Here is a 57,671-nt window from a genome sequence, read left to right on the forward strand (position 1 = left end):
ACCGCAAAGCGAGAGGCAGAGGCAATGACGTATGGGCCGTGAAAATGTTATCTTATGTACTTGAGCATTTGGCACGGGTTTTACTGTACCGATATGCGCCTCATCGGGCTCAACTAGGATTAAAAACTATCAGTCACTCACTACCAGACATCATTTTTTCAGAAATCGAGTCTAGTTCCAACTTAATGACTCCTGAAAACCATGCACAAGCTGCATCTCGACTCCGTCAACTGATTGCTAAAGAAGCAAATTGGATCGATAACCACGTTGCAGAGCGCAAAACGATGATGCCACTACTGAATGCGATGATTAACGATTCACATTAGATTTTTCTGCCATTCTGGTTTCAGTAAAGAAAAAACGTACGCATCGTGGGACTGATTTCGCTGATGCAAATAACCACGGAGGCGACCTTCTAATGTAAATCCGAGCTTTTCCAATAATCGGTTCGACGAAATATTTTCCGGGAAAGTGACTGCTCCCATGCGATATAAACCTAGTTCAGAAAAAGCGTAAGTTAATACGGCGCGATTCGCTTCTTGCGTGTAATATTGATGCCAAAAGTCTGGGTGCAGTTCGTATCCAACTTCCGCTTTTTTTGCTTTTACATTCAAGTTGTTTAACCCAATCGTTCCAATAAATCCATCCGTTTCTTTCAAGCGAATCGCCCAGCGTATCCCTCGTTTGGCGCTCCACACCGCTTCGAACGAACGAATCATTTCAACCGCTTCTTCTTGGTAAGTCAAACTATCCATTCCGTAATATACGGTTACTGTATCACGCGACATGACGTCGAAAAATTGTGCTGCATCTTTTTCTTCGATTTTATTTAATATCAATCTTTCTGTTTCCAATACCGGAAATTCCATCTCTCTTCTCCTCTTCTACTGCGTAAATATAAACGTTTTTTCCATGTAGGGAAATCTCTTTTTCTATGGTCATCCCAATATGTTCTGCTACTTTTTGTGAAGCCATGTTATTTTCTTGAATCAAGGAAATAAACCGCTTTTTTCCGAGTTGCTGTAGTCCGTAACATTGTAGAGCTGCCGCTGCTTCTTTAGCATAGCCTTGTCCCCAATATTCTTTAGCCACCCAGTAGCCAATTTCTAATTCTTCTCTACCTTCAATGGTTTGAGTGACAAGTCCAGCATGGCCAATTTTTTTACCATCTTCTTTTCGAATTAGTAATAAAAGTCCTCTTCCTGGGGTTTCCTTGTAAGAGCGATAAATCCAATAAAGAAACTCGAGCGCTTTACTTCTATCTCTCGTCTCGCCTTTGCCAATATAGCGAACTATTTCCGGATCAGCTAATAGTGACCATAAAAAATCAAAATCTTCGTCTGTATATACTCGGAATTGGAGTCTGTCAGACTGAAGACGCATGCAACCAACCCTTTCTTTGCGGCTTTTCTACACTTTAATCATCTCGCGGATTGATGATAGCCATTATTTGGTGATCTTGCCATTTCCCATTGATTTCAACGTTTTTAATGGCGATGCCTTCTTGATGAAACCCAGCTTTTTCTAATACTCGGATAGAAGCCATATGACCAGGCATAACACCTGCTTCAATTCGGTGTAACGCCAACTTTTTAAAAGCGTACGCCACAACTAACTTTATCGCTTCTGTCATATAACCTTTGCCGTTATGTTTTTTATCCAGTGCATATCCAAGAATCGCACTTTGCAAAGGTCCTCTCATCACTTGGACCAAGCTAATTGTGCCAACCAGTACATCCGTGTTGTTTTCAAAAATCCCAAAGCTATACGATTGATCATCTTCTTGTTGCTCGGTATAGATTTCGATTAATTCCCGTTGCATAGCAAGCGTATAAAAATCCGAATAACGCGTTACGGAATACTCTTCAAAAAAATCTCGATTTTCAACTTCTAGCTTTAGTTTTTGTTCAGCATCTCCATGTTGAAAAAAACGAATATACACTTGTTCACCTTTCATTGAAGAACCCCCCTCTACTTAAAACGTTTCACGTGAAACACCTTTATTCTTCTATCGTTTTGCGAAAGCCATAAAAAGGGCGGTATTTTTGTGTTTCGTAGAAACTGCGTGACGTACCGCTAGCTAACAGTTCTATGCGTGTTTTCGGGTATTGATGGTGAACATGACGTATTAATTTTTTCCCTATTCCTAATTTCCGATGTGCTGGACTGACCAATAATTCGCACACATATAAAGTAATAAATCCATCGGTTAAGCCTCTTAAGCAGCCGATTACTTGTCCATCCTTCACGGCAACTACCGCTACTGTAGAGTTGGCCCAAGCCTGTTTTGTCTCTTGCTGCTTTTCTACAAGGTTGTTCCAGCCTTGTTGTTTGTTCAATTCATTAATTGTTGGGAAATCCTTATCCTGGTAAGGGCGGATCAATACCGCTTCTTGGTTAGTCACTCGTATTCCCTCTACTTTCTTTTAATAATGCGATGATTTTATTATTTTGTTCAATCTGCTTTTCTAAATTTAAACGGATTTGACGAATTCAGCTAAATGCAAATGCCACAATAAAAATTGTTCCAATAATATCGCCCATGTTGTTACCTCCTTAATTTCACTTAAAATCCTGGTGATAAAATAAAAAGCAATGTTCCCATGATCACAACAGTTATTGCCATCCCTAGTATTGTGAGCAAGTATTCATTTGGGTTTTTTGCATACTTTTTCTCGAACCCTACCTGAACCAATATCGGGATTATTGTGATGATGGCAATTAGTATAAAAAGATACTCATTGACAGTAAAATCTAGTCCAATAATAATAAGTGTTAAAATTAACACTGCAATCCCTGAGCCTGTACTTACAATTTCGTCCCATTTTTTGTGTAAATCGTTGAAGTGGCTATCTTTTACAGATTTCTTTTTTTCGACTCCTAGAATTTTTCTAAGTAACATATCCACTAAAAAAATACTCACTATGCTACCACCAATAAAAAGAATAAAGCGGAATGCCATTTCACTTTCTGAAATTCCATCTCCAACTAGCATAAGGATACTGTCTTTCACCCTCATCACATCAAGATCCATCTACATCATCCCCTTTGATCGTGAATGACTTCGTAATTTCTTTTATCGTATCATGACGGTTTGGGAAATTATAGATATTTTCTGACAGTTTTATTTATTCCGCAAACAAAGTCTGTGGAATGTACGTATTTTCTCTGGAACGTGCATATCGCCTTGCAGACCGCGCGTATTTTCTCTGCACCGCGCGTATTCTCGCCGAAACGTGCATAAATTCCCCGACCAACAAAAAACACGCATAACTAGCCTCCTAGTTTTGCGCGTTTCGCATATTTTCAATATATATTGAGCATAAACGTAATAAAGTCTGGAAATAAACTAAAGCCAAAAATCATCAAAATCGTAACGTTTGTTAACGCTTCTAAAATGGTGAACAAATAATCATTTGGGTTTTCAGCATGCTTCTTTTCAAACCCTGCTCGCAGCATAACTTGCGCAACTCCCATTACAACAGTTAGTCCGAATATAATTAGGCTAGCTGTAGGTCCGTACTTAATTACTGCCATCGACATGCAAAAAATAAGAATTGCCGACCCTATACTTAATCTGTTTTCCCACTTTTTATGAAGATCGTTGATTGGCTTAGCTTTCTTTTTCTCAACCCCTAAAATTTTTCTCAGAAATAAATTCATTAAATAAATACTTGATCCACTACCAAGTGCAAACAGAAAAATTTGATACGCTATTCCATCAAAGAGCACTTGTTGAACCTCCTTTTACTTCCTCTATTTTCATAAAACAATCAATCGCACTGAAATATCTCCGCCCATAAGCGGAATGTGTGAACGCTAACGTGATCAAATCTTTTCGCTTTATCGTAGCATGATTGATTGGAAAATTATAGATATTATCTGACATTTCACTCTATTTCGCGAGTGAATTTGCTGGAGCGCGCGTATTTTCTTTTTACCGCGCGTATTCCTCCTGCGTCCGCGCATATATCCTCTCAACCGCGCGTATCACCCTTCCCACCGCGCATATTTCCGAAAGATCGCGCATAAGCGTAGCTAAAACAAAAAAACACCCCAAACCAGCGAAACTGGTTCAGGATGCGGTTACTACTCTAAATGTTTCCGTTGAAAATCGGCAATGCTTTCGTACTCTTCTGTCAAAAGACGCGATAAGCGGATATAAATCGGCAAAAGTTCTCGGTAAATGCCCGCCGCTTCTTTTTCTGGCTCATGCGTATGCGTTTGGCCAATCATTTCAGAGACGATGCTAAAATCGTCAATTTCGCCAATTGCGTACATGCCTAGCACCACGGCGCCAAGGCATGAACTTTCAAAGCTTTCTGGAATGACGACTGGTTTGTCGAAAACATCAGCCAGCAATTGACGCCACATATCCGATCGTGCAAAACCACCTGACGCTTGAATGCGTACCGGTTCGCCGGTCAATTCTTCGACTGCTAGCAGCACCGTATACAAATTAAAAACAATGCCTTCTAGCACAGATCGAATCATATGCTGCTTTTTATGATGAATGCTTAAGCCGAAAAATGAGCCGCGTGCGTTGGCGTCCCAAAGCGGTGCACGTTCACCTGTTAAATACGGATGGAACAGTAAGCCGTCCGCTCCGGGATTCACCGTTTCAGCGATTTTCGTGAGAACGTCGTAAGAATCTATACCAAGTCGTTTCGCGGTTTCCACTTCAGACGAAGCAAATTCATCGCGCAGCCAGCGCAATATAATGCCGCCGTTATTAACAGGTCCACCGACTACCCAATGATTTTCTGTCAACGCATAGCAAAATGTCCGTCCTTTTGGATCCGTCTTTGGCTCAGTCGTCACTGTTCGAATGGCGCCGCTTGTGCCGATTGTAACTGCCAAAACACCCGGTTCGATAGCATCTACGCCTAGATTAGCTAACACGCCGTCACTCGCCCCGATAATAAATGGCACGTTTTCAGGAATGCCCATAAAGACAGCATGTTCTGTCACCAGTCCGGTTAGTTGATGCGTAGTCGGAACCGGATGAGACAACTGTGCTGGCGTAATGCCTGCCACACCTAAAGCTTCTTTGTCCCAATCTAGTTGCTCCAGATTGAAAAGTCCTGTTGCTGAAGCAATGGAATGATCCACAATGTACGTTCCAAATAGTTCATGAAAGACAAATTCTTTTATGCCAATAAACTTCGCCGACTGCTCACAAATTTCCGGCTTTTCATCTTTTAGCCAAAGTAGTTTTGCGAGTGGCGACATGGCATGAATCGGAGTGCCGGTACGCAAGTAAATTTCGTGTCCGTTCAGCCGTTCTTTAATGTATTTGGCATGTTTTGAACTTCTCGTATCTGCCCATGTGATGCTTTGCGTCAATAAGCCTCCCGCCGCATCTACGGCAATGAGGCTATGCATCGCTGAACTAAACGACACCAACTTTAGTTGCTTTGTATCTATTTCACTTTTACGGATGGTTTTTCGGACCGAAGTTAACACCGCGCGAAAAATTTCTTCTGGATCTTGTTCAGCTATTAATGGATTGGGAGTATCTAATGCGTAAAACACGGTATCTCCTGCGATGACTTTCCCCGCTCGATCAAACAACACTGCTTTTGTAGACGTCGTCCCAATATCGACGCCTAAATAATACGACTGCTCAGGCATAAAAATCCTCCTCTATATACAAGAAAAAGAAAAAGGCAGTAGCTCCTTTTTCCTTTCCTGTTTCATTAGATAAAAAAGCTTATGATCAACACTACCACGAAACCGGTTAACCCGATAATGGTTTCCATAACCGTCCATGACTTTAATGTATCTTTTACATCCATACCGAAATAACGGTTAACTAACCAGAAGCCTGAGTCGTTAACGTGTGATAAGACGGTCGCGCCGGAAGCAATCGCGATAACGATTAATCCTAGTGCAGGTCCTGTCATGCCCACCATTTCAAGAAGTGGCGTGATCAAACCAGCAGCCGTTACCATCGCCACAGTTGCAGACCCTTGTGCTACACGTACGGCCGAAGCGATCAAAAATGCCAAGACGATTGGCGGTAACGCCGAGTCGCCCATCATATCACCGAGTACTGCACCAACACCTGAGTCAATTAATACTTGCTTGAAAACACCACCTGCACCCGTTACTAAAATGATAATACCTGCAGGTTCAAGCGCTTTCGTCGCAATATCTTGTACTTCTTGGCGCGAATACCCACGCTTTGTCCCCAACAAATAAAACGTCAGCAATGTTGCAATTGTCAACGCAACAAACGGATGACCAAGGAACGTTAAAATTTCACGTACCGTGTTGCCTTCTTCTAGCAACACACCGGATAAAGTATTCAATAAGATCAACACAAGCGGAATCAAAATCAATGACGTGATCATGCCAAAGCTTGGCAGGTCTTTATCGTATTCTTTCTTTTCAAGTTCCATGTAATCTGGAATTTCAATATGTAGCTTTTTGCCGATAAAACGTCCAAATACAGGTCCAGCCAAAATCATTGCGGGAATCCCGGCAAGCACACCGAATAAAATAACCCAGCCAAGTTCTGCGCCAACTAATTCTGCAACCGCAATGGGTCCAGGCGTTGGTGGAATAAAACTATGCGTAACCGCAAGACCCGCGAGTAAAGGAATCCCGTAATGCAAAAGCGACTTCCCTGTTTTTCTAGCCAATCCGTACACAATCGGCACTAAAATAATAAAACCAACATCAAAAAATACAGGAATCGCTACGATAAATCCAGTAATCCCTAACGCCCATTGTGCTTTGTCTTCCCCAAATTTAGCAATCATCGTAGCGGCTAAACGTTCTGCACCACCGGACACTTCAAGCATTTTTCCGAACATCGCACCAAGTCCAACTACTACCGCAACAAATCCAAGTGTGCCCCCCATACCACTTTGAATAGATGCGATTACTTCATTCAGCGGCATACCCGCAGCAATCCCGACAAGTAAACTAACCAATAATAAGGCCACAAAAGCATGTAATTTCGTGCGAATAACTAAGAATAACAATAAAAATATACCTGCAAGCGCTACCATAATCAACATTGAACCTGACATATTTTTTCCCCCTTGGTGTGCAACACATTTATAGTTGATCTTGTTTCATTTGGATATGTCGCAACCAGCAATACCGGACTGGTTGCGACTTCTTCGTACTTTTAAACTACATTCACTTACTTTTTCTCTACCGCATGGCCGCCAAATTCGTTGCGCTGAGCTGCGACGACTTTTCCTGCGAATGTGTCTTCTTCTAACGAACGGTAACGCATCATTAGCGACAAGGTAATCACTGGCGCCGGCACGTTCAAATCAAGCGCTGTTTCTACTGTCCACTTGCCTTCTCCAGAAGAGTTCATCACCCCTTTGATGCCTTCTAGTTTAGCGTCTTTTGAAAATGCATTTTTGGTCATTTCCATTAAGTACGAGCTGATGATCGAGCCATTGTTCCAAACGTCAGCTACTTTTTCAAAGTCATAACCAAATGGACTTTTGTTGAGAATGTCAAAGCCTTCTGCAATGGATTGCATCATGCCGTATTCAATTCCGTTATGAATCATTTTCAAGAAGTGACCACTTCCGGCTTCACCGGTATATAAATATCCATCTTGTACAGAAATGTCTTTCAAAAGTGGTTCGATCGTTTTGAATTTCTCAGCGTCACCACCAATCATCGAACAAATTCCGTGACGCGCGCCTTCTGTTCCGCCACTTGTTCCACAATCAAAGAAGAAAATTCCGTGCTCTTTTAAGTTTGCTGCACGACGTACAGTGTCTTTGTAGTTAGAGTTTCCACCATCAATAATGGAATCCCCTTCTTCGAGTAGCGGAATCAATCCTTGAATAACAGATTCTGTAATTTCTCCAGCGGGTACCATTAACCACAGCGTACGCGGTGCTTTTAGTTCTTTCACCATGGCCTCTATAGAAGAAACTTGGTTAAGATTGCTTTCTTCAACTACTGCATGACTGTCATAGCCGATGACTTCGTGATTATGATCGATTAAATTCAGTGCCAAGTTTAATCCCATTTTTCCTAAACCGATAATTCCAATTTCCATTGAAAAGCCTCCCTTTCTAAAAAAGAATATTTTTCTTTATTTAATTCATTGTATCAAATATTTTTCCGTACGCAACATGTTATTCTATAATAGACAGATATTTTTAAAGAAATGAGGCACGGCTCATGAAACAACAGCAATTTGCGCTGGCTGCCATACGCGGTAGTTACCGCCATTTTAGTGAAAAAGAAAAAAAGATTGCCGATTATGTATTAAATGACCCAAAGAATATTATTCATTTGACGATCAATCAAATTGCGGATGAATTAGGACTCGCGGAATCCACTGTTTTTCGCTTTTGCCAGCGCATTGGCTTTAAAGGATTCCAAGCTTTTAAAATTTCACTTGCCGCAGAAGTTGTCGCTCCTTTAAAAGACATTCATGAAAAAATCGAAGAAGGCGACAGCATTAATGCAGTTACTGAAAAAGTTTTCCGCTCCAATATCAAAACCTTGGAAGACACGTTACAAATTGTCGATGCTGAAGCGATGGAACAAGCTACTCAAAAGTTAATGAACGCTCGAAAAATCGATTTTTACGGCAATGGCGGATCTGCGATGGTTGCGATGGATGGGTACCATAAGTTTGTTCGTCTAGGGCTTCACGTTTCGATGAATTTGGATTCCCATATGCAACTTATGGCCGCTTCTCAACTTCAATCGGATGATGTGGCAATTGTCATTTCCCATTCGGGTTCAACGACTGAAGTACTCGATGTGCTCCGTGTATTAAAAGAAAAAGGTGTAACCATTATCTCTGTGACTAATTTTGCTAAGTCGCCGTTGTCTAAAGAAGCGGATATCGCTCTTTATACCGTTTCCGAAGAAACCGACTTCCGTTCAGAAGCTCTTTCTTCCCGAATTGCGCAATTGAGTTTAATCGATGCGCTTTATACCAATTTAATGATTCTTCGTGGCGATGATGGAAAAAAAGCACTTCAAGATATGCGCGAAGCCATGTCGCATAGACGTCTGTAACCTTAAAAACCCGTTCCTTTTTCTTCAGGAACGGGTTCAGCTTGTAGACGAAAGAATTATTATATTAGTTAACGAATGAATATTCATCTTAACCTATATACTGGATCCTTCGCTCCATGCGGACGCTTTCCGCGGACGAAGCGCTGAGCCTCCTCGTCGCAAGCTCCTGCGGGGTCTCATCACTCCGTTTTTCCGCAGGAAAGTCAGTGACCGAAGGGACTTCGGGCAGTGGCTTTGCGACGAAGCTAGCGCAGCGATGCAGGAGCATATTCTTTGCCCTTCGCCGCATTATGCTCCGGATCCTTGTGTGATTACTCGTTAATCCTCTTGAAATAAATTCGCTGGTTACTCTCTCTAATTAGAGCTATATGCTAACAACCGTTCTGGCCACGAAGACTCCTATGGGACAGCGAAAGCTGAAGACCCCGCAGGAACGCAAGTGACGAGGAGGCTGAAGCTGAGCCCATGGAAAGCGCAGTGGCCAGAACGGTTGTGGTTATACACAACTATAAATTTTCAATAGACTTTGTCTACGGTCTGAGTCCGTTCCTTTTTCTTCAGGAACCGGTTTTTTCATATAAATAAGCAGATGCATTGACACCCCCATCCCCTTGAGATAAGTTAATAAGATGAATTCCGATAGACTTTATAGGGATTTAACTTTTAAAGAAATGAGAGGTACGTTATGAAAGTCATATGGACGAAGTATTTAAATGCTTCATTGATTCTTAAAATTACGATTGCACTTATACTCGGCGTTGCCGTTGGGTTAATATTCGGAGAACAAGCAGCTGTTTTGGCACCTCTAGGTGACTTGTTGCTGAAATTACTAACCTTCTTAATCATTCCTTTAATCTTATTCACGATGATGGTTGGGATTAATCAATCCTCTATCGGTGACCTTGGACGAATGGGTGGAAAAGTGTTTATCTACTACACGCTGAGTTCTGCTTTTGCCATTATTGTAGGTCTTACAGTAGCTAGCTTATTAAAACCCGGCTTAGGGATGCAAATGCAAGGCAATGAAACTTTTGACGTACCGGAAAACCCAGGCATCGTCAGTGTGTTGTTGAACATTGTCCCTTCTAATATTTTCACAGCGTTTACTGAACTCAATTTACTCGGCATTATTTTTATCGCTTTTGCTTTCGGCATTGCGTTATCTTATATGCGTAATTCGACTGAACTTGGGAGCTTAGGCGAGCATTTATACAAAACCGTAAATGCATTAAATGAAATGACGTTGCTCGTCTTAAAAGCGGTGCTTCAATATGTCCCAATCGGAATTTTTGCGATTATGGCTAAAACCGTTGGAAATCAAGGGTTAGATACGCTATTCTCTTTAGGCGAGATGGTCGTAGTATTATACGTTGCACTGATTGTTCAAATTGTGTTGTATGTATTGCTCTTATTGGCATTCAAAATAAACCCACTGGATTTCTTTAAACAAGCACGCACGCCTATGTTAACGGCATTTGTCACGCAAAGTAGTTCGGGTACGTTGCCATTAACGTTGAATGCTGCGAAAAATTTAGGGCTATCCAAAAGTTTATATGGTTTTAGTTTGCCGCTCGGCGCCACAATCAATATGGATGGTGCAGCAATACGGATTGCCGTTTCAGCGGTTTTCGCAGCCAATCTCGTTGGAGATCCATTAAGTATTTCTGAAATGCTGATGGTCGTTCTGGTTGGTACACTTGCATCGGTCGGCACTGCTGGTGTTCCGGGTGCTGGTATTGTGATGATTGCAACGGTATTTGTTCAATTAGGCTTACCGATCGAAGCGGTCGCATTGCTGACTGCTATTGATGCTTTAGTCGGAATGGGTGCCACAGGGCTTAACGTTACAGGAGACTTAGTCGGCACTACTCTCATTGATAAAAATGAAAAGAAACGACAAACAGCTTAACAATCAAAACCCCTTAAAATGAGCAATTGCTCGTCTTAAGGGGTTTTAACTATGACTTTAACTTCTTTTTTTAATCGCAAACAAATGAAACTCAGCATTTGCTTCTTTGTATTCAGTATAATCATCTAGCAAAATGTCCCATTCAAATGGCGAATTTTCGATGATTTGTTTTAATGTGTCTTCGCGTTGTCGTCCTTTAAGGAGACCGTTTACAAAGATGCCTCCCCCTTTTAACTCTGTTAGTATTTTCTCCACAAACTGCGTTTCTTTAGCCAAGTCATTTTGATAAAAATGCAGCATGGAATCTAGTAACACAATATCAATTTCTGCTGAAATCGAATATTCGTATACATTGCCAATACGTCCTTCTACCGACAACTTTTGAAGTTTTGCTTGTCGATTTAGTTGTTCAATGCCAACACTTGAGTGATCGACGCCGATTACTTTATAACCTAGATTGCCTAATGGTAAAGCATCCCGACCTTGCCCACAGCCTAAATCCAAAACCGTTCCTTTTGTTTCGATAGTTGTAAAAAATGCTACAAGACCTGGATAGGGATTTCCAAAATAGTTTTCTTTTTCATAATAATTATCGTACGCCACTTTTTTCATAAGGTACCCTCTCTCCATAAAACTAGTAACTGTACATATTTTTTTAGGCTTTCATTAACATTTGTCTGCTCTTCCGGTTTCCGTTATCCTTTAAAGGAGTATAGCAAAGGAGATGGCTTTCATGACAACAATCGGATTTGTACGACACGGCATCACGGATTGGAATATACAAGGCATCGCACAAGGGTCTGCGGACGTTTCACTTAACGATACAGGACTACAGCAGGCAGAAGCACTTGCAGAACGCTTAGCTCAAGAAGACAAGTGGGACCGAATTATCTCAAGTGATTTGGCACGAGCAAAAGAAACGGCGGAGATCATTGGCAAAAAACTCAATTTACCTGTCAGCCATTTTGATATCCGGCTGCGTGAAAGAAACGGCGGTAAAATCGAGGGCACTACAGAACAAGAACGCATTGAAAAATGGGGAGCCGATTGGCGTAGCCTCGACTTAGATATGGAAAATTTGGATGATGCAGCAGACAGAGGCCTCTCTTTAGTTGAAGACGTGTTAGCCCATTTCAAAGGCGAACGTGTCTTGCTTGTGAGTCATGGTGGATTGATTGGCTTGACGTTAAAAAAACTAATACCTGACAAATTTACAAAAACGTCTTTAGACAACACATCTATTACGATTTTGACGAACGCTGAAAACAAATGGGATTGTTCATTGTATAATTGCACGGTGCATTTGGAAAATAGTAAAAGTTTTTGATGGCTTGCGTGACTCGTTCGTTCGGTGACTGTGATAAAGTAAACAATAGTTAGCACGTCAAATACACGTAAGAAGGAGCGCTTTTTCATGTATATCGTATCGAATCGCATTAAAATGAAACCCGGATTTGCAGAAAAAATGGCGCCTAATTTTTCACGCCCAGGCCCGTTGCAACAACTGGAAGGCTTTATCAAAGTGGAAGTCGCGATCACACAAAACTTGACAGAATACGATGAGCTAAACGTTAATATGTATTGGGAAACGCTCGAAAATTTCGAAGCTTGGAAAACGAGCGATGCGTTTAAACAAGCTCATAAACGCCCTGAAGCTAGTGGCGACGATAATGAACCGAAAAAAGAATCCCCGATGCTAGGCAGTGAGCTCGTTATTACAAAAGTTGTCGGACTTATTGAAGCTACCACTTCAAGCTAAGTGAAATAGACAGATGGCCTAATTGAGGCTATCTGTTTATTTTTTGATTTTTCATACTACCTGACTATTATCTCTTAACAAGGAGTCCCTATTATGAGCAAATTAAAGCCCGCTTTATGGACAAGAGATTTTATCCTTACTTCATTGGTAAATTTCTTTTTGGTCCTCATTTTTTACCTATTGATGGTAACGATTGCTGTTTACGCGGTAACTGAATACGGTGCTTCAACGAGTCAAGCCGGATTAGTTACTGGCATATTCATCTTAGGTGCATTGACTGGCCGGATTTTCATCGGTCGTAGCATTGATAAAATTGGTCGCAAAAAAACATTAATTATCGGTACGGCTTTATTTACGTTAACAACGTTTTTCTACTTTTTGAATTTTGGACTTCCCTTTTTAATGGCTAATCGCTTTCTTCATGGCATGACTTTAGGAATGGCCAGTACTGCTGCTGGAACCATTGTGGCGCAAATTATCCCTATGACCCGTAAAGGTGAAGGCATTGGCTATTTTAGCATGAGCTCAACTTTGGCAGCGGCATTTGGTCCGTTTATTGGCTTAATGTTGAGTCAATACAGCAGTTATGAAATGATCTTTACTGTTTGTTTAGCTCTTGGTGTAGTCACTTTCGTGGTTTCTTTGTTAGTATATGTACCGCCGGTAGAGGCACCCCCAAACGCTTACGTTACGAAAGGGTTTAAATTTTCAAGTTTTGTCGAACCAAAAGCTGTACCTATTGCCATTGTTTGTTTAGTGATTGCACTTTGTTATTCAAGCGTTTTGTCGTTTATCAATTTTTATGCGATGGAGGAAAACCTTGTTCAAGCTGCTAGTTACTTTTTCTTGGTTTATGCAATTGCCATTTTACTATCTCGTCCCTTTACAGGGCGACTGATGGATTTAAAAGGTGCCAACTTTATTATGTACCCAGCATTTGTGCTTTTTGCAGCGGGATTGTTTTTGTTGAATGTATCTAGCAGTAGTGCTGGCTTATTAGTAGCAGGTGCATTAATTGGATTTGGGTTCGGTAACATGCAGTCGACGACTCAAGCTGTAGCGATAAAGTTAACGCCAACTCACCGCATGGGTCTTGCGACATCGACATTTTTCATCGCGATGGATGCCGGACTAGGTTTTGGACCTTATTTTCTTGGCTTTATCATTCCAATGATCGGGTATTCCTCACTTTATGGAATTTTAGGTTTTGTCGTGCTTGCTACTTCTATTCTTTATTATGTATTGCATGGCAAAAAAGAACGTGCTGATGCAGTTGCATTGGGTTATAAATAACTGCTCCGCAAAAAAACGCTTAACCTTTAGGTTAGGCGTTTTCATATTTTACTGCTCTTTTTTCAACCTAGCTACTTCACTCTCAAGAAAATTTAGGCGTTTATGAATTCGATAAAATATTGGCAAATACGCTATGACCACTATGATCATCCATCCCATGGCACATCCCCCTTTTCCACACTTTACCATACATTTTTTGCAAATAAAGGTGAGTTTAAAGATTTTAAATGGATGTACCTTTCTCTCACACTAACAGTTGCTTGACTAACTCTTTGTTGCGCTTTTTAAACACTTCGTTGTGCGAAGACACCATGGCAACTTTACGCGCGTCTGGCTGAATCCATTGTTTAGCTTTATTGACGGCGTTAGCAGCATCTTGGAATGTCCCTGCAATTAAATTCAGTTTCGCTTCGTGCTGTAAAATATCACCGGCTGCATAAAGACCTTCAACAGAAGATTCACTGCTTGGTGTTCCTGCAATGTAATAGTCGTCGGCGATGTCGATGTTTAAAGGACTGTTGCCGAGCAAACTAATGTCTCGTTCATAGCCATGATTGATAATCATTTCATCAATGGAGAGAATTTGAACTTCTCCTGTTCCTTGATGGGTCAGTTCAACAAATTCAATGGCATCTCGGTCGTCCGATGCAATCAGGCGCGTAATGTTGGTCTCTAAATAGCAAATGGCAGATCCGTTCATCAGCTGCGTTACTTGTGCTTCGTGCCCTGCGAGTTCTGGTTTACGGTACGTAACGTACACTTGCTTAGCTATAGGTTCGAGCTCGTTCGCCCAATCGATTGCTGAGTTGCCGCCTCCAGAGATGAGTACGGTTTTGTTTTTAAAGCGTTCTAAAGATTTTACGGTGTAATTTAAATTGGATACTTCAAAACGTTCTGCTCCTTCGATTTGGAGCTTTTGAGGGTTCAAAATGCCCCCGCCTACTGCCACAATCACTGTTTTCGACAAATGCACCTTTCCTGAAGAACCTTTCAATTCAAAAAGTCCCTCTTCGTTTTTGGCAATCGCTTCTATTTTTTCATTCAATACCACTTCTGGCTGGAATGTTAGCCCTTGTGCTACTAGCTGATCAATCAATTTCGCGCCTTGAATTGGAGGTTGGCCTCCCACATCCCAAATCATTTTTTCTGGATAAACATGAATTTTCCCACCTAACTGTGGTTGAAATTCGATAATCTTTGTTTTCATTTCTCGTAAGCCACTGTAGAAAGCCGAGTATAACCCCGCTGGCCCCCCACCAATAATTGTCACATCAAAAAGTGTGTTTTTCTCCATTTTTATGTAACTCCTGTCCTTTTGAATTTGCATTGACAAGCTTAAATATAAGTTTTATAGTATTGATTGTACTGAAAATGATAATCATTATCAATGAAAATACATAAAATTTAGCAAAGGAGGATTTAGAGATGGTGCGTTTATTCACCGAGGAGCTAAATATTAGCTACGGAGATCGCTTGATTGTGAAAGATTTGTCTGTTGAAATTCCGGATAAAAAGATTACGACAATTATCGGTTCGAATGGCTGTGGGAAATCTACACTTTTAAAAGCGATAACTCGTGTGATTCCGCATCAATCCGGAACAGTCGTTTTAGATGGCGGCAATATTGCACAAGAAAACACAAAATCCCTCGCGAAGAAAATGGCAATTCTTCCGCAAACACCTGATAGCGCAGCGGGACTTACAGTTGGTGAACTCGTTTCTTACGGCCGCTTTCCTTACCAAAAAGGATTTGGGCGTCTGTCTAAAAGAGATTATGACATCATCAATTGGGCACTCGATGTTACAGGCACACAGTTTTTTAAATACCATCCAGTCGATGCGTTATCCGGTGGCCAACGTCAACGTGTGTGGATTGCAATGGCACTTGCACAAGAAACTGAAATGATTTTTTTAGATGAGCCTACGACTTATCTGGACATGGCACATCAGCTAGAAATATTGGAGCTTTTGCAACAACTCAACAAAGAGCAAGAACGAACCATCATTATGGTGCTTCACGATTTAAACCAAGCCGCTCGTTTTGCAGACCATATTATTGCGATGAAAGATGGCAAAATCGTTAAAGCCGGCAATTGCCATGACGTAATTACACAACCGGTCCTGAAAGAAGTTTTTCGAATTGATGCAGAAATCGGACTTGATCCGCGAACGCAAAAACCAATGTGTACAACTTATAACTTAATCAAAGGAGTTTAACCCATATGAAAAAACTATTTTTACCTCTCACTTTATTTACTTTACTTCTTCTTCTTAGTGCTTGTAATTCTGATACTGCTGCAAAAGAAACGAGCGACACTAGCACCGACACGATTACTTATGAATCTGAAAATGGCCCGGTAGAAGTACCAGCGGATCCACAACGCGTGATTGTTTTATCTACATATAGCGGAGACGTGATGTCTTTGGACGTTCCATTAGTCGGTGTCGATTCTTGGTCAAAAATGAACCCTCGCTTTGAAGAACAACTAAAAGATGTAGAAGAAGTAGCCGATACAGACCTTGAAAAAATTATTGAACTAGATCCAGACTTGATTATCGGTGGGTCCACTATTAATAATATTGACAAATTAAATCAAATCGCTCCAACTGTGACATTTACATACGGTAATTTGAGCTATTTGGAACAGCATCTTGAAATCGGAAAATTACTGAACAAAGAACAACAAGCCCAAGAATGGATTACCGATTTCCAAGAACGTGCACAACAAGCGGGTGAAGACATTCGTGCGAAAATCGGACAAGATACCACTGTTTCAGTCATAGAAAACTTCGATAAGCAATTATACGTTTTTGGAGATAACTGGGGACGCGGAACGGAAATTCTTTATCAAGAAATGAAATTAAACATGCCTGAAAAAGTGGAAGAAATGGCGTTAGCAGATGGCTATTACATGTTGTCTCAAGAAGTATTACCGGAATACATGGGTGATTACGTAATCTTTAGTAAAGACAGCACGCAAGACAACTCCTTCCAAGAAACAGATGTTTACAAAAACACTCCGGCTGCCAAAAACGGCCAAATTTTTGAAGCCAACGCCAAAGAATTTTACTTTAACGACCCGCTCACACTCGAATACCAATTGGATTTCTTTATCGAAAACTTTTTAGGTGAGTGAGGCAATACTAGCGAGTCCAATTTATATAACAAAAAAAGAGGGATTCTGTTAAAGAGTTCCTCTCAGACTGTAGACAAAGTCTTATTAAACTGAATAATGATGCATACTCTTCAACCGGGCTGGCCACTTCGCTTTCCGTGGGCTCAGCTTCAGCCTCCTCGTCACTGACGTTCCTGCGGGGTCTTCAGCTTTCGCTGTCCCACAGGAGTCTTCGTGAACCAGCCCAGTTGAAGGCTTCTTGCTACAAACAAAGTGATATTCTATAGTGCGCTTTACCGTATAAATAACGTGTTACAAGCTTTTTCCCTACTCACTCTAGGATTCGGAGCACCTAGTGGCGACTCCAGCGGAAAAACGAAGTGATGAGACCCCGCAGGAGCTTGCGACGAGGAGGCTCAGCGCGGAGTCCGCGGAAAGCGTCCACTAGGTGTGGAGAATCCCACATGCATACAAAAATGAGTAAGTATTCTTTTGTCTACAAACTAAGAGGGATTCTGTTAAAGAATCTCTCTTTTATTCTTAGGAAAAGATGATGACTAATGACACCTAAAATTCCCTTTCCAATTAAATTAACTTTGAGTTTTGTCTTACTCGCACTGACCTTAATGGTTTCTTTAATTTTCGGTGCGGCGGATATTAGTTTAAAAGAAGTCGGCCTCGCTTTGTTTTCAACTTCTTCTAGCGATTCTATTGGTGTGATTCGCGAAATTCGACTCCCGCGTGAAGTCGCGGCCATTTTTGTAGGTGCTGCACTTGCTGTATCCGGTGCGATGATGCAAGGCATGACGCGCAATCCACTGGCTGACCCGGGTCTTCTCGGTTTAACAGCTGGGGCTAATGCCGCGCTTGCGTTTACTTTAGCATTTGTTCCGGCGGCGAATTATTTCGGTATTATGATCGCTTGTTTTATCGGTGCCGCGGTGGGTGCTGCGTTAGTGTTTGGGATTGGCGCAGCTAAAAAAGGTGGATTTTCACCGTTTCGAATTGTTCTCGCAGGGGCTGCGATATCGGCATTTTTAACAGCGATTGCTGAAGGTATTGGTCTTTACTTTAATATCTCAAAAAACGTTTCACAATGGACCGCGGGTGGATTGATCGGCACTTCTTGGGGACAACTACAAGTAGTGGTTCCTTTTATCGCCGTGTCGTTATTCGTGGCCATCGTGTTAGCCCGGCAATTGACCATTTTAAGTTTAAGTGAAGAAGCTGCCATTGGCTTAGGACAAAAAACGGCGCAAATTAAAGCAATTCTTTTTATCGTCATTACTCTTCTTGCAGGTGCTGCTGTGGCACTAGCTGGCAATATGGCATTTATTGGGTTGATGATCCCTCATGTGGTTCGGACAATTGTTGGCACCGATTACCGCTTTATCATTCCGATGTCTGCCGTAGCTGGAGCGATTTTTATGTTGCTCGCCGATTTAATTGGCCGGACAATCAACGCGCCTTTTGAAACTCCAGTCGCCGCAATCATTGCAATTCTTGGTTTGCCGTTCTTTCTAATCATCGTTCGTAAAGGAGGCAAAGCATTCGCATGATTCATCCTAGTTTACGCAAAAAGCAACGAATTTCGTATTATGGTTTGCTGACACTGATTTTACTAACAACCATGGTCAGTATGGGCTTAGGTTACTCACCTATTTCTTATGACCGGTTAATGCCTGCTATTTTGGGACAAGGAACATTTAAAGAAGAATTTATTTTGTTTTCAATTCGCTTGCCGCGAATTTTAATTACCTTACTAGCCGGAATGGCACTCGCTTTGTCTGGCGCTATTTTACAAAGTGTGACACGTAACGACTTGGCAGACCCTGGAATCATCGGGATCAATTCCGGAGCTGGTGTCGCCATTGCGGTGTTCTTCTTGTTTATTCCAGTTGAAGTTGGTGCGTTTGCTTACTTATTGCCGCTTGTCGCTTTTGGTGGTGCACTTTTAACGGCTATATTGATCTATGCTTTTTCTTATTCTCGAAGCACAGGGCTACAACCTGTTCGTTTAGTTCTCGTCGGAATTGGCTTTTCGATGGCACTTTCTGGCGTTATGATTGTGCTCATTTCTTCTGCTGAACCAGAAAAAGTTGATTTTATCGCCAATTGGTTAGCAGGTAGCATTTGGGGAGCGGATTGGCCATTTATCATTGCCATCCTTCCGTGGTTATTGATATTGATCCCGTTTACGTTATATAAAGCAAACCGTATGAACGTTCTCGGGCTGAGCGATCCTGTCGCTGTCGGGATTGGTGTTTCTATTGAAAAAGAACGACTTGTGTTGCTACTGGCTGCTGTCGCTTTAGCCGCTTCTGCGGTTTCTGTTACTGGTGGAATCGCGTTTATCGGGCTAATGGCCCCGCATATTGCCAAAGCCATCGTTGGACCGCGACATCAATTGTTTTTACCACTTGCGATTTTGATAGGCGGTTGGCTACTGTTACTAGCAGACACAATCGGACGAAACTTACTCGAGCCTTCAGGTATCCCAGCAGGCATTATGGCCGCGTTAATCGGTGCGCCTTACTTCATCTATTTGTTGTTAAGAAAATAAACAGCCAGGACTCTTCGCCTATGAAGATCCTGGCTGTTTATTTTTGTTTTGCATTTGCACAATTACTCTCCTGATTAAACTCAACATGACGCCAATTCAAGTAATACTTAGAATTCTTTATTTTTAATCCGCTTGGATAAAAAACCCTAACAACTCAACTAGTTGTTAGGGTTTGAACTACTGCTACAGGCGTTGCTGATGGTTTCCCAAAATAATACCCTTGGAATAATTGATAACCGAGCTGCTTTAGCCAATCAAAATCTTGACGTGTTTCTATACCTTCTGCTAATGGAATCGAACCAATTTCTTGAGCTTTTTCTAGAAATTTTTTGGCGATTTCTTGTTTTTTTGTATCCGTTGCAACGCCTTGAACAAATTGCATATCCAGTTTCATATACTTAGGCTGCAAATCAGCCAATAATTCAATCGTGCTATACCCTTCGCCAACATCGTCTAATGCATAGTCAAAGCCTCTCGATCGATAATAACTGAGAATTTTCTTTAAGTGATTGATGTCGTCTACTTTTTCAGTTTCCACTACTTCAAACACTAACGAATTTGGATTTACTCCCAATTTCTCGGACAACTCGATGGTCGACCGCAAACAAAATTCGGGCGAATAAATCGATGTCGGGATAAAGTTGATAAATGCTTTTGTTCCATTTAATGCGGCTGCATATTTCACCGCAGTCATCCTGCAAACCCGGTCGAGTGCATATAAACGGCCACGTGTTTTTGCCGCAGGAAAAATTTCGTTCGGATAAATCATCGAGCCGTCTTCGTTTTGGAAACGCGCTAACATTTCATACGCATAAATATTTTCATCGCCATCTACAATTGGTTGGTAGTGACAAATAATCCGCTCATCTTTAATGACAGCATCGATCCATTCCATAGCGAAAACTTTTGACATCTCTTGTAATGGCTGCCAAGCTTCCTGGTTAATACGAAAAGTAGCAGCCTCCATCACTAGTAAATCATTGCAAAAATCGAGGAATTCTCTTGCACCTTTTTCATCTATTTGGAGCTTGTTGCCTTTTAAAACAACATCAATTTCTCTTCTTTTCAAGTGTTCTATGACCATTGGCAGCGCTGAAAGATTCGTTTGTCCTTCTAGCTTAATTTCAAATTTGATGGCTGCAACTGTGCAGCTATTACATTGCATTATTTATCACTCCTATTTATACAGTAGTTTTAGTTTACTTGATAAATACTAAAAACTGTTATTTTTTTATAAAAAAAGTCAATTTATTCTTCTTTATTATTTAACCCGCTGATAATTTCCATCAGAACTTTAAAGGAGTTTTCTAATTGAAATCGAATTAAAGCTATAGACAACCTAACTATCATGCTTCAAGAACCGCCCGCTATTAATTCATTCACAAAGGAGAATGAGTATGGGAAAAATTATTGTGGCTATGTATTTGACACTTGATGGGGTTATGGAAGAACCATCTTGGACAGCACCTTACTGGGATGATGAAATTGCTAAATTTCAATTGGATTTGCTGTTTAGCAGTGATGCCTTGTTGCTTGGACGCGTAACTTACGAAGGATTTGCCGCAGCTTGGCCTTCTGCTGAAGATGAAGAAGGCTTTGCTGAACGCATCAATAAATTACCAAAGTATGTTGTTTCGACAAGCTTAAAGCGTACAGAATGGAACGCACGTCTAATCACGAGCAACGTAGCCCAAGAAGTGGCTAAACTAAAAAAAACCGGTCAACGATTATTGGTCTATGGAAGTGCTGAACTTATCGAAACCTTGCTAAGACATGATTTGATTGATGAACTTCATTTAATGACATTCCCACTCGTATTAGGAGAAGGAAAACGGCTATTCAAGGAAAATGCCGATCAGAAAATGTTCAACCTACAAAATATTCGTTCAACCGATTCAGGTGTTTTGATTGCTAGTTATGCACCGGATAAATAAGTCGATATTAAAAAGGCTCCTATATAAGGAGCCTTCAGACTATAGACAAAGTCTATTGAAAATGTATAGTTGTTTATAACCACAACCGTTCCAGCCACTGCGCTTTCCATGGGCTCAGCTTCAGCCTCCTCGTCACTTGCGTTCCTGCGGGGTCTTCAGCTTTCGCTGTCCCATAGGAGTCTTCGTGGCCAGAACGGTTGTTAGCATATAGCTCTAATTAGAGAGAGTAACCAGCGAATTTATTTTCAAGAGGATTAATGATTAATCACACAAGGATCCGAAGCGCAATGCGGCGACTCCTGCGGAAAAACGGAGTGATGAGACCCCGCAGGAGCTTGCGACGAGGAGGCTCAGCGCTTCCATAGCTGTCAACTTAAGAAAAAGGACTAACTTCTCTCAAAAGATGGTATGGAAGACTATCCATCAACGAGAGGAGTTTTTTTTATGACAGCTCCAGCTACACTTAACTACCTCGATCCGCTATTTGCATTCCTGGCACCAGAGAAGGTCGACGCCCTAGCCAAAGAAACGGGATTTATTCAACGAAAAAGAAAACTAACTGCCAGCGATTTTCTGTCGTTGCTTTTTCAGGCCCATGGAAATTTCATCGATCCTAGCTTGCAAGAACTCAGTACCAAGCTTCTGGCTGATCAGGAAATCGACATCAGTCGTACCGCAGTCGATAAGAAATTCACTAAGCAAGCTGTCCATTTTCTTCACCGGTTGGTCGAAGAGTTATTCCAGATTCAACAATCTCTTGAACTAGTGAAACACCCAGTGGCAGTGGATTGGCCCTTTACTAGCTTGCGCATTTTAGATGCCACGCACCTCGAGGTGCCTAATTCGTTGAAAGCGCGCGCGAAAAAAACACGCCAAAGCTCGGTGAAAATCCAACATGAATTTGATGTGTTAACGGGACGGCTGACCTTTTTGCGTGTCGATTTTGGCAACGTCAACGACACCATTATGGGTGGGAAACGGGTGCCGTTTCTGGACGAGCAAGAATTGTGCTTGCAAGACCTCGGCTATTTTCATTTCCACTCATTCGAGCAGATTGATGAAAACCACAACTACTTTCTCACCAAGTTTCGGAATGACGCTTATTTAGCCTATCAAAACCCGTTCCCTGCCTATCATCCGGATGGATCTGTGGTGAAAAGTAGCGAGTATCAGCGCATTGAACTCGAGCGCCTTTGTGAGAACATGGCACCGGGAGAAATCTTGGAACTGGAACAAGTTTACTTTGGTCGAGATGCGCATTTTTCAGCACGATGTGTGCTATTTGCCCGAAGCGAAGAACAACGCCAACAACGACTGCAAAAAATTCAGCGCCGGGCATCCAAAAGTGGGAAGAAACCCAAGCAGCTGGTTCGTGATTTAGCTGGAATAACCGGCTATATGACCAACTTACCCGAACCTGTTTCAGGTTCGCACCTTGTTGAATTGTATCGCATGCGTTGGCAAATTGAATTGAATTTTAAGGCGTTGAAATCCTATTTGGAAATCGATCATTTCCGATTGGTCAAACAAGAGCGTTGGCTCTGCCATATCTATGCCACATTACTGGTCTTCCTGTTAAGCCAATTGATTGCGTATCAAATTCGGAATGCGATTTGGGGAGTCGAGGAGAAAGAAATTAGCGAAACCATCGCGATTCGAAGTATCGCCTGTGAGTTTTTGGCGCAAATGTATGAAGCCGTCAAACAAAAAAAGAAGACGCTTCTGGCTTTTGTTCCCTTGATTTCCCACTTATTCAGCAGGACTGCACGGAAGCCGAATTCCGCTAAAGGAACAGCCTTGAAACGCCTTCAATTCATCTAGAATCATCCAACCACAGCCTCCCCAAAAAGGGGGGCTAGTTGGCGTTCTTAGTTATCTCCATTTCCGATATTTCCCGAATTCAAACCCCGATGTCGTACAAATTTAATGGAAATACTCAACGTCATTTCTTAAGTTGACAGCTATGGGCTCAGCGCTTCGTCCGCGGAAAGCGTCCGCATGGAGCGAAGGATCCAGTATATAGGATAAGATGAATATTCATTCGTTAACTAACATAATAATTCTTTCGTCTACAAGCTGAGGTTCCTATATAAGGAGCCTTTTTTTGCAGAAATTATGTTCTGTTGAGTTTCTTTTTAGCATAAATATAAGTAACTGCTAAAGCAGCGACTAATACACTTCCTTTAATAATATCGAAGGCATAATAGGGAAGATTCTGTATCGTCAGTCCGTTTAACAAAATCCCAATAATTGCTGCGCCAAAAAATGTACCTAAAGCATTTGGCTTACCTACTCCTAAAACTGAATATCCCACGAAGACAGCCGCAACCGCCTCCATCATTAAGGGAGCTCCTGCATCAATTTGTCCCGAACCGACGCGTGCCGTAAAGAGGATACCGGCCATTGATGCAAAGACACCAGATACCACATAAGCTGTAAATTTCACTTTTTTAACGTTAACTCCTGACAATGTGGCAGCTTCAGCATTTCCTCCCGTCATATAAAGAACTCTTCCCCAGCGCGTGTGTTTCAGTACGATGTAAGAAGCTATAACCATTACTAGCATGATCCAAACAGGAACCGGCAGACCCATTAATTGTCCTTGTCCTATCCAAAGAAAGGCGTCCGATAATTGACCAGGTGCGGTGCCACCTGAAGTTAGAGGCATATTATTATAGATTGAATAGCCTTCCGTATAAGTTCGGTGCAAACCAGCTACGATATACATCACGCTTAAAGTTGCGAGCAAGTCTGGAATGCCAATGATCACAATGAGAAAACTGTTGAAGGCACCAACTAAAACTCCAATTAGTAATGGCAGAATAAGAACAAGCCATAACGGCATGTCGTACCACACCATTAATGATGCAGAAACGACGGTCGAAAATGACATTGTCGAACCCACTGACAGATCAAAGCCACCTACTACAAGCGTAAACGTCACGCCTAAAGCTAATAACGTCACAATGGAAATCGAGCGTAAAATGTCTGTGAAATTAGCATATGTGAAAAAAGCATCACTGATTGTACTAAAATAAAAAATGATAAACACCAGCAAAGCAATTGCGCCATATTTAAACAGAAACTGTGTCGCATTGTCTTTCACTGAGCTCTTGTTTTTCTCAAAATTGTTCTTTTCCACCACTTGCATACAACAAAATCCTTTCTTGGGTCGCTTCTTGCCGTGACAATTCCTTCACGATTTGACCGTTGTGCATGATGAGAATGCGATCGGAAATTCCGAGAACTTCATGAATTTCACTAGAAAAATACAAACACCCTTTGCCTTTTTCCGTCAATTGACGAATCAATTTAAAAATGTCCACTTTTGCTCCAATATCCACACCTTTAGTCGGTTCATCAAACAGGTACAAAGCAGAATCGAGCGAAATCCATTTTCCGATTGCTATTTTCTGTTGGTTTCCTCCACTTAAGTGGAGAAGCGCAGTTTCAGTACTACTAGTTTTAACGCGCAAACGTTCAATTATCTCACTGGCATACCTTTTTTCGGCTTTTCGATTTATGAACAAACCTTTAGAGAATTTTTTCAAGTTGGGAAATGTCGCATTAACCTCTAATGATTCCTGAACAAATAACCCTTCTTTTCTCCGCTCTTCGGGAATCAATGCCATTCCTGCTTTGATGGCGTCAGCCGGATGCTTAATTTTGGTCACCTTGCCTTCAAGCTTTATCGTTCCTGATGTGAGAGGAGTTGCTCCAAATATAGCTTTCGCAAGTTCCGTTTTTCCGGCACCGACGAGACCGACGACACCAACCACTTCGCCTGATGAAACCGTCAGCGACAAGTTTTTAAGTTTATGTCCATCCGACAAATTTTCTACTTGCAAATAATGCGCTCCTTGAAAGTGTGTGTTTGGTTCTAATTCATGGCTCAGTGCCTCCCCGAGCATTGCTTCTATCACCTGACTTTGATCCGCATCGCTCGTATTATAAGTTTCAACCCAGGTCCCTTCACGCATTACCGTAATCCGGTCACTAATTGCAAACACTTCTGGCAACCGATGCGAAATAAAGATACATCCAACGCCTTTTCGTTTTAGTTTCGAAATAACGGCATACAATTTTTCCGATTCATGAATGGATAGAGGAGCTGTAGGTTCATCAAAGATGATGATTTTTGCTGAGTGGACCAATGCTCTTGCAATTAACACCAACTGTTTTTCTGCTAATGTTAGATGCACTGCTTTTTGCTGAACATTCAAATGGTCTACTTGCAATTCATGCAAAATCATTCGAGCTTTGTCGTTGAGTTTGTGTTTTGAGATAAATAACTTACCCTTATTCGCAAATGTATCAAGTAAGATATTTTCTGCCACTGTTAGATCTGCCACAATTGCAGTATCCACTTCCTGATAAACACAATAAATCCCATTCTCTTTAGCTGACTTTGGCGTGGTCAGTTGGATAAGAGAGCCATCCAAATAGATAGTTCCGTTATCTTGTTGATAGACCCCGGACAGGATTTTAATTAACGTGCTTTTCCCCGCACCATTGACGCCTAGAATGGCATGAACTTCACCTTTTTTTAAATGGAACTTGGCATTTTGCAACGCTGTCACTGTACCGAATTTTTTTCCAATAGCCGACATCGAAAGTAAAGGTTCCGCCATAACAATGCTCCTTCCTGGTAAAAAAGCTGTCCTACTTTTCAGGACAGCTCAATTTGATAAAAGTTATTGCCCTTCCAATTCACGCAAGTCATCTGTATAACCTTGCTCACTTGACCCCCAACCTTCTATATAGTCGCTCAGTTTATCGGTTGTCACCGCTTCTTCCGGTAAATTCTGTGCCTCAATAAATATAGGTTCTAGAATTACTTTTTCTTCCGGTTGTTCTCCATTTAGCAATTGGTATAAATAGCGCACTTGAATGCACCCAATATCTGTTGGGTCAACCGCTGCAGAAGCTAGCCAAGGGCTGTTTTCTTTTTGCATTAACTGAAGATCCTCATCACTCATATCGATTCCATAAACTTTAATATCTGTCCGACCAGCCTGTTCGATAGCACGAACAGCGCCTTTAGCAAATTCGTCCCATGAAGCCCATACTGCTGTAATTTCTCCTTCATTTGGATATTGCTTCAATATAGCTTCCATTTGTGACTGTGTATCCAATGCCGTATTGCTAGTTGCAGATCCAAACGCTGTGACTTCTTGGATATTTGGGTTATCTGCCAAGAATTTTTCATATGCTATTTGACGTCTTTCCATCGGTGCAAAACCAGCAGTCCAAATTTTGACGATATTGGCTTTGCCCTCATTGTCTTGTGCTAATTTTTCCAAAGTCATCTGTGCCATTTGTTGATCGCCTTGTTCCAAAGAAACGACGCCGTCCATATCAATTCCTGCATCAAATGCCACAACTGAAATCCCTTTTTCTAGCGCTTTTTCCACCCCTTGGTTTAACGCTTCTTTTGTGCCGTGATCAATTAAAATACCATCGACGCCTTGGTTAATCGCAGCATCTAAGTTAGAAGCCATTTTCGCCAAATCTCCTTCAGAAGTGAAAACCGTCACTTTGCCTCCGAAATTTTCAATTTGCTCTTCAACACCTGCTATGTATTGTGCAGAAAAAGTACCGAGGTTGATCTGCATGATTAAAGCAATTTCTTTACCTGCAAGCGGATGAGCTGAGGTTTTTGCTTCTGTTTCTGAAGAAGTTTTTTCTTCTGTAACCTCTCCTTTAGGTTGACAAGCACCCAATACAATACCGATTAATAATAAAGTGACAAGTAGCCAGAACGATTGTTTTTTCATATTTTTTCTCCTTTTCTTATAGATGCGGCAAGCAACCTAGAGATATTTTTTTGGTAGTCGGCGGTAATAATGCCTTTTTCGGTAATAATTGCGGTAATCAGCTGCGACGGTGTCACATCAAATGCGGGATTAAATACTTTTGTGCCAAGTGGCGCAATCGGCCGTCCATTCATATGAGTAATTTCCTCCGGGTTGCGCTCTTCAATCGGAATTGCCGTCCCGTCTTCAATCTCCAAATCGAATGTCGAAACTGGCGCCGCAACATAAAAAGGAATATTAAAAGCTTTGGCCAATAAAGCCAAATTAAAAGTACCAATTTTGTTTGCAGTGTCCCCATTAGCGGCAATGCGGTCTGCACCGACAATAATAGCTTCGATGCCTTTTGCTTTAATCGTATGTGCCGCCATGCTGTCAGTGATTAAGGTCACATCAACGTTTGATTGTTGCAGTTCCCATACCGTTAAACGCGCACCTTGATAAACTGGACGAGTTTCGCAAGCATAGACATCAAAATGACGGCCGCGTTCACTGCCCAGATGAAACGGTGCTAGGGCTGTGCCATATTTTGCAGTCGCGATGGAACCAGCATTACAAATCGTCATGACTTTTGTGCGCCCTTCTAACAACGTCAACGCATGCTCACCGATACGCCGACAAGAAGCTTCGTCTTCTTCGTGAATCTTAATGGCCTCTGCTAACAATAGTTGCTTTGCCTGCTCGACATTAGTTGCTTCACTAACTTTATCCTGGAGACGATTCAGCGCCCAAGCTAGGTTAACGGCTGTTGGTCTTGAAGCGTTTAAGTAAGATACATCTTTTTTTATGTATTGCTGAAAAGCTCCCAGTGAAACCGTTTCATGCCGCTGAGCTCCAAGAGCCAATCCATAGGCGGCTGTGATGCCAATGGCTGGAGCACCTCGAACTTTTAATGAAAAGATGGCTTCGTAAACATCTTCTATAGTTTCAAGTGTTACGTATTCGATAAGGTGTGGTAGTTTTTGTTGGTCTAGAATAGTCAGTTGCTGACCATTCCATTTGATAGATAAAGGAATGCTCATTTGTACACCTCCTGTAAAATCTTTAGAAAATCAGTGATTGAGTCAATTTGTTGACGCTGCAGGATCAATGCTCGCCCTGTATATAGCGCTTGTTCTTTACTGTTAATTCTTTTTTCTGTCTCTGCTATACTGTCCAAATCTTTAACGTGAGCTAAACCAATTGTTCGGCGAATCAATTCACAGCCCGCAAAACCTGCCGCATCTGTTAACACTTTATCCAGAACAAATTCTAAATAACCTTGAGTGTCTCTAAACGATTCAACGCTCTCCCTTTTCCATAGTTCACTAAACGAAAAAGCAAAAACGTCCCACGTTTTCTCAATGTGTGAGGCAATCACCTGACGCTCAATCCCTTCTCGCGTAATCCATTGGAAAATCAAATTACCTAGGAATAAGCCAACATCGAATCCAATTGGACCATAAAAACCAAACTCTGGATCGATAACTTTGGTTTCAGTTGTACTAGCAAAAATACTGCCTGTGTGAAGATCCCCGTGCAACAAGGCTTCTGATTCAGTTAAAAAGCTCTTTTTCAATTTAGCTACTTCTAGTTGTAATTTTTGGTCTTTCCAAATTGCTTCTGCAGTTGATTGAAGCTGTGGTTCGTAATTATTGGTTTCAAGGTCAAAAAATGGATCCGTGAAAATAAGATCTTCTGTGATCTTACAAAGCTCTGGATTAGTGAACTCGGCAACAAGACGTTTTTTTTCAAAAGGATGAAGACCATAATCTGATGTATGGAACAAAGTCTGCGCCAAGTATTCTCCAATATCCTGCGACAGTCTAGGGAAATTTTGTCCGTTAATCAACCCTTCTCTTGCAATGACAAGATGAGACAAATCTTCCATCACTGTAATCGCTAATGTTTCATCCGCCGCATAAACGACCGGCACCAAAGATGGCACAAACTCACCGTGCTTTCTAAGAACATTGGCTTCAATCGTTGCACGCTTTAAAGTGAGCGGCCAACTTTCCCCAATGATTTTGGCATATGGCAGTGCTTGCTTAATAATTACACGGTTGCCTGTTTTCGAATCTTCGATTTGAAAAACATAATTCAAATTGCCGTCACCAATTTCTCGGCAGCTCAACTCGGCTGTAGGCTCAAAAGTATAGACAGCTTTTGCTAAAGCAATTGCCGTCACTTCAGTTAATCCTTTATAAGTGGTTGGAATAGTAAGCGTCATTTTTTTCTCTCCCTTTTCTACGCAATATAAAAAGCCTCTTTCTAAAAGAAAGAGGCCAGAATAAGAGAGATTCTACGCCTCTTATCTTTCAGAAATTACATTTCTGATGGAATTAGCACCGTGCCTTACAGGAATTTCATCCTGGCGCAAAAGCGCCCCGTCTCACAACGGTATTACGGTCGGTTGCTGGGCGTCATCGGGCCAAAATCCCTCTGCCAGCTCTTGATAAGAGTACTACTTTTCATGCTATTAAGTTCTGAAAAGAATCCTATCATGTTTCAGAATTAACTGTCAATCCTATTTTTTCAATAAAAAAAATTTTACAACAATAGAGTTGACAGACTCTTATGCACGTGAAATAATCAAAATTACTTCTAGACGTAGGTTCAAACAAACTGAGCGCGTTTACGAACTAGCAAAACTTAAAGTTACTTAAATTACTCTTCAAAAATAACCTATCCAATTTCATATTCTTTCTTATTTAGAGCAGGTGGAGGGACAAGCCCTATGATACCCGGCAACCGGTCCAGTAATGGACACGGTGCTAATTCTTGCAGTCAGAAACAATGACTGAGAAATAAGAAGTTGTTAAAGCCCTTAACCTCTTCTTATTTGAAGAGGTTTTTTATTTTTTAACATTACATAGGAGCGTGAATTCAATGAGCACTTTAACTGCTACTTACCAATTATATGGAAAATCAGGTTCCTTTGAGCAAAAAGCTGAAGGCATTGCGTTAGGACTGACAATTGGATCTTGGACCAACCTGCCCCTTCTTGAACAAGAGCAATTAAAACATCATAAAGGAAATGTTGTTTCCATAAAAGAATATGAAGAAAATCCTCATCCCTTAAAACCAGGTTTGATAAAAGCTGAAGTTGCAATTGCTTATCCATCAGCAAATTTCTCAGCGGACCTTCCGGCCATCTTAACAACCGTTTTCGGAAAATTATCTTTGGATGGTGAAGTAAAGCTATTGGATCTGGAATTCAGCGATGACTTGTTAAAGCATTTTCCAGGACCTCGCTTTGGTATTGAAGAAATCCGCCATACACTTGGGGTCACTGACCGACCGCTTCTCATGAGCATATTCAAAGGCGTCATCGGGCGTGACTTAGAGTACTTGTCTACTCAATTGCGCCATCAAGCATTAGGCGGCGTAGATCTCGTTAAAGATGATGAAATTCTATTTGATAACCCTCTGACACCATTTGAAAAGAGAATTACTACAGGCAAAGAAGTGTTGCAACAAGTTTTTGAGGAAACGGGTCACCGTACACTTTATGCAGTAAACCTTTCTGGAAGAACCTCTGAGCTGAGAGGAAAAGCTAAAAAAGCGCGCGAACTGGGTGCTGATGCACTATTGTTCAATGTTCACGCATACGGCTTGGATGTAATGCAAGAGCTCGTTGAAGACGAAGATATTGCTTTGCCGCTGATGGCACATCCCGCATTCAGCGGTGCTTTTACTTCCTCTTCTTTTTATGGGCTTGCCACATCACTCGCACTTGGCAAACTGACCCGTTACGCTGGTGCAGATTTCTCACTTTTCCCATCTCCTTACGGGAGTGTCGCATTGGAAAAAGCTTCTGCCCTTTCGCTCGGTGAAGAATTGACTAAGGAAAACTCCTTAAAACGTAGTTTTCCAGTTCCATCAGCTGGTATTCACCCAGGACTTGTCCCATTGCTAATGGCTGACTATGGCATCGATAGTGTGATTAATGCCGGTGGTGGTGTTCACGGACATCCAGCTGGAGCGGTTGGAGGCGGACAAGCTTTTAGACAAGCGATTGATGCCGTACTACAAGGGGAAACCTTACAAAACGCCAGTAAACAGCACGAACAGCTACAAACAGCACTTGAGTTATGGGGGTCAAAAAATTGAACAAACCAATTATTTTTTGTGATTTTGATGGCACGATCACAGCCAACGATAACATCATTGCCATCATGAAAAAATTCGATCCGCCTGGTTGGGAACCTATTAAAAACCAAATTCTCGATCAATCTATAACCATACGTGAAGGTGTAGCGAAAATGTTTTCACTGCTTCCCGTCGCAGAAAAAGATGACATTATTTCATATGTTCTTGAGCAAGCGGAAATACGTGAAGGCTTTCGTGATTTTGTAGCCTATGTAAAAAATCACGAACTTTCTTTATACATTGTCAGCGGTGGTATTGATTTTTTTGTGTATCCTCTTCTTAACCCTTTTGGTCCCTATGACGGCATCTATTGCAACAGCGCAGATTTTTCAAAAGAGCTGATCAATATCGAGTTTCCGCATGGCTGTGATGACATTTGTACAAGTCAAGGGTGTGGATGCTGTAAACCGTCTATCATTCGTGAACTTTTAGACGAAGGTACTAACAGCATCGTTATTGGAGATTCGATTAGCGACTGGGAAGCTGCTAAAGAAGCTGATTTTGTCATCGCTAGAGATTTACTGGCCGAAAAATGCAAAGAAGCTAAAATCGCTTATCAACCATTCGAAACTTTCCACGAAGTGATCGCTATAGTGGATAAATATATAGGAGTGAAGTCATGATTGCAGTGAATGAAAAATGGCTTGAACTGGCGGACGTTAAAGATGAACTAGCAGTTCGTGATTGGTTTATGGGGACGAGTGGAAATCTTGCTATTAAAGTCGCTGATGAACCACTCGAATTCTTAGTCACTGCCAGTGGCAAAGATAAGAAAAAACGGACAGATGAAGACTTTCTACTAGTGGATGGAAATGGACAACCTATTATCGAAAGATTTTTAACACCCTCTGCTGAAACTTTATTGCATTGTGCAATTTATAAAAAAACCAATGCCGGTTGCAGCCTTCACGTCCATACAGTTGCCAATAATGTCATTTCAGAATTATATGGGGACGCTGGAAAAATCGACTTTCAAGGACAGGAACTGATTAAAGCTTTTGGATTATGGGAAGAAGACGCGGTCCTAACAATTCCTATTATTGCAAATCACGCAGATATTCCCACACTCACCCGTGAGTTTGAATCCACTATTTCTGCAGATAAAGGAGCTGTTCTAATCCGTAACCATGGGATTACTGTTTGGGGGAAAAATAGCTTTGAAGCGAAAAAGCTACTTGAAGCTTGTGAATTTTTGTTTCAATACCAATTGGCTTTACAACTACAATTAAAGTAAGAAAGGGAGATTAACATGGCTATCATTAAAATTCAAGGAACAGAAAAAACGATTGAAGCGCAAAACGAAGTCGCTGCATTTTTGGAACAACAAGAGGTTGTTTACGAGCATTGGGATATCGATAAATTACCAGCCCATTTACGCGAAAAATTCGATTTGACGGATACCGAAAAAGATGAAATTCTTCAAGCATTTCAAACAGAAATCAGTGATATTTCAGAACGTCGAGGCTATCAGGCAGCGGATATCATTTCTTTATCAGACTCTAACCCTAAATTAGATGAGCTGTTAAAAAACTTCCAACGCAAACATATTCATACTGATGATGAAGTACGTTACATCGTCAGTGGACATGGGGTTTTCATTATTCAAGGAAAAGATGAGAAGTTCTTTGAAGTTCATTTGACACCAGGCGACCTCATTTCGGTTCCTGAAAACATCACACATTACTTTACACTTGCTGAAGATCGGAAAGTCGTGGCCATTCGTATTTTCGTTACAACTGAAGGATGGGTTCCGGTTTACCAAGAAGAAAGCCACGTATAAATTTATAATCTAATAAGAAGAGACTCGACACAGTCGAGTCTTTTTATTTTGAGAAAAAAGGTAATTTCTTTCTATTAATAATGTCTTTTAAGCTATAATGGCTTGTGAGTTATATTTTAAAATTAGAAATGAGCGGTTCCTATGAAAAAAATGTTTTTGTTTTTTGGCGGAGTGGTACTACTACTTTCTCTCCCTATCCTACTTTGGTTTTTAAAAGAAGAAAAAATAGTTCATATAGCAATTATCGATAAAACTGTTCCAACTGAAAGTTATAGGGAACACAAAGGCTTAATGTGGCTCTTAAATCATCAGCGATATGTTTCTGAATCAGGAGAAACATATAAAGAAGCCGTCGACTATTATGGTTTTGTTCCCGATGAATTGGATCAAAGCTATACCATTCGGGATTTACCTACAGACTATTCAGGCACTGACCTTATTTATTTGGCTGATTCTTATGGAGTTTACGAAGAAGATCTCCCTTGGCAAACTAAAGAAAATACATTAGGTAGTTCATCTATAGTCACAGGCGGACTTCAAATGGATGAGTGGCAAGCCATTAAACAGCAAGTTCAAACTGAAGGTACAGACTTAGTCATGGAGTTCAACACGTTCGCTTCTCCGACTTCTGCAGAAGTGTCTAAAGATATGAACAAATTTTTAGGTCTTGAATGGAGTGGGTGGAGTGGTCGCTATTTTGAAAAGCTTCAAACTTCTACTGATGCTGTCCCCCAATGGATTGTTACCAATTACGAAAAAAATGAGGGGCAATGGCAGTTTCAAGGCGCTGGCTTTGTATTAGTTAACGACGACTCAGGTGAAATTGTCGTTCTTTCTGAAGAAGCCGATGAAATTGGCAGCGATGGTCTTCACCTAGCATTTACTGAACAAGGCACTGCTCAATTTGATTTGACAGACAGCCCTTCTTTCGATTATTGGTTTGACATTAACTTGGCTTCTCCCGAAACTGAAGTTCTTGCAGATTACCAGTGGGACTTGCAGGATTCAGGTAAAGAGAAGTTGGAAAAAGCGGGAATTCCCCAAAATTTCCCGGCAGTATTCCATCAATCCAAATACGGTGCCGACCTTTACTATTTTGCTGGGGATTTTGTTGATATCAATGAGATTCCGAATTTTTACCGTTTTGCAGGTTTCTCAAAACTGCGTTCTTTCCTGTCTACAGAGTCGCTAGACGCTGAAAAGAGTTTTTACTGGAAAACGTATATCCCAATGATGGAATCCATCTTGGCAAACGCAAAAGATAAAGAATCTCCTACAGAAAAAACACAAAAAACGCAAGCTGTCGAAAATGGCATTTCATATCCTTCTCGTATAAACGATCAAACATTTGAAGTTTACGAAGACGGCAAATGGCAACCCCTTACTATTAAAGGAGTTAATATGGGAATGGCCAAACCTGGAACCTTCCCTGGTGAAGCCGCTATTACACGTGCGGAATATGACCGCTGGTTCAAAGCAATTGGTGAAATGAATGCGAATGCAGTACGTGTGTACACACTTCACCCTCCTGCTTTTTATGAAGCCTTTGCAGCATATAACGCTACCGCTAAAGAACCGCTTTACTTGTATCACGGTGTTTGGATTGATGAAGAGCCTTTAGTGGAGTCTTTAGATGCCTTTGATCCCGAAATTACCGAGCGCTTTCAAGCTGAAGTCAAAAAAATAGTAGATGTTGTCCACGGGGATGCCATCGTAGAACAACAACCTGGACATGCATATGGCAATTATAAAACAGACATCTCCCCTTATGTGATCGGTTGGATGGTTGGTATCGAATGGTACCCGATCATGGTCGATCAAATGGTGCAGGACTATCCCGACCTTGGTGAGTACAAAGGCCAGTATGTTTACACAGAAAATGCCAATCCAATGGAAAATTGGTTAGCACAGCAATTAGACCTTCTCACTTCTTATGAACTTGATACGTACAAAAGTATGCGTCCTTTAAGCTTTACTAACTGGGTAACAACCGATAATATCGATCAACCTGCAGAGCCAAGCGATCAAGAAGACATGGCTACTGTAGATCCAAATCATATTAAAACAAAAGATATTGCCGATACCGTAGGCATGTTTGCTTCGTATCACGTCTATCCGTATTATCCTGATTTCTTAAATTTAGAAGAGCGCTATACAGAGTACGTTGATCACCGTGGAGAATTCAATAACTACGCCGGCTATTTGAAAGATTTAAATGACTCGCACGACATGCCGGTTCTCATTGCCGAGTTTGGAGTCCCTGCCTCACGTGGGATGACTCATGAAAATCCATTTGGTTGGAACCAAGGGTTTATCTCTGAAAAAGAACAAGGTGAAATCGTCAGTCACATGTATGAGGACATTCTTGAAGAAGGCATGCTAGGTGGAATGGTCTTTACATGGCAAGACGAGTGGTTTAAACGGACATGGAATACAATGGACTACGACAATCCAAACGAACGACCATTTTGGTCTAATGCTCAAACAAATGAACAACAATTTGGACTCTTGAGTTTCGATCGTCACAAAGTGAAAGTCGATGGCGTAGACGATTGGAAAGAGGGTAAAACACTTTACGAAAAAGAATCTGGCGCACTTAATAGCGTTACGATGGATTCAGATGAGCGATATGTCTACATCAAAGCCCAATTCGATCCTGCCAATGAAAATTGGTGGACTGAAAAAGACTTTAATCTTTATTTTAGTATTCGGACTAACAAAGGCATTGCCGTCGATGCTTTAGAAGAAACTGAATTTCTGGCTGACTTTCAGTTACAGATTGAAAATCTAGAACAAGCACAACTTCAAGTAGCGGGCGATTATGATAGTTTTTACTATGATTATCATGAACGTTTGAAAATGATTCCAGCAGAAGAAAACATTGAATCGACGTTTCATCCCGTTCGATTGGCTCTGAATAAAGAATTTATGCGTCCCGACACCGGAGAAATTCTACCGTTTTCTTCTTATGAAACAGGTATTTTCCAGTTTGGCATTGCCAATCCAGAACACAAAGACTACGATTCGTTGAATGATTATTATTACGATAAACAGACCGGCATTATGGAAATACGTATTCCATGGATGTTATTGAATGCAAAAGACCCAGCAAAACGAGAGTTTACGGGTGACCTTTACAAAGACGGCATTGAAGCTTCTCAAACAATCAAAGGTCTAGAGGTTGCAGCAAACTTAACGAGCAAAGACGGAGAAGTTGTAGAGGCTTTTGATTCTAAGAAAGTTGCTCAATATTCTTGGGAAACATGGGGATTACCCCAGTCTGAAGAACGATTAAAACAATCCTATTACATTCTCCAAGAAACGTTTGGAGAAACCGAATAATATGTGAAAAATTAAAAACTGCCGGCGAAAAGGATAATCCTTTTCGCCGGCAGTTTTTAATTTTTAAGGTTTCATTGTTTTCCAGCTGTCCACATGATGAATAGCTACCCCGCCAAATCCAGCTGCTGTCGAATAATAAGCTGACACTTTCGCTAACTCACCATTCATGAAAGTTTCGCCTTCTTCAAAGAAAGAAATATTGTTGCCTTCATCGGTTTGTCCTGTTTCCACTCCGACTACAACGGTTTTTCCATATTTCTCTGCATAAGCGACTTCATTTTTTACGAGTTCTGTAATCATTGCTGCTGAATCTCGGTATGCCATTAACGTAACACTATTTGTGTTGGCAATTACCCATTCGGCGAGTACACCTTTGCCGTATGTATTTTTATAAGCGATTTCATCAAACCAGAAAGGCAGATCCGCCTCAAGTGGTAAATTCATCGCTGCTGTACTAGTTGCTGCTTTACTTAAAAGAGATTGGTACGATTTGATCGTTGTTGCTCTATTCGTATTCCACCCACTATATAAATACGGTTCAACATCCAAATGAACACCCGCGAATTTCTGAGCCGGTAAAGCTTTTTGCTGATAAGCGGATAGCCAGTTCATCAAACGGTCCTGTTTCGTAAAGCCTTTAGGCGCTACCCAATCATTAGCCCCATCTAATGCATAGATTGTCATGCCGGATGCTCCCGCTTTTTCAATAAAGCTTTGATAGACAGCCAGTGGTATGTCTTCGTCAATTTGGACATAGACTTTGTTGACTTCTTTACTTTCTAAAAACGCTAGTGTGCCTGCTTCATCACTATAAATCATCCATGGATTCCATAACCATGTCGCTTTTACATCTAATTCCATTGCATGAGCGTTGACACCTGTTTGTGTCAGCATAAACAACAATAATACACCTGCCATCAATAGTTTTTTCATTTTCCCATACCCTCCCGTTCTGTATGCCGTGGCTCAAAGAACGAGACCCTGGCAACCTGACGACCTTGCGTTTTTCAACGGGTAGGCTCATGGCTTTGCGTCCTCCTCTTTCGATAGAGTTTGCCTTTTTCAGATTTTTATCATTATATGTTAATTAATGCATTTTTGCCATCTTTTTTAAATAATTCTTTTCATATGAGAGATTTAACGTAATAATCAACAATAGCATCGCAGTATTTTTTACAAAAGGAGTGAATCCCGTGTCCGTAGCATTGCGTGAAGACGAAATTACTTTGGCTTTGATCAAGTCCTTAAAAGAAGGCAAACTAACTGAATTTCAAGAAATTTTAGATGAGTTGCAACCCTATGATATGGCAATTCAATACCGTCACTTGCCAGACAAGCACCGCAATAAATTCTTGCTCTACTTATCGATTCGTCAATTAACCGAGTTGATGCAAGAGCTTCCGAAAATCGAGCAAATTGATATTCTACAGAAATTAGGTGTGGAAAAGTCCTCAAAAGTACTCGACCGCATGGATAATGACGATTTGGCATTGCTGTTGGCTGACCTTGAGCCAGAACGCATTGAAGAGCTGTTGTCTCAAATAAACCAAGACGATTCTAAATTTGTTCAAAGTACAATGACTTACCCTCCTGAAACAGCCGGCCGACTAATGAATAACCGTTATGTTTGGATCCCCCGTCATTACACAATTCGTGACGCCATTGATAAGATCCGACATTTTGCAGAAATAGCGGAATACCTCAACTATCTTTATATTGTTGATGAAGATAAAAAACTACTTGGAGTTGTCTCCTATAAAGATTTAATCCTTGGGAATCTAGAAGATAAAATTGAAGAAGTGATGTACAAACGTGTCGTCAAAGCAGATGTCTTGATGGACCAAGAAGATGTGGCTCAAATTATTAGCCGTTACGATTTTGTCACCTTGCCAATTGTTGAAGCCGACAATACCCTTGCCGGGATTATCACGGTTGATGATGTAATTGATGTGGTCATGCAAGAAGCAAATGAAGATATTGAGAAATTATCTGCTTCTGGTAAATCAATCGATTTTGATACCCCTGCTTGGACAGCGGCTTACCGACGATTGCCATGGTTAATTTTACTCCTGTTTATTGGTTTGTTTTCAGGCAGTATTATTAGTCGATTCGAAAACACGCTACAAACCGTTGTAGCATTAACGTTTTTTATGCCATTAATTGCCGGCATGACTGGAAATACGGGTACTCAATCCCTATCTGTCGTAGTCCGCGGACTGGCATCACAAAAGCTTGATTTCAAGCAAACCATCAAGCTGATCATTCGCGAATTATGGGTCGGTATCATTATTGGCGTTATTTGTTCTATCCTTATTTTGTTAATTGCTTATGTGTGGCAAGGCAATTTGGTTTTAGGCATAGTGGTCGGCGGATCCTTATTAATGACATTAATCATCGGAACATTGGCGGGAACGATTATTCCTCTTCTCTTGTATAGATTTAATATTGATCCAGCTGTCGCTTCCGGTCCTTTAATTACGACCATTAATGATATTTTGTCTTTATTAATTTATTTCGGTTTGGCGACTTTGTTTATTTCTCAGTTGATGTAAAAAAAAATAATAAAAAACTCTATTTCAAAGCATTTTTCTTTAAACCTAGTAAGTCTCTTGGTATAATAGGTTGAAATCGAAGGAGGCGTGTGTATGTCTATTCCAAAACCCCTTGTTCAAACCAACCAAGCTTTTATCGTCGTTACAGTCGTAATGGCATTATTGCTCCACCCAGCTATTTTATTGATCCCATTTGTTGTTGGAGCTTATACATTAATCACTAAGAAAAATCCTGTCATTTTAGGAAGCCGTCGTTTTTTGAAAAAGCCCATGGCGAGCTACCCACAAGAAGACCGAGATCAACAATTATTTAATCAATGGATTGCCACTATTTGTTTAGGCCTTTCTCTTGTTTTCTTTTCTGTAGGATTACCGATACTTGGATTTGCCTTTAGTGTCATGGTTATTATCGCTGCAGGCGTTGCATTGATGGGTTACTGCATCGGCTGTACAATTCGATACCGCTACATGATGTGGAAACACAACCGTACTAAAGTACAGGCATAAAAAAGGACCCGAAGCTTTTGCTCCGGGTCCTTTCAGATTTTAGATAAAGTTCATTTGTGCAGTTTGCAAAGCTATAAACCGCGCTGATCGCTTTGAGAGTGAATAGTTAGGTCAAATAATATCGAGATTTTTTACAACTAAACAAGTTAAAAAGAGGTATTGGGTGCACCACCCCAATACCTCTTTTACTTTTTATTTTATTTGGCCATTACCACGTATAATGTATTTCGTCGACGTTAAAGCTGGTAAGCCCATGGGTCCTCGCGCATGAAGCTTTTGTGTACTAATGCCAATTTCTGCACCAAACCCAAATTCGAAACCATCTGTAAATCGAGTCGAAGCATTGTGATACACTGCAGCCGCATCAACTTCCATGAAAAATTGATCGACACTTTCCGAGCTTTTCGAAATAATTGCTTCTGAATGTTTTGTTCCGTACGTATTAATGTGCTCAATTGCTTCACTAACATCACCCACGATTTTTATCGCTACTTCCAGTCCGAGGTATTCTGTTCCCCAATCCTCTTCCTCTGCAGCTATCACATTAGGTGAGAGTTTTTGTACAAGTTCATCACCGTGTATTGTCACGTGCTGATCTTGTAAAGCGCTCAACAAGAGCGGCAAATGCTTGTCTGCCCAAGCTTGATGGACCAAAATGCTTTCACAAGCGTTACAAACAGATGGACGTTGTGTTTTGGCATTTAATGCGATGTCAATTGCCATTTGAACGTTTGCTGTCTCATCAATATAAATGTGACAATTTCCTGCGCCTGTTTCCAATACCGGAACCGTAGAATTCTGAACAACCGTCTGAATCAACTTCGCGCCTCCACGAGGAATTAGTACATCTAAATATTGATTTAACTTGAACATGTGAGATGCTGCTTCTCTACTCGTATCTTCTAATAGCTGCACGGACTCTACTGGCAACTCACTTTTTTCTAATGCTCGGTGAATAACAGCAACAATTGCTTTATTTGAATGGATGGCTGTCGAACTGCCTCGTAATACGACAGCGTTTCCTGTTTTCAAACACAAACTTGAAGCATCTACGGTGACATTGGGACGCGCTTCATAGATCATGCCGACAACACCTAAAGGCACACGTATTTTGGACATCGTTAAGCCGTTAGGACGCTCCCATTTCTCAAGCACTTCACCTACTGGGTCTGCTAGTTTCGTTAGTTGAATCAAAGCATCCGCCATATCCTGTATCCGCGTCTCATCGAGCTTTAAACGATCGACTAAAGACTCGCTCATCTCATTTTGACGGCCAACTTCCACGTCTTTGTTGTTTTCCGTTAAAATATAGGCTTGCTCTTCTAACAATTGCGCTGAAATAGCACGCAACGCATGATTCTTTTGCTTTGTCGTCGATTTTGCTAATACCGCTGAAGCGTGTTTTGCTTTTTTGGCTTTTTGTAGAAGTTCGCTTTGGTCAGTTTCTTGCTCTTGAAAAATTTTTGTCATCTAATTGCCCCTTTCAATTTCTTGTTTGTTAAACACTCATTTTTGTTTTGACGCCGATATAAGTGCCATCGCCTGTGCCGTGAAAAATATCGACTAATTTTTCGCTACCTGTGCCGGAGCCGATAAATACTTGGACGCCGAAAGCTAGTGCTGTTCGAGCTGCTTCCACTTTAGACTTCATACCACCTGTACCAACAGTAGAGCCATCAGAAGAAGTAGCAGCTATTAGTGCATCAGGAATATCATGTAAGTGAAGGTATTTCTGCGCTTGAGGATTGGTTCTTGGGTTTTCAAGGTATATGCCATTAATGTCTGTTAAAATCATGAGGAAATCGGCATGAATCAACCCACTAACTAATGCAGACAGCATATCGTTGTCACCAAAAGTGAGTTCTTCCGCTGAAACCGAGTCATTTTCGTTAATGATTGGCATAACGTTCCGCTTCAATAGGTTGGAAATGGTCGCATTGGCATTTTTATAAAGGTCTTTTGTTAGTAGCAACTGTGCCGCGACAATATTGTGTTTTTTGCATTCATCAGCATAAGCCTGCAGTAACAAGCTTTGTCCGACCGCTGCAGCGGATTGTTTATCAACTAATGTATTCGGGCGTGATAAATAACCCATGCCCATACACCCTGCCGCAACGGCCCCAGACGAGATCAATACCACTTCGTGTCCTTCTTCTTTTAAACGAGCCAGTGCATCCACATGCTCACGCAATTTCTCAATTGATAATGTTCCTTGCTCATCTGTTAACGAACTACTTCCAATCTTTACAACGATTCTTTTCTTCTCCACGCGCATTCACCACCCGTTTTTGATAAATAAAAAAAATCTTCCATTTGTTCAAAAACGGAAGAACCTTGCCCCCGTGACTGGATATCCTTCGGCTGTTTTAACGTTTCTTGAATAGAGTTATTATGCACTCTTTTGCATTTTAAGTCAACATTATAATTATTAATTTCCTTTATAATAGACTTTAATGTTTTATTTTATACATAATTAATGAATATTTATTCAATATAATGAAACTCTTTCAACTCTTATTAGTGCACTAGTTGTGTATTAAGTGGACATACAAAAATTTTTAATTTAATTATTCTGTATAAAAAGAATAATTAATTTTTAAAGGATATATTAGTCTATCATATATTTTCCGATCAACACACGGCACTTTTGACCGAGAAATTGCTAATAGAAAAAGCATGGGAAAGTGATCCCATGCTTTTTTCTCTCGTTTTATAAAGCGCGATAGTCTACTTCTAGTTGTTTCAAACTTCTGTACTTTAAAATTTGAGTTACGTACCATCCAACAACTACTAATGTAATACACGCTCCAATAATTGCAGATACTTGGTAATCCATATTCAAGCCTTCTGGCGCGTAGAAGATGTACATGGAAACAACTGCTGTCATAAAGACTGCTGGTACACTTGCTATCCAGTGAAATTTAAAGTTTCTCAATAAGTAAATTGCTGCTGTCCACAACATGAATGTTGCTACCAATTGGTTGGTCCATCCAACATAACGCCAAAGGAATGTATAATCGATTGTTGCCATGTAGAACGTTGGAATCCCTAGTGGAATCGTGACTAACAGGACTTTTACTTTTCCTTGCATGTTGACAAATTTCGAAAGTATATCTGTTAAGATCATTCGGGAAGAGCGAAGGGCTGTGTCGCCTGTAGTGATAGGCAAGATAATTACTCCAAAAATGGCAAGCAAGCCACCAATCGATCCAAGTAAAGTGATTGAAATTTCATTGACTACTCCGGATGGACCTCCTGCAGCAAGCGCTGCTCCAAGTCCTTCAGTGCCATTAAAGAATGTCATCCCGGCAGCTGCCCAAATTAAAGCAATCACACCTTCAATAATCATTGCACCATAAAAGATTTTGCGACCGTCTGACTCTTTTTTCATTGTTCTCGCGATGATTGGGCTTTGCGTACAGTGGAAGCCAGAAATGGCTCCGCATGAAATGGTAACCATCAACAATGGCCAAATCGGTAAAGTTCCTGGGTGAAGATTTTCAAACGTAAGGTTTGGCATCGGTTTTCCAGAGAATACGAGTGCAACGGCTACTGCAATTGCCATGAATAGTAAAATCCCACCTAAAAGAGGGTAAATCCGTCCAATCACTTTATTGATTGGCAAAATTGTCGCTAAGATAAAGTAGAAGAAAATAATGGCTAATGCCGTGATAAAGTTAATCGGTGTAATTTGTGCAATTAACTGTGCTGGACCTGCCGTGAAAGCTGCAGTCACTAGCAACATCAGTACAAGAGAAAGACCATTGATAAATACTTTTGCATTTTTCCCTAGGTATTTTCCCACTAAGGTTGGAAATTGTGCGCCTCCGTGACGCATCGACATGACACCTGAAAAATAATCATGTACCCCTCCGGCAAAAATACTGCCTACAACGATCCAGACAAAAGCTACTGGTCCGTATAATGCACCTGCAACTGCTCCGTAAATTGGACCAAGACCTGCAATATTTAATAATTGAATCAAATTCCCTTTCCACCAGCTCATTGGGACAAAATCTAATTTGTCGGTTTTAGAATAAGCGGGCGTTGGTGTATTGTCATCAATTCCAAAAACACGTTCGATGAATTTCGAGTAAAATACATAGCCAAGAATAAGTAATACAAGAGCAGCGAAAAAGGTTATCATATGCGGTTCCTCCTGATGTTTTGTTAAGTATAAAGAATGATAACATGTTTTTTAAATATATAAACATAATATTTAGAAAAAAACAAATATACTGTAAAATAACTATATTCAAGAGAATCGAATTGATTATGATGAATTCATGTACCTACATAGGAAATATTTCTTATACTACTATTACGAAAGCGCTATCAAATAAGGCAATTATATTATATATTGTTTTGTTTTTGACTCTAAAAAGTGCACAGGCGATATTCCGCCTGTGCACTCATTATTTTGGATTTTCAACACCTTATTAAAATTAACCCTCACTTATTCGAAACGTGTATCAAATTGTAAGGCATCAGCAATTTTTTCTTCACTATTATTAAAAACATCACTTGTTGTAATAGTTACCGAGTCAACATCACTTTCTTCAATGATAAAGCCAATATTGCCTCGTTTAGTTTCTCCTGGTGCCAGATCCCCGTTTAAGTTTTCTAAGTAAATATCATCTTCCCAAAGCTTGAGTTCTTCGGCATCCGTCTTAAACAATGCTACTGGAGCAAAATGTACAGGTTCAGTGGATGTGTTGGTAATTTCCACAAACATTTTTACGACTTTAAATTCCTGCTCATGCGTATACGAATGGAAAAAATCGATCAAACTATAATCAGGCTTTACTTGAAGGATCTTTGATTCTTCTACTGTCAACTCGACAGATCCTATATCATAAGTTTCTGTAGCCATATTAACAGCTTCGACCGTAGCTTCCCCTTTTGAATCTCGCTTGTGTTGTCCAACCTCTTGTAACGTGCGATCATCTGTGATTTGGGGACTCAAGACGTAGTCTTCATAATACTCTGGAACTTCATTTACAGTATCTGTTGAAGCTACCGCTATCGAATCGTTCTGCTCTGAACATCCGCCAAGAAGAATTGCTGAAAATAGTAAGAAATATAGTGTCTTTTTCATATCACTGCCTCATTTCCTTGCATTACTTATCGTGAATTTCTACTTTGGCTTTCAGTAAATCAAAAATAATTCTGGCGTGGTCTGTGTTATCGAGCTTTCCTGCAAATTGATTGCTTGCTGGACCGTATGCATAAACTGGAACGTCTTCTCCCGTATGCCCACCAGTTGTCCATCCCGTATGTGTACGTTTATTGAAAATTTCTTCGATCGCATTGTCAATGGCTGTATATTCCTTGCTTTCTGCTGCTTGTTTCACGGTTTTTATTTCTTCAGCTGTCAATTCAAGATCAATAAACTCATCTAATGTTTCTTCTACACCGGCCCCGTCTACAATTTGTTGCGCCATAAAGTCAGGTGTCCGTTTTGCAGCTTTGATCGGCTCTCCGAACCAGTTGTAGATACCATCCGCTCCAATCGAGAAGCCTCCTGTCGAATGGTCGGCAGTTGCAACTACTAACGTATTGCCGTCTTCTTCAGCAAATTTGATCGCCGCTTGAAACGCTTTGTCGTAATCTTCCATTTCGCTCATAGCAGCCACAATATCATTATCATGTCCTGCCCAATCGACTTGACTGCCTTCTACCATTAAGAAGAAACCATCTTCATCTTTTGACAAACGATCGATAGCCGATGTCGTCATTTCTTCTAACGACGGCGTGCTGTCGTCACGGTCGATCATTTTTGGAAGACCTGCTGGCGCAAACAAGCCAAGTACTTGCTCATCATCATTGTTTAATAGATCATTGCGATTTGTAAGGTAGCTATAACCATCTTGTTGAAACTCTTCTGTAAGATTACGATCTGTTCGTTCGAATAGATCGACACCTCCACCTAATAAAACATCAACTTTATGCTCCCCATCGATCAGTTCATCGTAGTAATCATCTGCAATGGCATTCATGTTCTTTCTTGCAATGTCATGCGCACCAAATGATGCTGGTGTGGCATGTGTAATTTCAGAAGTTGCGACCAGTCCCGTGGCTTTACCCTTTTCTTTTGCTGCCTCAAGAACTGTTTTCACGCTACTTTCGTCATTGTCGACAGCGATGGCACTGTTGTACGTTTTAATACCGGCTGCCATCGCTGTAGCAGCAGAAGCAGAATCCGTGATGTTTTGATGAGGATCTTCAGGATATGTTGATTGTTGTCCGACCAAATACGCATCGAGAGCCGTATCTTCCACCATTTTCGTAGTAGGGTCATTTTGTAAGTAACGATAAGCAGATGTGTAGGAAGTGCCCATGCCATCACCGATTAGAAAAATAACATTTTTCACCTTATCCTTTTTGCCTTTTTTATGGTCTTGGCCGTGAGCTTTCCCCTGGTTTTTGTCCGGACTACCTGCTTCAGCTGACAAGGTAAACGAACTAACTCCAGACAATGCCACTGCTGAAGCTAAAGCAAGTGGTAGAACTTTCGTTTTCAAATTTCTATGTATCATTTTCTCTCCTCCAGTCATTTGATCTACACGCTCAGTATAGAAGTTGATTGTTAAGGATTGATTAGAGAATTGTTTAGCTTTTGTAAATTTCCAAAAACAGGTATTTTTACACAATACAAAAAGCCCAGAAAAAATTTCTGGGCTCTAATTAGTTGGAAATTGATGAAGTTGCGTTTTTGGCTAACAGCAAATACGAAAGCAATGCGATCAAACACATCGAAAAAATCACGAGTCCCATCGGAACCGCTGTATTTTCTCCCGCTATCCCTACTAAAGGTGCCGTTGCGGCTCCAAGGATAAAAGGTAATAACCCAAGCAATGCAGATGCACTTCCTGCCACATGCCCTTGGCTTTCCATAGCAAGTGTGAAAGAAGACGTTCCGACCACCCCAATAGACATAATAAAAAAGAAAATGGGAATGACAACTGCCCATAAAGGTCCGTTCATTAATACGACGGTCAATAAGAGGGCACCCGCTATGGTTGCCGCATAGAGTGCAGTTTCTAAAAACCTTTTTTCAGACCAAATATGTGTAAATCGACCGACCGAGTAACTGCCGATAATCAACGCAATGCCGTTCATTCCAAACAACAAACTAAACACTTGCGGAGAAGCGCCGTAAATGTTTTGGTAAATAAATGGCGTGCCGGACACATAAGCGAAAACTCCACCAATTAAAAAACCTTGTGCTAACGCATAACCCGTAAACTGACGATTTTTTAAGATTCCTGCAAAGTTACCAAATGTGGATTTAAAATTACTTGGCACTCGTTTTTCAGGTGACAAGCTTTCTTTTAAACGAGAAGCCGAAAGCACTAGCAAAAAGATTCCCAGTAGCGTCAGTAATATGAAAACTCCTTTCCAATCAGCAACTAAAAGCACCCCACTTCCAATTGAAGGTGCGATTAAAGGGACCAAATTCCCGATAACCATCAATAACGCAAACAACCGCGTTAATTCAGGACCATGACTGACATCTCGCACGATTGCCCGGGAAATAACGAGTCCCCCCGAGGCTGCAAACCCTTGTATAAAGCGCAAAAACACAAAAACATAGATGTTTGGAGCAAATATACAAGCAATCGATGCAGCAATATAGGCGATTAACGAAACTAATAAAGGTTTACGTCTGCCATGCATATCACTCAGTGCTCCCGCTACCAATTGACCAATTGCTAACCCTAACAAACAGGCTGTGAGACTTAATTGCACAGAGCTGGCATTTGTTTGGTAGACGTCTGCTAAAATCGGAAACGCCGGTAAATACATATCAATCGTAAACGGAACTAACGTAGTCAACGCACCTACCAATAAAATAAACTGAGTGCGTGTAAGACCTGTGGAACTTTTCAAAATATTTACACCTTCTTTTCTATCGTCGCTCTTCTCTATAGCTCCATTTGAGCTTATGTAAATTACACCACTAAAAAACCCGCAACTATCAGTTTATCACAATGGATAAGCTGATAGTTGCGGGCTAAAATAATGCAATTATATAGATTTATTTTACTTCTACGGTCCAACCTAGCGTATCTTCGACTTTACCAGTTTGGATTCCTGTGATGGTATCATAAATCTTTTGAGATAATTCACCGATTTCATGGTTGTTAATAATCATTTTCTTGCCTTTCCAGTTCAGTTCTCCTACTGGAGAAATTACAGCTGCTGTACCGGTACCAAAAACTTCTTCTACTTGACCTGCTTCGAAAGCTTCATAAAGCTCATCAACTGAAATTCGTTTTTCTGTCACTGGTATTCCCCAAGTGCCAAGTAATTCAATAATCGACATGCGAGTAATGCCTTTTAGAATACTGCCGTTCAATTCAGGTGTTACCACTTCTCCATTGATTTTAAAGAAGATGTTCATGCTTCCGACTTCTTCGATGTATTTTTTCTCCACACCGTCTAACCAAAGAACATCTGCATTGCCTTCTTTTTTCGCATTGGCTTGTGCTTGGTAACCAGAAGAATAGTTGCCGGCTGTTTTCGCCATGCCCGTTCCGCCTTTTACGGCACGCGTAAATTTATCTTCTACATGAATCACAACCGGTTTAAGCCCGCCTGGGAAATAAGAGCCTACTGGCGATAAAATAACCATGTATTTATACGTTTGAGATGGTCCTACTGCAAGGTTCGCATCTGTTGAAATAATATATGGACGGATATAAAGAGACGTTCCAGGAGTTTTAGGAACCCAGGCTTTTTCAAGTTTGATCAGTTCAGTTAAATGCTCTAAAGCTAATTTCTCGTCAATAGGTGGAATGCTCAAGCGTTCACTTGAAAGATTTAATCGTTCAAAGTTTTTTTCTGGACGGAACAATAAAACTCGTCCGTCTTCTGTGCGATAAGCTTTCATGCCTTCAAAAACAGTTTGTCCGTAGTGAAAAATCATTGCTGCAGGATCTAAACTAATTGGTCCATAAGGAATAATTTTTGGATCATACCAGCCTTTTTCTGTTTCGTATTCCAATACATACATATGATCTGTAAATGTAGTCCCGAATGGCACTTGGTCTTTTACCGGTTTTTCTTTTTTGTTCGTATTTTCAAGAACTTCTAGCTGGTATGTAGTCATCGTCAAGACTCCTTTTGTAAAAATAATTTTAATTATCAGTCATATGAATAATTATACACATATATTCGATGCTTTAACAGCTTATTGGTGCCACCGTTCGAAAATCGCGATAAAAGACCTGTTTTTTCCTAAACAAAAAGACCATTCAGCGAATGATCTCAATAAAGTGTAGAAGGACTTTGGCAGTAAGCCCCCAAATGACTTTATCTTCATAAATATAAAAGTTTTCGTCCATTTGACGTGCACGCCAGTTGTAATTTTCGCCACCAGCAATTAAATCATAGGGAAAATTTTCTTCTGGTTGAATTTCAAAGTTGATTCGGTATTTTTGCGGATTGTTTTTTAAGAAAAAAGACAAAGGAACTGTAAAAACACTATCGACTTCAGAAGAGTTCGGGACAAAAGTAGCCTTTGAATCGATTACCCCAACAAAAGAGTAGACAATCATACCAAAAGGAGAAACAAGGTAATCGAGTGGCAAAATTGTAGAGAGTTGGCTTTCTTTTATTCCCAACTCTTCTATTGTTTCTCGGACAGCAGCCGCTTGTTCTGTCTGGTCTTGAGCATCAATCTTTCCACCTGGAAAACAAATCTCACCAGGTTGTTGTCTCAGCATATGAGACCGAACTTCAAAAAGAACATGAACCTCTCCCTCTTTTTCAATTAGTGGCAAGAGAATGGCAGACTTCAAAAATTCATCATGACCTAATACATCTGGCGTTCGGTTTTTCATTTTTTCTAGTAACTTTTCAGGATCCATTTCAACACCTCATCTCGTAGAGTTATTTTATCAAATCTGAGACTACAATTCTCTTCGGTTGTTTTTTATGTTGTTAAAATCTGTCGAATATCGTCCGCAGACATCGCCTTTAACGGTTCTTCTCCCGATAAAATCACATCATCGATTAAGTTTTTCTTTTTTAATTGCAGTTCGTTAATTTTTTCTTCGATAGTCCCTTTGGCAATAAGCCGAACGACTTGGACTTCCTTTTCTTGTCCCATACGATGTGCCCGATCTGCGGCTTGTTGTTCAGCAGCTGGATTCCACCAGAGATCATATAAAACAACTGTGTCCGCACCAGTTAAATTTAATCCCGTTCCCCCCGCTTTTAACGAGATTAAAAATAAGTCTCCTTGTCCCTCATTAAATCGACGACAAAGATCTACACGCTCTACTGGCGGAGTTTGGCCATCGAGATAAAAATAAGGAACCCCTTCTCTTGCCAACTGATTGCCGATAATTCCAAGCATTTGTGTAAACTGCGAAAATACCAATACGCGGCGGCCAGTTGCTCGGCATTCTGCTAACAATTCCATCAACAGATCAAATTTGGCAGATCCTCCGTCATATCCTTCTACAAACAAAGCAGGATGACAACATAATTGGCGTAATCGCGTTAGTCCCGCTAAAATGCGAATGCGATTTTTTTGAAAGCTGTTTTTGTTTAAATGCTTGAATGCGTCTTGTTTTAACTCTGCTAAATAGGCAGCATATAATTTCTTTTGCTCTGTTTGCAGCTCTGAAAAATGGATAGACTCTACTTTGTTTGGAAGTTCTGTTAAGACGTCGGTTTTAATGCGCCGCAAAATAAATGGTCGTACGCGCTTTTTAATATGGTCTCGTCTCATTTCACTAAACAGCCTGCGGTTTGGCAAAAGTTCCGGAAACACCACATTGAAAATTGACCATAGCTCGTCTAATGAGTTTTCAATAGGTGTGCCCGTCAATGCAAATCGATAGTCTGCTTTAATGCTTTTCACGGCTTTTGCTGTTTGAGTAACGGGGTTTTTAAAAGCTTGTGCTTCATCTAAAAACAAAGTGTGAAAGTGCTGGTCACGGTACAACATTTGGTCCATACGTAAAGAAGGGTAAGACGTGATGACCACGTCTAACGTTGATATTTTTTTAATTAAAGAAGCTCTTGTTGTTTTATCACCATCGATAATTCCCGCTTTGATGCTTGGTGCAAATTTCGTCAATTCATTTAGCCAATTGTAAACAAGCGATGACGGCGCAACGACGAGTACCGGTTGCTGTTGTTTACGAACATCTGGCAACACCGAAACGATAAAAGCAATGCTTTGCAAGGTTTTGCCAAGTCCCATATCATCAGCTAAAATGCCACCGAATTTATAGCTTGCCAATAGTTTGAACCAGCGGAATCCAGCTTCTTGGTAATCACGAAGCACCCCGTTTAAGCTTGTTGGGACATCTGTTCCTAACGCTTCGGGGCAATTTAAATTTTGGAGTAAATTTGCAAAGTTCGTCCCTGGGTCTAACAACTGTCCTTCCTCTAAAGAAGAAACTAAATGCAAGCCATGGATGAGTGGAATGCGAATTTCTTCTCTTCCAAAATTAGCTGCATCGACATTTAATTCACGTAAAAAGTCACTCATATCAAGGAATTCTTGCGTTTCCAACGACATTAACGTACCGTTAGGGATTCGGTAATAAGGTCGTTTTTCTTCTAAAGCTGTTAAAATCTTTTTAATCTCCGTTTCAGGAATATCTTGCATGTCAAAACGAAATTCCAGCCAATCTGTTCGCTCACTAATCTCAACTTTCACTTTCGGACCACTGTAGTTTTTTGAGACGCGCATTTTAACAGCAGTCGTCGCAAAGATTTGCATCTTTTCTTCTAATTGCGGAATGACGTGGTACAAAAAGTGATATTCTGAATCTTCGTCTTGCATGTAAAAGCCACCATCGGTTTGCGTAAATGCACTGTCTTTCATCATGCGCATAATGCTTTGCTCTTCTTCACGCTGTCTCCGAATTCCTGGATAATGTCGGAATTCATCTGACTCTTCGCATGGATTGATCACTAAATGACCATAATGAAATTCTACGCCCGCTAGTAAGCGATGACGTATTCGGTCGAGAAACAATTTGGCGCGAAGTGGCGTTTGCTCAAGCCGATCGGCTACTGCATCCGCGATATAGACACTTCCTAAACGCTCTAATCCTGGTACCACTGTTGCCATAAAATAATCTATTTCTTCTGCTGAAAGGAGTAATTGATCTAGTCCATTCGGCAGTAATGCTTTTAGTTCTGAAAGGCGTTTTGCATCTTCATTGGCCAAATAAACGAGTGCACCATCTGCGAATGCCAATTCATAAGCTTGTAGAACGAGTATTTCTTCAAGACCTTCCACATCCAACCGAAATCCGCCCGGTCGGTGCTCACTAAAATGAAAGGACAGCGGCAGTTGCTTTTCAATCGACAGACCATTTGTTACTCTCCCCCCTCCTACAAGTTTGACGTTAGAAGTGGATTGCAGCAAAGGCAAGAGCCGCTCCCAATCTGAAGCAGTAATGACAAGCATATCGCTATTTTCTGCTCTACTGTTCTCGTTAATTCGAGTTTTCGCTAAGTAATTGAGAACGGCTTCCGTACTATTTTCTAGCCGATGTTTTTTGGGCGAATAATCAACACCAGATGGTTCACTGTATGTTTTTTCAGATCTCACTGCATTTAGAAATTCTCCGATATTTTGAATGGGCTCATTAGCCGCAGCTATACGTAAACCGAGATACGCGATGTCTCTCAACAAAACCGGCAGCACACTAAATTCAATTTGGTATGTTTGACGTTGATCAAAATACTGGCGCCTTCCTTTCGTGCCCTCAGCCTGCCGCGAGAATAACTCCATCATTTTCCTTGTAGGGTTTTCACGTTGCTGCATGCTATCAATCGCCAGTAAAACCCCTGCAATATGATGACAGTAAGTTGTGACAAATCCAACCGGTGGGCAGCTACAAGACGCTAATACCTCTCCACCTGTTTCTTGTTTTACGCTGACGTGAAATTCGTCGCGCCCAATAACAACGCCTTTTATAAGTCGGTCATCACTAGAGTCCGGCGTTAGCCGGATTTTTCCTGCCTGAAAAAAGGATTTTCCTTTTTTGAAAGCCACTTGGCCGCATAATTTTTTTATTTGTGATTCATTTAGTGAAAAGTTCATATGAAAAATTCCTTCCTGAGATAACCTTCTCGGGACCATTTTGATGTTTTTTCTATTATCTCTAACTGCATAACGTGAATCAACGACAGCTCTTCATTTTAGCGTCTCTGATTCATTCTTTTACTAAAGGTTCTTTAAGTATACACTCACTAAAAAAGATACTTGTTCTTGAGTGCACCGGGAGCTGTATTAATTGTTGGGGTTTGGGCCTGTGAAACCCTTGTTGAAGGGATTCACCACATTTCAACTGAGGATCCAAAATAGCTTTAGATATTGAAACACTAGAAAAAAGCAATCAAATCCGTGAAAGAGATCTCCGGTTTCGATTGCTTTTTCTTACGCTTATGCTTTTGGTGCTTTCATCACAATATTGTCCAATATTGCCGTTTTTAAGTAATGGGAAACGCCATTTTCATCGCAAGTAAATTCAGTAACTTCATCTACTTTTTCTTTAATGTGATCTGGGGCATTTTTCATTGCTACAGCATGGTTAACGTATTCAAACATTTTCAAATCATTATCGCTATCTCCGATAGCCAATGTCTCACAACCTGTTAAGCCAAATCGCTCTAACATTTCTTGGATGCCTGATGCTTTATTGATCTCGGCTACCATGACTTCTGCATTATGCGGAGACGAAGGTGTCATCGAAAAGTTCATCTCTTTTTGTAAGTCTTTTAGTTCAGCTTTCCACGCCTCGATTTCATCGCGTGTTCTTGCGAAAAAATAAAATTTCGAAAAATGATTACCTGTTATTTCTGATGTCCACTCAATATCTTCTTCTATGGCTTTCTGACGCGAAATCCATTCGTTAATCTGGACGGAATTAGGCTTTGGATCGCGAATTGCCGCTTCGACAAATGCTTTATCTTGTTCTAATACTAATCGCTGGCTGCCATGTGGGAAGAGCTCGTAATAGATTTTTCGTTCGCGTGCTTTTTCAATAATTGTTTTCACTAGCTCTAGCGATAACGCATGCTCAAACACGATTTCATCGCCAATGTAGCCTGCCATGCCGTTTGCGGTAATAACGCCATCTACTGCAAAGCCTTCCGGTAACATTTCTGCTAGTTCATCTGCCGATCTGCCTGTCGCAATGAAAACAAAAATTCCTTGGTCACGCAGTTGATCTATCACTTGCTTTGTTTCAGAACTCACTTCGTTATAATGATTTAATATTGTTCCATCCATATCTAAAAAGATGGCTTTTGGATTACTAGTCACTCAATTACCTCCTGTTGTTCAATGCACATGATACCTCTCAGTATACGCCGTGCTATTTCTAAACTCAATGAAAGCACAACTCTCCTGGATAAGAACTATTGCGTAAAGGTAGAAAATGTTAGAATAATAGAAAGTGAAGTTTAAAGAGTTTATTTGATGTGATAAGAAGTTTGTTTATCTAAGCTAGCAATGGCAGATGGAGGTTAAAATGAAACAGGTCTTGACCATTCAAAAAGTATTAAATAATAATGTCGTGATTGCTCATAACGACGTTTATAAAGAAGTTGTATTAATCGGCAATGGTCTTGGTTTTAACCGAAAAAAAGGAGATACTGTTCCTTTTGACCAAGCCGATAAAACATTTTTGCTTAAAGATGAAAAAGAAATGGAACAGTATGTAAATCTACTTCCATATATTGAAGAGAAACTCATCGCGTTTATCCAAGAATTGCTTCTTTTTATCGAAGAAAAAATGGGTAAAGAACTCAATGAACATATCCACGTTGCATTAACCGATCATATTGCCTTTGCTATTAACCGTGCAAAAAAGGATATCCAATTCTCCAACCCTTTTTTATTTGAAATAGAATCCCTGTATCCAAAAGAATATCTTGTTGCTAAAGATGTTGTTCAAAAAATAGAAGAGCGGACAGGCGTCTTTTTCCCAGAAGGTGAGGTTGGCTTTATCGCTCTTCATATTCATAGTGCGGTAACAGATAAGTCGTTACGTGATATTAAGCGCTATCATTCTTTACTGGCCCAACTGGTAGAGATTATCGAAAACAATTTGGATATTCAACTGGATAAAAACAACATCGATTATCACCGCTTAATCCAACATCTTCACCGGGCAATTGATCGCGCCGATAAAGGCACGATTATTAGCGAAGAAAATAAATTGGCGGCTATGTTGAAAAGTGAATATCCTGTGTGCTATAATCTTGCTTGGAAGCTCATAAAAGTAATGCAAAACCAATTGAATAAGCCCGTAGATGAATCAGAAGTCATGTATTTGACGATTCACTTGCAGCGCTTGACACATAAATTCTGACCATACGTGTTACTGATTCGATCAGGCATGAGTATGAAAAGACGAAAGTTAACTAACAGGACAATACTGTCCTTTTATTGACTTTTCCCTTTTCTGCTCATGCCTTTTATAATGGATTCAATTGTTTTTTCATATACAACCCATAGAGGAGGAAATTACATGTCATTTAACTTATTTGGTACATTGCAAAAAGTTGGTAAAGCTTTAATGTTACCGGTTGCACTCTTACCAGCTGCTGGTATCTTACTGGCTTTCGGTACAAGTTTTGCACAAGAATCATTTTTGGAAGCGGTTCCTTTTATGGGAGCTAACTGGATTCAGCAATTATTATACGTAATGGCAGAAGCGGGCGGAATCGTTTTCGCTAACCTTCCCTTACTATTTGCTGTTGGTGTCGCAATCGGTCTTGCCGGTGGTGATGGTGTAGCAGGACTTGCAGCCATTATCGGGTACTTGATCATGAACGTCACCATGAAAGCGTTTGGCGGAATTACGCTAGAAATGGCCACTTCAGACCCAGCTTATGCTAATGTACTCGGAGTTCCTACATTACAAACAGGTGTATTTGGCGGGATTATTGTTGGTATTTTAGCTGCTTTCCTGTACAACAAATTCTTTAACATTCAGTTGCCTCAGTTTTTAGGATTTTTTGCAGGAAAACGTTTTGTCCCAATTATTACTGCGTTTTCAGCTGTTTTTCTTGGTATCGTAATGTTCATGGTTTGGCCTTTTGCTCAAGGCGGATTGAACGCACTTTCTCACTTTATGCTAGAAACAAACCGTACGCTAGCGGCTTTTGTTTTTGGTACGGTTGAACGTTCATTGATTCCATTTGGTTTGCATCACATTTTCTACTCTCCATTTTGGTTTGAGTTTGGTCAATATACAACAGTTGCAGGCGACATCGTTCGCGGCGACCAACGTATTTTCTTTGCTCAACTACAAGATGGTGTAGATTTTACGGCTGGTACATTTATGACGGGTAAATTCCCATTCATGATGTTTGGTCTTCCAGCTGCGGCACTTGCGATTTACCACACAGCACGTCCTGAGAAAAAGAAAGTTGTCGGCGGCATCATGGCTTCTGGTGCTTTGACTTCATTCCTAACAGGGATTACAGAACCACTTGAGTTTACTTTCTTATTTGTTGCACCTGTCTTATTCGGTGTTCACGCGATTTTTGCAGGACTCTCATTTATGACGATGCATTTACTTAACGTTAAAATTGGTATGACATTCTCTGGTGGACTGATTGACTTCTTACTGTTCGGGGTTATGCCTGGTAGAACAGAATGGTTCTGGGTCATTGTAGTTGGACTCGTGTTCTCGGTTATTTACTACTTCGGTTTCCGTTTCGCTATCCAAAAGTTCAACTTGATGACACCTGGACGCGAACTCGATGATGAAGACGATGAAGAAACGGAAGAAATTGGCGATTTGCCATATGAAATACTTGCCGCTATGGGCGGAAAAGAAAACATCCAAAATCTTGACGCGTGTATCACACGTTTACGTGTTAGTGTTGCAGACAAAGGCAATGTTGATAAAAAGCGCTTGAAAAAACTAGGTGCTTCAGGCGTTATGGAAGTTGGCAACAACATTCAAGCTATTTTCGGACCTGTATCAGATAGCTTACGCGGTCAAATGCAGGACATTATCAATGGGAAAGCACCTCGTCCAGCTGCTAAAACAGCCGTTCCGACTGAAAACTCTGTGGTTTCAGCAACGCCATTAGAATTCAACAGCCCGATGACAGGTGATATCTTACCGATTTCAGAAGTCCCAGACCAAGTATTTTCTGGTAAAATGGTGGGCGATGGTTTTGCGATCAAACCGACTGAAGGAAAAGTTTTCTCTCCAGTAAACGGGAAAGTCGTTACCGTATTCCCAACAAAGCATGCAATCGGTATTGCAGCTGATAATGGTACGGAAATTCTGATTCATATCGGAATTGATACTGTACACTTGAAAGGCGAAGGCTTTACTTCACATATTGAACAAGGCGATTTAGTGGAACAAGGACAACTCTTAATGGAAATGGACTTGGACTATATCGCTGAACACGCAGCATCAATTATTACGCCGGTTGTCTTTACTAATCTTGAAGAAGGACAATCGATTAAACTTAAAAAATCCGGTGCAGTAACTGCTAAGGATTCAAATGTTATGGAAATTATAAACGGAGAATCTGTCGTTTAATCCAGAAACATCTACTTAAAGCCCGGTCACATGTGGATCCTCCACATGCGACCGGGCTTTTCTTAATACATCTGACCCCTAAGTTTTATTGGAAATTGACGCTTTTAACTAGTCCACTCCTCTGCTAATCTTATCTGAAAAAGAAAAGATAGGATGATTACTAACTATGCAAAAAACATCTAGCTATTCACCAACAGCTAATTCTCGTACTTTTGATTTGATTTTAAGTTCGATGGCCATTGCACTTGTCTTTGTTGCCACATTACTATTGAATATTCGTTTACCGATTGCTGCCAATGGTGGTCTTGTTCACCTCGGTACAGCTATGCTTTTCATCATCGCAATTTTGTTTGGTCCTAAAAAAGGATTGATCGCAGGTGCTATCGGCATGGGCTTGTT

General features: G+C 40.8%; 50 protein-coding genes and 3 riboswitches (2 of these 53 cut by a window edge). Of the genes, 22 read left to right on the forward strand and 28 right to left on the reverse strand.

Annotated elements, in window-relative coordinates; all coding sequences use genetic code 11:
* Positions 1-326, forward strand: the end of a protein-coding gene (locus BCM40_RS15530; RefSeq protein ID WP_065525073.1) for a nucleotidyltransferase domain-containing protein. 442 nt of this gene lie to the left of the window's left edge; the window shows 326 of its 768 coding nt (coding positions 443-768); its start codon lies off the left edge, out of view; it ends in the stop codon at positions 324-326.
* On the opposite strand, the gene BCM40_RS15535 is transcribed toward BCM40_RS15530, so the two are convergent.
* The 9 genes from BCM40_RS15535 to gnd all read right to left on the reverse strand — a co-directional run bounded on the left by BCM40_RS15535 (position 318) and on the right by gnd (position 8,041).
* Complete coding sequence (locus BCM40_RS15535; protein WP_065525072.1) at positions 318-869, reverse strand: GNAT family N-acetyltransferase; 552 nt, start codon at positions 867-869, stop codon at positions 318-320. The genes BCM40_RS15530 and BCM40_RS15535 overlap by 9 nt on opposite strands.
* Positions 826-1,383 (reverse strand): GNAT family N-acetyltransferase, encoded by a 558-nt coding sequence (locus BCM40_RS15540; protein ID WP_065525071.1) that lies wholly within the window; start codon positions 1,381-1,383, stop codon positions 826-828. Before BCM40_RS15540 ends, BCM40_RS15535 begins: the two co-directional genes overlap by 44 nt.
* Positions 1,384-1,417: 34 nt before the next feature.
* Positions 1,418-1,957 carry a GNAT family N-acetyltransferase gene (locus tag BCM40_RS15545; protein ID WP_065525070.1) on the reverse strand — a complete coding sequence of 180 codons (540 nt, stop codon included), beginning with the start codon at positions 1,955-1,957 and terminating at the stop codon, positions 1,418-1,420.
* Positions 1,958-2,000: 43 nt separating this feature from the next.
* Positions 2,001-2,405, reverse strand: coding sequence for a GNAT family N-acetyltransferase (locus BCM40_RS15550; RefSeq protein WP_065525069.1), 405 nt, complete (start codon positions 2,403-2,405; stop codon positions 2,001-2,003).
* A 161-nt stretch (positions 2,406-2,566) separates the two neighbouring features.
* Positions 2,567-3,034, reverse strand: a complete 468-nt coding sequence (locus BCM40_RS15555; protein WP_065525068.1) for a DUF4181 domain-containing protein — start codon at positions 3,032-3,034, stop codon at positions 2,567-2,569.
* A gap of 272 nt (positions 3,035-3,306) precedes the next feature.
* Positions 3,307-3,732 (reverse strand): DUF4181 domain-containing protein, encoded by a 426-nt coding sequence (locus tag BCM40_RS15560; protein ID WP_065525067.1) that lies wholly within the window; start codon positions 3,730-3,732, stop codon positions 3,307-3,309.
* A gap of 357 nt (positions 3,733-4,089) precedes the next feature.
* Positions 4,090-5,634, reverse strand: coding sequence for a gluconokinase (gene gntK, locus BCM40_RS15565; RefSeq protein WP_065525066.1), 1,545 nt, complete (start codon positions 5,632-5,634; stop codon positions 4,090-4,092).
* Positions 5,635-5,699: 65 nt separating this feature from the next.
* Positions 5,700-7,040, reverse strand: a complete 1,341-nt coding sequence (locus tag BCM40_RS15570; protein ID WP_065525065.1) for a GntT/GntP/DsdX family permease — start codon at positions 7,038-7,040, stop codon at positions 5,700-5,702.
* A gap of 116 nt (positions 7,041-7,156) precedes the next feature.
* Positions 7,157-8,041: a phosphogluconate dehydrogenase (NAD(+)-dependent, decarboxylating) gene (gene gnd, locus BCM40_RS15575; RefSeq protein ID WP_065525064.1), complete on the reverse strand. Its 885-nt coding sequence runs from the start codon at positions 8,039-8,041 to the stop codon at positions 7,157-7,159.
* Positions 8,042-8,166: 125 nt separating this feature from the next.
* Between gnd and BCM40_RS15580 the strand changes: the two genes are divergently transcribed.
* Both BCM40_RS15580 and BCM40_RS15585 read left to right on the forward strand, forming a co-directional pair.
* Entirely contained in the window at positions 8,167-9,018 is an 852-nt protein-coding gene (locus tag BCM40_RS15580; RefSeq protein WP_065525063.1) for a MurR/RpiR family transcriptional regulator, read from the forward strand.
* Positions 9,019-9,703: 685 nt separating this feature from the next.
* The gene (locus BCM40_RS15585) at positions 9,704-10,927 is read left to right on the forward strand and encodes a dicarboxylate/amino acid:cation symporter (protein WP_065525062.1); all 1,224 of its coding nucleotides are present in this window, start codon (positions 9,704-9,706) and stop codon (positions 10,925-10,927) included.
* A 57-nt stretch (positions 10,928-10,984) separates the two neighbouring features.
* Here BCM40_RS15585 and BCM40_RS15590 read toward each other — a convergent pair whose 3' ends face one another.
* Positions 10,985-11,539 (reverse strand): class I SAM-dependent methyltransferase, encoded by a 555-nt coding sequence (locus BCM40_RS15590; protein WP_065525061.1) that lies wholly within the window; start codon positions 11,537-11,539, stop codon positions 10,985-10,987.
* A 121-nt stretch (positions 11,540-11,660) separates the two neighbouring features.
* On the opposite strand from BCM40_RS15590, the gene BCM40_RS15595 reads away from it, so the two are divergent.
* The 3 genes from BCM40_RS15595 to BCM40_RS15605 all read left to right on the forward strand — a co-directional run bounded on the left by BCM40_RS15595 (position 11,661) and on the right by BCM40_RS15605 (position 13,979).
* On the forward strand, positions 11,661-12,254 hold the full coding sequence (locus BCM40_RS15595) for a histidine phosphatase family protein (RefSeq protein WP_065525060.1): 594 nt from the start codon (positions 11,661-11,663) through the stop codon (positions 12,252-12,254).
* An 87-nt stretch (positions 12,255-12,341) separates the two neighbouring features.
* Positions 12,342-12,686: a heme oxygenase gene (locus BCM40_RS15600; protein WP_065525059.1), complete on the forward strand. Its 345-nt coding sequence runs from the start codon at positions 12,342-12,344 to the stop codon at positions 12,684-12,686.
* Positions 12,687-12,779: 93 nt separating this feature from the next.
* The gene (locus BCM40_RS15605; protein ID WP_065525058.1) at positions 12,780-13,979 is read left to right on the forward strand and encodes an MFS transporter; all 1,200 of its coding nucleotides are present in this window, start codon (positions 12,780-12,782) and stop codon (positions 13,977-13,979) included.
* 244 nt (positions 13,980-14,223) lie between these two features.
* Here the strand turns inward: BCM40_RS15605 and BCM40_RS15610 are convergent, their stop codons facing one another.
* The gene (locus tag BCM40_RS15610; RefSeq protein WP_065525057.1) at positions 14,224-15,273 is read right to left on the reverse strand and encodes an NAD(P)/FAD-dependent oxidoreductase; all 1,050 of its coding nucleotides are present in this window, start codon (positions 15,271-15,273) and stop codon (positions 14,224-14,226) included.
* A gap of 131 nt (positions 15,274-15,404) precedes the next feature.
* Here BCM40_RS15610 and BCM40_RS15615 point away from each other — a divergent pair, with 131 nt between their 5' ends.
* From BCM40_RS15615 to BCM40_RS15630, 4 genes are all read left to right on the forward strand, one after another.
* The gene (locus BCM40_RS15615; protein ID WP_065525056.1) at positions 15,405-16,196 is read left to right on the forward strand and encodes an ABC transporter ATP-binding protein; all 792 of its coding nucleotides are present in this window, start codon (positions 15,405-15,407) and stop codon (positions 16,194-16,196) included.
* A 5-nt stretch (positions 16,197-16,201) separates the two neighbouring features.
* Entirely contained in the window at positions 16,202-17,116 is a 915-nt protein-coding gene (locus BCM40_RS15620) for an iron-hydroxamate ABC transporter substrate-binding protein (RefSeq protein ID WP_065525055.1), read from the forward strand.
* Positions 17,117-17,655: 539 nt separating this feature from the next.
* On the forward strand, positions 17,656-18,654 hold the full coding sequence (locus BCM40_RS15625) for a FecCD family ABC transporter permease (protein WP_065525054.1): 999 nt from the start codon (positions 17,656-17,658) through the stop codon (positions 18,652-18,654).
* Complete coding sequence (locus BCM40_RS15630; protein WP_065525053.1) at positions 18,651-19,658, forward strand: FecCD family ABC transporter permease; 1,008 nt, start codon at positions 18,651-18,653, stop codon at positions 19,656-19,658. The genes BCM40_RS15625 and BCM40_RS15630 overlap by 4 nt, the downstream gene beginning before the upstream one ends.
* A gap of 154 nt (positions 19,659-19,812) precedes the next feature.
* On the opposite strand, the gene BCM40_RS15635 is transcribed toward BCM40_RS15630, so the two are convergent.
* Complete coding sequence (locus BCM40_RS15635) at positions 19,813-20,823, reverse strand: EAL domain-containing protein (protein ID WP_065525052.1); 1,011 nt, start codon at positions 20,821-20,823, stop codon at positions 19,813-19,815.
* A 232-nt stretch (positions 20,824-21,055) separates the two neighbouring features.
* On the opposite strand from BCM40_RS15635, the gene BCM40_RS15640 reads away from it, so the two are divergent.
* Together BCM40_RS15640 and BCM40_RS15645 are read left to right on the forward strand one after the other, a co-directional pair.
* Positions 21,056-21,592 (forward strand): dihydrofolate reductase family protein, encoded by a 537-nt coding sequence (locus BCM40_RS15640; protein ID WP_065525051.1) that lies wholly within the window; start codon positions 21,056-21,058, stop codon positions 21,590-21,592.
* Between the two features lie 444 nt (positions 21,593-22,036).
* Positions 22,037-23,413: an IS4 family transposase gene (locus tag BCM40_RS15645; protein WP_065525050.1), complete on the forward strand. Its 1,377-nt coding sequence runs from the start codon at positions 22,037-22,039 to the stop codon at positions 23,411-23,413.
* 292 nt (positions 23,414-23,705) lie between these two features.
* On the opposite strand, the gene BCM40_RS15650 is transcribed toward BCM40_RS15645, so the two are convergent.
* The 5 genes from BCM40_RS15650 to mtnK form a co-directional block, all read right to left on the reverse strand.
* Entirely contained in the window at positions 23,706-24,743 is a 1,038-nt protein-coding gene (locus tag BCM40_RS15650) for an ABC transporter permease (protein ID WP_065525049.1), read from the reverse strand.
* Positions 24,715-26,223, reverse strand: coding sequence for a sugar ABC transporter ATP-binding protein (locus tag BCM40_RS15655; protein WP_065525048.1), 1,509 nt, complete (start codon positions 26,221-26,223; stop codon positions 24,715-24,717). Before BCM40_RS15655 ends, BCM40_RS15650 begins: the two co-directional genes overlap by 29 nt.
* Before the next feature lie 63 nt (positions 26,224-26,286).
* Entirely contained in the window at positions 26,287-27,369 is a 1,083-nt protein-coding gene (locus tag BCM40_RS15660) for a sugar ABC transporter substrate-binding protein (protein ID WP_065525047.1), read from the reverse strand.
* On the reverse strand, positions 27,366-28,427 hold the full coding sequence (gene mtnA / locus BCM40_RS15665) for an S-methyl-5-thioribose-1-phosphate isomerase (protein ID WP_065525046.1): 1,062 nt from the start codon (positions 28,425-28,427) through the stop codon (positions 27,366-27,368). The genes BCM40_RS15660 and mtnA overlap by 4 nt, the downstream gene beginning before the upstream one ends.
* Positions 28,424-29,614 (reverse strand): S-methyl-5-thioribose kinase, encoded by a 1,191-nt coding sequence (gene mtnK / locus BCM40_RS15670; protein ID WP_065525045.1) that lies wholly within the window; start codon positions 29,612-29,614, stop codon positions 28,424-28,426. The genes mtnA and mtnK overlap by 4 nt, the downstream gene beginning before the upstream one ends.
* Before the next feature lie 78 nt (positions 29,615-29,692).
* Positions 29,693-29,846: riboswitch (SAM riboswitch) on the reverse strand.
* A gap of 242 nt (positions 29,847-30,088) precedes the next feature.
* Positions 30,089-30,198: riboswitch (SAM riboswitch) on the forward strand.
* Positions 30,199-30,273: 75 nt separating this feature from the next.
* Between mtnK and mtnW the strand changes: the two genes are divergently transcribed.
* The 5 genes from mtnW to BCM40_RS15695 all read left to right on the forward strand — a co-directional run bounded on the left by mtnW (position 30,274) and on the right by BCM40_RS15695 (position 36,658).
* The gene (mtnW, locus tag BCM40_RS15675; protein WP_065525044.1) at positions 30,274-31,497 is read left to right on the forward strand and encodes a 2,3-diketo-5-methylthiopentyl-1-phosphate enolase; all 1,224 of its coding nucleotides are present in this window, start codon (positions 30,274-30,276) and stop codon (positions 31,495-31,497) included.
* A complete protein-coding gene (locus BCM40_RS15680; protein ID WP_065525043.1) occupies positions 31,494-32,159 on the forward strand; it encodes a 2-hydroxy-3-keto-5-methylthiopentenyl-1-phosphate phosphatase in 666 nt (221 codons plus the stop codon). Before mtnW ends, BCM40_RS15680 begins: the two co-directional genes overlap by 4 nt.
* Positions 32,156-32,770, forward strand: coding sequence for a methylthioribulose 1-phosphate dehydratase (locus BCM40_RS15685; protein WP_065525042.1), 615 nt, complete (start codon positions 32,156-32,158; stop codon positions 32,768-32,770). Before BCM40_RS15680 ends, BCM40_RS15685 begins: the two co-directional genes overlap by 4 nt.
* Positions 32,771-32,785: 15 nt before the next feature.
* Positions 32,786-33,316, forward strand: a complete 531-nt coding sequence (locus tag BCM40_RS15690) for a 1,2-dihydroxy-3-keto-5-methylthiopentene dioxygenase (RefSeq protein WP_065525041.1) — start codon at positions 32,786-32,788, stop codon at positions 33,314-33,316.
* A gap of 141 nt (positions 33,317-33,457) precedes the next feature.
* Positions 33,458-36,658, forward strand: coding sequence for a hypothetical protein (locus BCM40_RS15695; RefSeq protein ID WP_065525040.1), 3,201 nt, complete (start codon positions 33,458-33,460; stop codon positions 36,656-36,658).
* A gap of 63 nt (positions 36,659-36,721) precedes the next feature.
* Here the strand turns inward: BCM40_RS15695 and BCM40_RS15700 are convergent, their stop codons facing one another.
* On the reverse strand, positions 36,722-37,591 hold the full coding sequence (locus BCM40_RS15700; protein WP_065525039.1) for an amidase: 870 nt from the start codon (positions 37,589-37,591) through the stop codon (positions 36,722-36,724).
* 47 nt (positions 37,592-37,638) lie between these two features.
* Positions 37,639-37,726: riboswitch (cyclic di-GMP riboswitch) on the reverse strand.
* A 125-nt stretch (positions 37,727-37,851) separates the two neighbouring features.
* Here BCM40_RS15700 and mgtE point away from each other — a divergent pair.
* Positions 37,852-39,210 carry a magnesium transporter gene (gene mgtE, locus BCM40_RS15705; RefSeq protein ID WP_065525038.1) on the forward strand — a complete coding sequence of 453 codons (1,359 nt, stop codon included), beginning with the start codon at positions 37,852-37,854 and terminating at the stop codon, positions 39,208-39,210.
* Between the two features lie 93 nt (positions 39,211-39,303).
* A complete protein-coding gene (locus tag BCM40_RS15710; protein WP_065525037.1) occupies positions 39,304-39,717 on the forward strand; it encodes a DUF4395 domain-containing protein in 414 nt (137 codons plus the stop codon).
* A gap of 192 nt (positions 39,718-39,909) precedes the next feature.
* Here the strand turns inward: BCM40_RS15710 and BCM40_RS15715 are convergent, their stop codons facing one another.
* The 10 genes from BCM40_RS15715 to BCM40_RS15760 form a co-directional block, all read right to left on the reverse strand.
* Positions 39,910-41,187 carry a glutamate-5-semialdehyde dehydrogenase gene (locus BCM40_RS15715; protein ID WP_065525036.1) on the reverse strand — a complete coding sequence of 426 codons (1,278 nt, stop codon included), beginning with the start codon at positions 41,185-41,187 and terminating at the stop codon, positions 39,910-39,912.
* A 28-nt stretch (positions 41,188-41,215) separates the two neighbouring features.
* Positions 41,216-41,986, reverse strand: coding sequence for a glutamate 5-kinase (gene proB, locus BCM40_RS15720; protein ID WP_065525035.1), 771 nt, complete (start codon positions 41,984-41,986; stop codon positions 41,216-41,218).
* Between the two features lie 441 nt (positions 41,987-42,427).
* A complete protein-coding gene (locus BCM40_RS15725) occupies positions 42,428-43,864 on the reverse strand; it encodes a carbon starvation CstA family protein (protein WP_065525034.1) in 1,437 nt (478 codons plus the stop codon).
* Between the two features lie 309 nt (positions 43,865-44,173).
* Complete coding sequence (locus BCM40_RS15730) at positions 44,174-44,815, reverse strand: DUF4352 domain-containing protein (protein WP_065525033.1); 642 nt, start codon at positions 44,813-44,815, stop codon at positions 44,174-44,176.
* Positions 44,816-44,837: 22 nt separating this feature from the next.
* Positions 44,838-46,256, reverse strand: coding sequence for an alkaline phosphatase (locus tag BCM40_RS15735; protein WP_065525032.1), 1,419 nt, complete (start codon positions 46,254-46,256; stop codon positions 44,838-44,840).
* A 148-nt stretch (positions 46,257-46,404) separates the two neighbouring features.
* Positions 46,405-47,610: a multidrug effflux MFS transporter gene (locus BCM40_RS15740; RefSeq protein WP_065525031.1), complete on the reverse strand. Its 1,206-nt coding sequence runs from the start codon at positions 47,608-47,610 to the stop codon at positions 46,405-46,407.
* A gap of 148 nt (positions 47,611-47,758) precedes the next feature.
* Positions 47,759-48,832, reverse strand: a complete 1,074-nt coding sequence (locus BCM40_RS15745) for a branched-chain amino acid aminotransferase (RefSeq protein WP_065525030.1) — start codon at positions 48,830-48,832, stop codon at positions 47,759-47,761.
* 145 nt (positions 48,833-48,977) lie between these two features.
* Positions 48,978-49,592: an NUDIX hydrolase gene (locus tag BCM40_RS15750; protein ID WP_065525029.1), complete on the reverse strand. Its 615-nt coding sequence runs from the start codon at positions 49,590-49,592 to the stop codon at positions 48,978-48,980.
* 65 nt (positions 49,593-49,657) lie between these two features.
* Positions 49,658-52,798, reverse strand: a complete 3,141-nt coding sequence (locus BCM40_RS15755) for a DEAD/DEAH box helicase (protein ID WP_065525028.1) — start codon at positions 52,796-52,798, stop codon at positions 49,658-49,660.
* Positions 52,799-53,140: 342 nt separating this feature from the next.
* A complete protein-coding gene (locus tag BCM40_RS15760) occupies positions 53,141-54,022 on the reverse strand; it encodes an HAD family hydrolase (protein WP_156851316.1) in 882 nt (293 codons plus the stop codon).
* 208 nt (positions 54,023-54,230) lie between these two features.
* Here BCM40_RS15760 and glcT point away from each other — a divergent pair, with 208 nt between their 5' ends.
* The 3 genes from glcT to BCM40_RS15775 form a co-directional block, all read left to right on the forward strand.
* Complete coding sequence (gene glcT, locus BCM40_RS15765; RefSeq protein WP_065525027.1) at positions 54,231-55,073, forward strand: glucose PTS transporter transcription antiterminator GlcT; 843 nt, start codon at positions 54,231-54,233, stop codon at positions 55,071-55,073.
* 159 nt (positions 55,074-55,232) lie between these two features.
* On the forward strand, positions 55,233-57,272 hold the full coding sequence (gene ptsG / locus BCM40_RS15770; protein ID WP_065525026.1) for a glucose-specific PTS transporter subunit IIBC: 2,040 nt from the start codon (positions 55,233-55,235) through the stop codon (positions 57,270-57,272).
* 166 nt (positions 57,273-57,438) lie between these two features.
* Positions 57,439-57,671: the start of an ECF transporter S component gene (locus BCM40_RS15775; RefSeq protein WP_065525025.1), read on the forward strand. It continues 310 nt past the right edge of the window; 233 of the gene's 543 nt are visible here — the first part of the coding sequence; its start codon is at positions 57,439-57,441; its stop codon lies beyond the right edge, outside the window.

This window comes from Planococcus donghaensis, from assembly GCF_001687665.2.
In the GTDB taxonomy this organism is placed as follows: Bacteria; Bacillota; Bacilli; order Bacillales_A; family Planococcaceae; genus Planococcus; species Planococcus donghaensis.

Bases quoted from the DNA above. Each gene is read 5' to 3' on its own strand.
- mtnA (WP_065525046.1), bottom strand. From the start codon at position 28,427: ATGAGCATTCCTTTATCTATCAAATGGAATGGTCAGCAACTGACTATT.
- BCM40_RS15700 (WP_065525039.1), bottom strand. From the start codon at position 37,591: ATGAAAAAACTATTGATGGCAGGTGTATTATTGTTGTTTATGCTGACA.
- BCM40_RS15570 (WP_065525065.1), bottom strand. From the start codon at position 7,040: ATGTCAGGTTCAATGTTGATTATGGTAGCGCTTGCAGGTATATTTTTA.
- BCM40_RS15580 (WP_065525063.1), top strand. From the start codon at position 8,167: ATGAAACAACAGCAATTTGCGCTGGCTGCCATACGCGGTAGTTACCGC.
- BCM40_RS15660 (WP_065525047.1), bottom strand. From the start codon at position 27,369: ATGAAAAAACAATCGTTCTGGCTACTTGTCACTTTATTATTAATCGGT.
- BCM40_RS15690 (WP_065525041.1), top strand. From the start codon at position 32,786: ATGGCTATCATTAAAATTCAAGGAACAGAAAAAACGATTGAAGCGCAA.
- BCM40_RS15755 (WP_065525028.1), bottom strand. From the start codon at position 52,798: ATGAACTTTTCACTAAATGAATCACAAATAAAAAAATTATGCGGCCAA.
- BCM40_RS15555 (WP_065525068.1), bottom strand. From the start codon at position 3,034: ATGGATCTTGATGTGATGAGGGTGAAAGACAGTATCCTTATGCTAGTT.
- BCM40_RS15655 (WP_065525048.1), bottom strand. From the start codon at position 26,223: ATGGCGGAACCTTTACTTTCGATGTCGGCTATTGGAAAAAAATTCGGT.
- BCM40_RS15695 (WP_065525040.1), top strand. From the start codon at position 33,458: ATGAAAAAAATGTTTTTGTTTTTTGGCGGAGTGGTACTACTACTTTCT.
- BCM40_RS15750 (WP_065525029.1), bottom strand. From the start codon at position 49,592: ATGGATCCTGAAAAGTTACTAGAAAAAATGAAAAACCGAACGCCAGAT.
- BCM40_RS15745 (WP_065525030.1), bottom strand. From the start codon at position 48,832: ATGACTACATACCAGCTAGAAGTTCTTGAAAATACGAACAAAAAAGAA.
- BCM40_RS15635 (WP_065525052.1), bottom strand. From the start codon at position 20,823: ATGCAATGTAATAGCTGCACAGTTGCAGCCATCAAATTTGAAATTAAG.
- BCM40_RS15640 (WP_065525051.1), top strand. From the start codon at position 21,056: ATGGGAAAAATTATTGTGGCTATGTATTTGACACTTGATGGGGTTATG.
- BCM40_RS15535 (WP_065525072.1), bottom strand. From the start codon at position 869: ATGGAATTTCCGGTATTGGAAACAGAAAGATTGATATTAAATAAAATC.
- BCM40_RS15615 (WP_065525056.1), top strand. From the start codon at position 15,405: ATGGTGCGTTTATTCACCGAGGAGCTAAATATTAGCTACGGAGATCGC.
- BCM40_RS15710 (WP_065525037.1), top strand. From the start codon at position 39,304: ATGTCTATTCCAAAACCCCTTGTTCAAACCAACCAAGCTTTTATCGTC.
- gntK (WP_065525066.1), bottom strand. From the start codon at position 5,634: ATGCCTGAGCAGTCGTATTATTTAGGCGTCGATATTGGGACGACGTCT.
- BCM40_RS15725 (WP_065525034.1), bottom strand. From the start codon at position 43,864: ATGATAACCTTTTTCGCTGCTCTTGTATTACTTATTCTTGGCTATGTA.
- BCM40_RS15735 (WP_065525032.1), bottom strand. From the start codon at position 46,256: ATGATACATAGAAATTTGAAAACGAAAGTTCTACCACTTGCTTTAGCT.
- BCM40_RS15600 (WP_065525059.1), top strand. From the start codon at position 12,342: ATGTATATCGTATCGAATCGCATTAAAATGAAACCCGGATTTGCAGAA.
- mtnK (WP_065525045.1), bottom strand. From the start codon at position 29,614: ATGACGCTTACTATTCCAACCACTTATAAAGGATTAACTGAAGTGACG.
- BCM40_RS15625 (WP_065525054.1), top strand. From the start codon at position 17,656: ATGACACCTAAAATTCCCTTTCCAATTAAATTAACTTTGAGTTTTGTC.
- BCM40_RS15715 (WP_065525036.1), bottom strand. From the start codon at position 41,187: ATGACAAAAATTTTTCAAGAGCAAGAAACTGACCAAAGCGAACTTCTA.
- BCM40_RS15610 (WP_065525057.1), bottom strand. From the start codon at position 15,273: ATGGAGAAAAACACACTTTTTGATGTGACAATTATTGGTGGGGGGCCA.
- ptsG (WP_065525026.1), top strand. From the start codon at position 55,233: ATGTCATTTAACTTATTTGGTACATTGCAAAAAGTTGGTAAAGCTTTA.
- BCM40_RS15685 (WP_065525042.1), top strand. From the start codon at position 32,156: ATGATTGCAGTGAATGAAAAATGGCTTGAACTGGCGGACGTTAAAGAT.
- BCM40_RS15630 (WP_065525053.1), top strand. From the start codon at position 18,651: ATGATTCATCCTAGTTTACGCAAAAAGCAACGAATTTCGTATTATGGT.
- BCM40_RS15545 (WP_065525070.1), bottom strand. From the start codon at position 1,957: ATGAAAGGTGAACAAGTGTATATTCGTTTTTTTCAACATGGAGATGCT.
- BCM40_RS15590 (WP_065525061.1), bottom strand. From the start codon at position 11,539: ATGAAAAAAGTGGCGTACGATAATTATTATGAAAAAGAAAACTATTTT.
- BCM40_RS15650 (WP_065525049.1), bottom strand. From the start codon at position 24,743: ATGCAAGTGGTGGAAAAGAACAATTTTGAGAAAAACAAGAGCTCAGTG.
- BCM40_RS15730 (WP_065525033.1), bottom strand. From the start codon at position 44,815: ATGAAAAAGACACTATATTTCTTACTATTTTCAGCAATTCTTCTTGGC.
- BCM40_RS15540 (WP_065525071.1), bottom strand. From the start codon at position 1,383: ATGCGTCTTCAGTCTGACAGACTCCAATTCCGAGTATATACAGACGAA.
- BCM40_RS15605 (WP_065525058.1), top strand. From the start codon at position 12,780: ATGAGCAAATTAAAGCCCGCTTTATGGACAAGAGATTTTATCCTTACT.
- BCM40_RS15585 (WP_065525062.1), top strand. From the start codon at position 9,704: ATGAAAGTCATATGGACGAAGTATTTAAATGCTTCATTGATTCTTAAA.
- BCM40_RS15645 (WP_065525050.1), top strand. From the start codon at position 22,037: ATGACAGCTCCAGCTACACTTAACTACCTCGATCCGCTATTTGCATTC.
- gnd (WP_065525064.1), bottom strand. From the start codon at position 8,041: ATGGAAATTGGAATTATCGGTTTAGGAAAAATGGGATTAAACTTGGCA.
- BCM40_RS15595 (WP_065525060.1), top strand. From the start codon at position 11,661: ATGACAACAATCGGATTTGTACGACACGGCATCACGGATTGGAATATA.
- BCM40_RS15620 (WP_065525055.1), top strand. From the start codon at position 16,202: ATGAAAAAACTATTTTTACCTCTCACTTTATTTACTTTACTTCTTCTT.
- mtnW (WP_065525044.1), top strand. From the start codon at position 30,274: ATGAGCACTTTAACTGCTACTTACCAATTATATGGAAAATCAGGTTCC.
- glcT (WP_065525027.1), top strand. From the start codon at position 54,231: ATGAAACAGGTCTTGACCATTCAAAAAGTATTAAATAATAATGTCGTG.